Raw genomic sequence first — 45,624 nt, forward strand, 5'->3', positions numbered from 1 at the left:
GGAAAAAATATTTGACCTACTTATAAACAGAATGATGAATACTCAAAAGGTTTTATATCAAAATATTATAATAAGTAAATAAGTGAACACCTCGATATTATTTAAAGTCTAGTACAAATTCCGCTTTAGGTGTTCTCACTTTTTTCATTGGAGCAATCCAATCGTTTGGCGTATCGGCGTAGCCTACATACATTAGCGAAACACTTTTTAAACCTAATTTATCTAGTGCTAAGATTTCGTCAACCACGCTGTTATCAAATCCTTCCACTGGTGTGCTGTCTACTTTTAGTTCAGCGGCTTGCGCCAAAGACAATCCAAGAGCAATGTAAGTTTGTCTGGCAATGTGCACGAAGTTTTCTTCAGCAGGTTGTGCGAGATATATTTTCTTAAGCATATCCGTATAGCTATTAAAACGCCCTTGTGTTAAACCGCGCTCTGCTGTAGTGTAATCGTATACTTTATCAATGCGCTCAGCCGTGTAACGATCCCATCCAGCAAAAATCAAAACATGAGAACAATCTCTCATGCACTCTGGATTCAGTGCTCCTTTAACCAGTTTTTCTTTTAGTTCTTGGTTTTCAACAACAAGCACTTGAAAAGGCTGTAATCCTGAAGAAGTAGGTGCCAAACGTGCCGCTTCTACAATTTTATCAATATCTTCTTTGCTTACTTTTTTGGTAGCATCGTATGCTTTTACAGCGTGTCTCCAGTTTAAATCTTCTAGTAAAGCCATTGTATATTTCTATTTTTTAATAAGTCAATTAGTTGTTTGAAACGGTTAGCGTAACTAACATATTTCCTCTCGTCGCATTAGAATAAGGACACACTTGATGCGCTTTTTCTATTAAATCTTGCGCTACGTCTAGTGTTACTCCGGGAATAATTGCATGCAAAGCGGCTTCCAAACCAAAACCTCCTGCGTCATTTTGTCCAATGCTTACACTTGCGGTTACGGTTGTTTCACCGGTTTGGATGTTTTCTTTTTTTATTACCAAGTTCAAGGCGCTATCAAAACAAGCCGAATAACCCGCAGCGAAAAGCATTTCTGGGTTGGCATAATCATCATTGGCTCCGCCTAACGCTTTTGGATATCGTACTTCTAATGCTACAATTCCGTTTTCGCTTTTTACTTGTCCGTTTCTACCGCCTGTTGCAGTAGCTTGTGTGGTATACAATGTTTTCATCTTTATTTTTTTGCTATTTTAGTAATTATGTTTTTTAATAGTAACAAATCCTCCGCAGAAACATTCATAGCTTCCATTAACTGTTGCGGAATACAAGCTGCTTTTTCTTTTAGTGCTACCCCTTTTTCAGTCAATGAAATGTTGACGATTCTTTCATCAACAGTGCTTCTGATTCGGGTTACAAACGCCTTTGTTTCCATTCGTTTTAATAATGGCGTGAGCGTTCCACTATCTGATTTTAGTTTGTCACCAAGCTGATTAACGGTTTGCTCTTTGTATTCCCATAAAACGAGCATCACTAAATACTGCGGATAAGTCAACTCAAGCGCCTCCAACAATGGACGGTATTGATTGATGATCTCCTTTGCGAAGGCGTAAACGGGAAAACAAACTTGCTCGCTGATGTGTAGTTGGTCTTTCATGGTTTGTTTATTATGGTACAAAGATAGTTTTAATTATATTGTGTACAATTTAATTGATTACAATTAATATAAATTTAACTCGTGATGGTTTTTATTTCATGGCTATTTTTTCAACATATAAGACAGGTAAGCTTTTTTTTTCGGAAAGATTCACTGATAAAAAATAAGATTCACTAAGCTGCTATTTAAACATATAAGGCATATAAGTGCATGTAAGTTTTAAACTCAGACAAATACAGCAACGGTTGTTGTTCCAAAGGAATCGCTACTAATTGAGTTTGGTTTCTTTTAAACATTTAAGACATGTAAGTTTTTCTTTCGTAAAGTCTCAGAGAGAAAGAAATAAGATTTACGAATCTGGTTTTTAACATATAAGTCATGTAAGTAAGTATCAGTTTTAAGCTTAAACAAATGAAGCAACGTTTATCATTCCTGATGAATCGATGGCAGTGCCTCTCCTTAAAAATAGAGTCCTTATATCCAAAAGTTCTTTCGAGTTCTAAACGTTTTTAGCCTTGATAGCAGTGGAAAGCCTTTGCGAGGTGAAAACCATTTTTTTCTGGTTAAGGCAGAGCGACCGCAGGAAGCTCCTGCCCTAACCTAGAAAAAAGGTTTGAACCTGCAAAGCTTGAAACGGATAGCGAGAATAGCTTCTAAGGAAAAAATATTTCATGGTAGCTGAAATGACATACGTTATTTTGACTCTATTGCTATTGCCAATACCTAATTTTTTGATCCTTTGTGATTTTCTATTTTGCAAACAAAAAACTATCTTCGTACTTTGCAAGAAAGAAGAATTTTGACTTTAAAGGTGTGGTTCTTTTTGCAGTTTTCCAAATAATTTAAAATGTCTGTTAACAACCTCCTCCTTACTCCTATAGAATATTTAAAAGGCGTTGGTCCCAATCGGGGCGAATTGCTGCGTAAAGAATTGGGAATTTACAAGTATGTGGATTTAGTGAATTTTTTCCCCAACAGATACCTTGACCGAACGCGGTATTACAAGATTAACGAACTGCAAAACAACAGTGCCGAGGTTCAAATAATCGGTAAAATCATCAACATTAAATCGGTTGAATTTGGCAGAAATCAAAAGCGTTTGGTCGCAACTTTTGTGGATGATACGGGTCAAATGGAACTCGTTTGGTTTCAAGGTCACAAATGGATTCGAGAGAGCTTAAAGCTCAATGAAATTTGTGTGATTTTTGGGAAATGCACCTCTTTTGGAAGTACATTCAATATGGCGCATCCGGAAATTGAGTTGATGAGCGAGCATGAAAAAAGCTTGCGTTCCGCCATGCAACCGGTATATCCTTCGACAGAAACCTTGACGAATCGAGGGATTTCAAATCGAGTGATTAATAAAATGATGCAGCAATTGTTTCTTGAAACACAAGCGTTGTTTACGGAAACATTACCGGATTATTTAATCAACGAGTTGAAACTGATTCCTAAAAAAGCGGCTTTATTCAATATTCATTTTCCAAAAAGCACCGAAGTTTTGGCGAAAGCTAAATTCCGATTAATATTTGAAGAATTGTTCTTTATTCAGTTGCAATTAATCACAAAAAATCTCATTAGGAAACACAAAATAAAAGGACACCCATTTTCTATTGTCGGTAACTATTTTAATGATTTTTACCAAAATCACTTGCCTTTTCAGTTGACCAATGCTCAAAAAAGAGTAATCAAAGAAATACGAACGGACATGGGAAGCAACGCCCAAATGAACCGTTTGCTGCAGGGTGACGTAGGTTCCGGAAAAACCATTGTGGCTTTTATGAGCATGCTTTTGGCACTTGATAATGGATTTCAGGCGTGCTTGATGGCGCCCACGGAAATCTTGGCAAATCAGCATTTTATTGGCTTATCAGAATTAGCCGAGACTTTAAATATAAATATCCGAATCCTAACGGGTTCTACTAAAATAGCACAACGCCGAATTATCCATGAAGAATTGGAAAACGGTACGTTACATATCCTTATCGGAACGCATGCTTTACTAGAAGATAAAGTAAAATTCAAGAATTTAGGACTAGCCGTAATTGATGAGCAACACCGTTTTGGCGTAGAACAACGCTCTAAATTGTGGAAGAAAAATGTGATTCCGCCACACGTTTTGGTAATGACCGCCACGCCTATTCCACGAACATTAGCAATGAGTTTGTATGGCGATTTAGACATTTCAGTAATCGATGAATTGCCTCCAGGACGTAAACCAATTCAGACCGTACATCGTTTTGATAGTAACAGATTAAAAGTTTGGAAATTCCTTCGGGACGAAATTGCTTTGGGCCGCCAAATTTATATTGTGTATCCGTTAATTCAGGAATCAGAAAAAATGGATTTCAAAGATTTAATGGATGGTTACGAAAGTGTTTCTAGAGATTTTCCTTTGCCACACTATTCGATTTCTATTCTTCACGGAAAAATGAAACCAGCAGAAAAAGATGCTGAAATGAAACGTTTTTCGGAAGGAAAAACCAATATTATGGTAGCCACCACCGTAATTGAAGTCGGCGTAAATGTTCCTAACGCCAGTGTGATGATTATTGAAAGTGCGGAACGTTTTGGATTATCGCAACTGCATCAGCTTCGAGGTCGTGTGGGTCGTGGTGCAGAACAAAGTTATTGCATCCTGATGACCAGTCATAAATTGAGTTCCGACAGTAAAACCCGAATGGAAACGATGGTACAAACCAATGATGGTTTTGAAATTGCCGAAGTCGATTTGAAGCTTCGCGGTCCGGGTGATTTAATGGGAACGCAACAAAGCGGCGTGCTTAATCTTCAAATTGCCGATTTAGTTCGAGACAGAGATACTTTGGCTCTAGCCAGAAATTATGCTCTAAAATTACTTAAGGAAGATGCAGGAATGCAAAAACAAGAGCATGCCGCTTTAAGAGCTATTTTCATCGAAATGACTAAAAAGAAAAATATTTGGAATTATATTAGTTAATTTTCGTCTGGCAACTATTTTTTTAAAATATATGGTTTGGCTTGGACGAATTGATACGTTTATTTGATTTCATTTTTACAATAAGTCCTTTTGGAAAAACTATTTTTCAATTGTTGATTAAACTAATGCTATTTTATGGAGTCCTATGGTCAATGATTTTATTGTTTTGCATCAAATTACCTATAGAAATTAAATATTTGTATGTACAAACGTTAAATAAAAATCAACATGATCACAAATATCGTTTCTAAAACCTAAATTTGTTTTTTAACTATATATACTGAAACCTAATCCTACTTTATATTACACTTATGAAAATTAAATACTTAGTTTATGCCTTGTTAACTATTGGAATCATTGGCTTTATTGGTTACAGAATAACAGAAAATAAAAGTGGCGAAGGAGATGCTAAAGATTCCAAAGGAAAAGGCAAATCCATGAGCGTAAACGGAATTGTGGCAACACCGGCAACTTTTGACAATAATTTATCCCTTTCTGGTTCTATTGAAGCGAATGAACAAGTTGAAATCCGAAGCGAAGTTTCTGGAATTGTTGAAGGTATTTATTTTAAGGAAGGAAGCAACGTGAGTAAAGGACAAGTACTTTTTAAGGTAAATGATCTAGAGTTAAGAGCGCAGTTGAGACAAACTTCTACTAGAGAAGGACTAGCCTCGGAAAACGAAAGAAGAGCCAAACTGCTCTTGCAAAAAGAAGCCATCAGTCAAGAAGAGTACGATTTAGCAAGAGCGGACTTAAAATCGGCACAAGCTCAAAGCCAATTGATAAAGGCGCAAATTGCAAAAACATCCGTTAGAGCACCATTCTCTGGTAGAATTGGATTGCGTTCTATTTCACCTGGGACTTATATTACACCTGCGATATTGGTAGCAAAATTAGTAAATACTGGAAAACTAAAAATCACTTTTTCGATACCTGAAAAATATGCGAGCCAAGTAAAAACGAATACGACACTTACCTTTAAAGTGGCAGGTTCTGATGAAAAATTTAGCGCTACAGTGTACGCTATTGAACCAGAAGTAGCCATTGCAACAAGAACATTACAAGTTCGTGCTATTGCAGATAATAAAACAGGTAAATTATTACCAGGAACTTTTGCAGATGTCGAATTGCCTTTGGACATTATAAAAGATGCTATTGTAGTTCCTACTGAAGCCATTATCCCGATACAAAACGGTAAAAAAGTTTTCATTTCCTCAAATGGTCAAGCCAAAGAAGTAATGATAGAAACGGCAACGAGAACAGATGCTACCATCTTGGTTCTTTCTGGTTTAAAAGCAGGCGACACAGTAATTACCAGCGGTGTCATGTCCTTAAAAAACGAAACTCCTGTAACTGTTACAATTAAATAGATTGAGATATTGAGTTCCTGCAAAGCAATTTAAAGTCTAACATCAGCAATTAAAAATCTAAAATCTAAATGAGTTTATCCACAACAAGTATTAGAAGACCTGTATTTACCATAGTAATCAATTTAGCCATCGTTTTGTTTGGTTTAATTGGATACACCTTTCTTGGCGTTCGAGAGTTTCCATCAATTGATCCTGCGCAAGTTTCCATTCGTACCAATTATACTGGTGCAAATGCGGATATAATCGAATCCCAAATTACGGAACCGCTTGAGAAAGCGATCAATTCCATTGACGGAATCAGAAATGTGACCTCTTCCAGCGCACAAGGAAGCAGCAACATTACGATTGAATTTAATTTGGATAAAAATTTGGAGGATGCAGCCAACGATGTCCGAGACAAAGTATCACAGGCCGTTAGAAACCTTCCACAAGATATTGATTCTCCTCCAGTAGTTTCGAAAGCGGATGCCAATGGCGATGCCATTATTTCGATGACCGTTCAAAGTGATACACGAAATGCACTAGAGCTTAGTGATTATGCTGAAAATGTCATTTCACAAAGGCTTGAAACCATTCCTGGTGTGAGTGGTGTCCAAATTTGGGGCCAAAAAAGATATGCGATGCGGTTGTGGATTGATCCAGTAAAACTGGCTTCTTATGGCTGTACCGTTTCTGAAGTACGAGATGCATTAAACAAGCAAAATGTTGAATTACCGTCCGGAAAACTAACCGGTGATAATACCGAATTAACGGTAAAAACAGTAGGAAACCTTTCTACTGCTGCCGAATTTAATAATATTATAATTCGTTCTGAAGGGGAAAAAGTAGTACGTTTTAGTGATGTAGGAACCGCAATCCTAGGACCTGAAAACACAGAAACTAAAATGACACAATCTGGAGCACCGTTAGTAGGTGTTGCAATTGTACCACTTCCAGGAGCCAATTATTTAGAAATTTCGACTGCGTTTTATAAAGAATTTGAAAAATTAAAAAAGGATTTACCAAAAGACATCAAGCTAAATATTGCTATTGACAATACGATTTTTGTAAAAAAATCAGTTATTGAAGTGGCTGAGACCTTAGGGATTTCCATTATTTTGGTAATCTTGATTATCTATTTATTCTTTAGGGATTGGGCTATTGCGTTTAGACCTCTAATTGATATTCCAGTTTCATTGATTGCTACGTTCTTCATCATGTGGCTTTTTGGTTTTTCCATTAATGTATTGACATTATTAGCCATTGTTCTGGCAACAGGATTAGTGGTTGATGATGGAATTGTAGTCACCGAGAATATTTTCAAAAAAGTAGAAGAAGGCATGACGCCAATCGAGGCAGCCATCAAAGGGTCTAACGAAATATTCTTTGCGGTAATTTCAATTTCAATCACCTTAGCAGCGGTATTTCTTCCAGTAATTTTCCTCGAAGGATTTGTCGGTCGACTGTTTCGGGAATTTGGAGTCGTCATTGGTGCTGCCGTTTTGATTTCGGCATTTGTATCGTTGACTTTAACCCCAATGTTAAATGCCTATCTCATGAAAGGTGGTGAACAAAAGAAATCCAAATTCTACATTCGAACAGAACCTTATTTTCAAAAATTAAACAGCGGTTATGCCAGTTCCTTGAGCAGTTTTATGAAAAAAAAATGGTTAAGTTTCCCTATTCTTATTGCGTGTTTTGGGTTAATCTATTTGTTTTTTAACCTTTTACAAAAGGAAACAGCACCTTATGACGATCGCAGTGGTTTTGTATTGCGAATGACCACACCTGAAGGTTCTTCTTATGAATACACGGATCGCTTCATGCAGGAAGTGTCAAAATTAGTAGATGACTCTATTCCTGGAAAAAAGGTAGCGTTGGTAATCACCTCCCCTGGTTTTGGATCCTCTTCGGTAAACAGTGGTTTTATACGCGTATCATTAGTTCAACCCAATGAAAGAACCGATTCTCAAAAAGAAATTGCAGAGAAATTAACCAAGTGGACTAAGCAATATCCCGATGCAAAAACCTCTGTCATTGAGCAACCAACCATCGCAGTAAACCGACGCGGTGGGTTACCAATTCAATACATTATACAAGCACCCAACTTTAAAAAATTGGAAGAAAAAATTCCTCTTTTTATGGATGAAGTGGCGCAGAATCCAACTTTTGCGGTTAGTGATGTAAATTTAAAATTTAACAAACCTGAAGTTAATGTTACCATTGATAGAGAAAAAGCCGAAAGTCTGGGAATATCCGTGATTGACATTGCACAAACCTTGCAACTTTCCTTGAGTGGACAACGCTTTGGATACTTTATGAGAAATGGAAAACAGTATCAGGTCATTGGACAATTTGACCAAGAAGACCGTTCAAAACCACTGGATTTAACCTCGATGTTTGTAAAAAACAATATGGGACAATTAATCCAAATGGATAACGTGGTGAGCATTGAAGAAAAAAGTAATCCGCCGCAACTATACCACAACAACCGTTATATGGCCGCAACTGTTTCTGCAGGTCTTGCTCCAGGCAAAAGTATCAGCGATGGAATTGATGCAATGAACGAAATAAAAGCCAAAGTTCTTGATGATACCTTCACAACTGATTTAGGGGGAGAATCCAGGGATTTTGTCGAAAGTAGTTCGAATACTGCCTTCGCATTTGGATTGGCTTTATTGCTAATATTTTTAATTTTAGCAGCACAATTTGAGAGTTTTATTGACCCTTTCATTATTATTCTGACCGTCCCAATGGCAGTTGCAGGAGCTTTATTCTCCTTGTGGTTGTTTGACCAAACGTGGAATATTTTCAGCCAAATTGGAACTGTAATGCTTATTGGTTTGGTAACCAAAAATGGAATCCTAATTGTCGAATTTGCAAACCAACTTCGAGAACAAGGCAAACCAAAATTAGAAGCCATTTTAGAAGCTTCAGAAGCGAGATTGAGGCCGATTTTAATGACAAGTTTAGCAATTTCACTGGGTGCGTTGCCTATTGCCTTATCCTTAGGAGCTGCCTCAACTAGTAGAATTGGAATGGGAGTTGTTATTGTTGGGGGAACTATTTTCTCGCTTGTTTTAACTTTATTTGTAATACCAGCCATGTATTTAATGTGGTCGAAAGCTCGTAAACATTATCCTGAATTTGACCATATTGAAGAATATGAGAAAGAAGTTAAATAATTTGAATGGAACCCTGATGTCTGGGATTATAAATCATTTACAATAATAATCCCAGTCAAAAAATAAAAATATGACATACTCTAAAATACTATTGCAAAGCTTTATATTACTCTTTTTTTGTGTAATTGAAACCAATGCACAAGAAGTCTTAACACTAGAAAGTGCGGTAAAAATTGCCTTGGAAAACAATTATGAAATAAAAATTGCTACCAACAGTTTGACCATTCAAAAAACAAACGTGGCCATTGGAAATGCTGGAATGCTACCCACTGTTACCGCAAATGTTTTAGATAATAACAGCATTCAGAATAGTTCTCAAACACGTCAGGATGGTACTGAAAACGAGTTAGATAATGCCAAAAATAATAATTTGACCTACGGTGTTGGCTTGGATTGGACTATTTTTGATGGACTAAGAATGTTTGCCAGAATGGATCAGCTGAAAGAATTACAAAAGTTAGGCGAAGCACAATTAAAGCTGACCTTAATAACAAGAATTAGCGATGTGAATGCGGCATATTACGATTTAGTACAACAACAACAACAATTGGCGGCATTGGATACAACAATTGTTATTTCCAACCAGCGCTTGACATTGGCTCAAAATAGATTTACCATTGGAAAAGCATCTAAATTAGAAGTTCTAAATGCACAAGTAGATTTGAATACAGATCAAGTAGCCTTGCTAAGACAAAAAGAGTTGTATGCTAATAGCAAAATCTTATTAAATCAGTTAATGGCTAGAGAGGTCTCCACCGATTTTAAAGTGATTGATGTACTGGAAGTCGATTCCCTATTATTATTACCAGAACTCAAAGCTTTAGCGGAGAAACAAAATCCACAATTAGAAGCCCAAATTATTAATAAAAAAGTGGCCGAATTAGAATTAAAGCAAATTAAAGCGGCACGTTATCCTACAATTCGAGTAAATACTGCTTACAATTTTTCAGAAAGTCAATCCAGTCTGGGGTTTGTAACGCAATCCCAATCCAGAGGTTTTAATTATGGTTTTAGTGCTTCTTTGAATCTATTTGATGGTTTTGCACAAAATCGAAATGAAAAAATCGCCAAGATCCTTATTGAAAACTCTAAATTGAGCATAGATCAGCAAAATTTAGCACTAAATTCACAATTATCTACCTCTTATCAAACGTATTTGACTAATTTAGAATTGATTGGTTTAGAAGAAAAAAATGAGTCAATTGCCAAACAAAATTTAAATATTACTTTAGACAAATTTCGAATTGGAACCATTACCACGTTAGAATTCAGAACGGCACAATTGAATTATGTGAATGCCAAAGTGCGCTACAGCAACGCTCAATTTCAAGGTAAATTATCTGAAATTGCACTTCGTGAATTAGCTGGCAATTTAATTTTTTAATATACTTTTGTAAATAAAAATTTAGAATGACTTCGTATAATCCCAAAGACTGGATCAGTTTTATTTTCCAATTAAGCAAAGGGGACACCTTTCGAAAACTGATACCAATGATGGTTATTATCGGAATTTATTCTGGTGGAATTGGCTATTTAGAGATTGAATATTGGCATTTACCAGATAGTAGCCATGTCAAAAATATTTCAATAATGCACGGAATGTTAGGTTTCGTAATCTCCTTATTGTTAGCTTATCGTACCAACACTGCCTATGATAGATGGTGGGAAGGCAGAAAATTATGGGGCGGACTAGTAAATAACAGTCGGAATTTAGCAATCAAATTATCAATCATATTGCAGGATGAAAAAGACCGTAATTTTTTTCGCAAAGTGATTCCCAGTTACGCCTCCATTTTACATAAACATCTAAATGATAGTGATACGGGAAGACAATTGTTTGATGATGTCGATTTAGAAATTGATCATCACAAACACAAACCCAATCAGGTAGCCAAAATATTATTTCAAAAAATTAATGATTTATATGTTTCCAAGAAAATTACAGGAGACCAATTGATTATTTTGAATACTGAAATACAATCTTTTACAGATATTTGCGGGGCTTGTGAACGAATAAAAAACACGCCTATACCCTATTCTTACAGTGCTTTTATAAAAAAATTTATTTTTATTTATGTTCTTACTTTGCCTTTTGGATATGTCTTTAGCCTTGGTTATTATGTAATTCCAGTAGTCGTATTTATTTTTTATGTTTTAGCGAGTTTAGAGCTTATTGCTGAAGAAATCGAAGATCCTTTTGGAACTGATGCTAATGATTTACCAACTAGGAAAATGGCAGAAAACATTAAAAAACATGTTGAAGAGTTAATTTAAATTTTGTTAAACACCCCTATCATTCTAATTATTTTTATTAAATTTAAGCTTTGACTTTTTAAAGTTTAGATCTATGAATAGTAACCGCGCTTTTATACAACCTCCGCACCTCTCCAACGAGAAATCATTAAAAACATTAGTAGAAAATAGAACTGTTTATTCCTTAAACCATTGTGAACTCAATCTTTTTGAAACCTATGAATCTTCGACATTAGTTCCTTTAAAATTCAATGATTTAGTAGTAACTAGCATGTTGCGAGGTAAAAAAGTAATGCACCTTTTTGATGATCCGAGCTTTGTATATCTACCAGGAGAAACTGTAGTGATTCCTTCGAATGTGGAAATGAAAATTGATTTTCCAGAGGCTTCTAAAAACAATCCTACCCAATGTTTGGCTTTGGCGATAGACCAAAAAAAAATAACTGATACCTTACAATTTTTGAATGAGCACTATCCAAAAGAGGGAAATGATCAATTCTGGCAATTAAATTACCAGAACTATTTCTTTTATAACAATGCAGCATTAGCCACAACCATTACTAAATTGATAAAAGAATGTATGAGTACTTCAATAACCAAAGATGTTTTGGCCGACTTGACTTTGCAGGAATTATTGATTCGCATTATTCAAACTCAAACTGTCAAAGCAATTGAAGATGGACTTTTTATAGATCCAAAGAATCCTATTACTGACGTTGTAGCATTCATTCGGTTGAATTTGAAAGAAAACTTTAACATGAAACATTTGAGTGAAAAAGCATGTATGAGCACAACTTCTTTTTATCGATTTTTCAAAAAAGAATTAGGGATGAGCCCAATTGAATTTGTAATTAATGAAAAAATGAGATGTGCTAAACAATTACTCCAAAATCCTACGATTCAAATTAATGAAGTTTGTCACATGTCTGGTTTTGAGGATTGTAATTACTTTATTCGCTTATTCAAGAAACATGAAGGTATCACGCCCAAACAATACCAGTTATTATGCGTAAATTAAATTATTCAATATAAGTAACAGGTTCAAGCGATTGTTCTTCTTCTGGTGTAAAAATGCGATATTCGATTCGGAATGTTTTTTTTAACGGGGTTTCTAATGAAAATCCTCCTACTCCAAAAGCATCAATTACATCTAAAGTGAAATGTGCATGTTTCCAGTATTCAAATAAATCCTTGTCTACCCAAAACTCGGTGTTTTCGACTAAACCAATGCATACATCGCCCAGTCTTTGATAAAAACCTCCTTTTTCAAAACATTGTGGTTGCGTTCCTTCACAACAACCGCCGGCCTGATAAAACATTAAATCTCCGTGTTTTGCCTGCAAAATGTTTATTAATGCTATTGCCTTTTCGGTGGCGTCAATTCTTTTTACCATCTTTTTATTGGTATTGATAAAAACAGAAAACTTATGCGAACACAAATTTTCTGTTTTACTAATTTATATTATTGCTTGGCAATTTCAAGTACAACACGTCCTTCAATTTGTCCTTTTTTCATTTTGTCAAAAACATCATTTACATCTTCTAACTTTGCTGATGTAACGGTTGCTTTGACTTTTCCTTCCACCGCAAATTGAATCGCTTCCTGTAAGTCTTTTCGTGTTCCTACAATAGAACCCCGAATTGTAATTCTATTTAATACTGTATCAAAAATCGACAAATCAAAATTTCCAGGAGGAAGTCCGTTCAGGGCCATGGTTCCTTTTCTTCTTAAGGTTTCTAATCCTTGTTTAAAGGCGATAGGAGAAACAGCCGTAATTAAGGCTCCGTGCATTCCACCAACTTCTTTTTTAAGAAATTCTCCAGGATTTTGATTTTTAGCATTTATTACTAAATCAGCGCCTAATTTTTTTGCTAACTCTAATTTATCATCCGCAATATCAATGGCGGCAACATGCATTCCCATAGCTTTTGCATATTGGACCGCAACGTGACCTAAACCACCTATTCCCGAAATAGCTACCCATTCCCCTGGTTTAACTTCCGTTTCTTTTAATCCTTTATAAACAGTAACCCCTGCGCAAAGGATAGGTGCCATCTCCAAAAAATTCACATTCGAAGGTAAATGCCCAACGTATCTTGCATCGGCAATCACATATTCGGCAAAACTACCATCTACACTGTACCCTCCATTTTGCTGAGTGTCACACAATGTTTCCCAACCAGTAATACATTGATCACAGCCACCACAAGCACTATACAACCATGGCACTCCAACAGCATCCCCTTCTTTGACATTCTTTACATCTGGACCTACTGCTACAACATATCCTACTCCCTCATGTCCTGGGATCAATGGCATTTTTGGTTTAACTGGCCAATCCCCTTCAATGGCGTGTAAGTCGGTGTGGCAAACACCACTTGCTATTACTTTTACTAAAATTTCATTTCGACCAGGACGTTTAACTTCTACTTCTTCAATCTTTAAAAGTGACCCAAATTCTCTAATCACTGCAGCTTTCATTGTTTTTGGTAACATAATATATAGATTTATAAAAAAAGGAAAGCTCTTTCACTTTCCTTTTTTTAATTAATAAGTCATTCTAAAAGAAACCTAATTTCTTTTTATCGTAAGAAATCAGCATGTTTTTTGTTTGTTGGTAATGTGCTAGCATCATTTTATGATTCTCACGGCCAATTCCAGACTGTTTATATCCTCCAAACGGGGCTCCCGCTGGATAAGAATGGTATTGGTTTATCCAAACACGACCCGCTTGAATCGCTCTTGGAACCTGATAAATTTCGTGTGCATCGCGCGTCCAGAGTCCAGCTCCCAAACCGTACATTGAATCATTTGCAATTGCAATTGCTTCTTCAGTGGTTTTAAAAGTAGTAACGGCTAAAACAGGTCCGAATATTTCTTCTTGAAAAATACGCATTTTGTTGTGTCCTTTGAAAAGGGTCGGTTTGATATAATATCCTCCTGCTAATTCCCCTTCCATGTGATTTTCTTCCCCTCCTGTTAATAATTCAGCTCCTTCTTCCTTTCCTAGTTTAATATAGGAAAGTATTTTTTCTTTTTGAACCAAAGAGGTTTGCGCACCCATCATCGTCGTTCTATCCAACGGATTTCCCATCTTAATAGCAGCAGTTCTTTCGATAACTTTAGCAATAAATTTATCATAAATTGCTTCGTGTACTAATAATCTGGAAGGACAAGTACATATTTCACCTTGGTTTAGAGCAAACATGACAGCACCTTCAACTGCTTTGTCAAAGAAATCATCATCAGCATCACCAACAGATTCCATGAAAATATTAGGTGATTTTCCGCCTAATTCTAGTGTAACTGGAATAATATTTTCAGTAGCATATTGCATAACTAAACGACCTGTAGGAGTCGAACCAGTAAATGCTGCTTTTGACACTTTTTTATTAGTTACCAAAGCTCTACCCAACTCGGCCCCAAAACCATTCACAATATTTATAACTCCCGGAGGAAGAATATCCCCAATCAATTCCATCAATACTAAAATAGAAATTGGAGTACTTTCTGCGGGTTTTAGTACCACCGTATTTCCTGCCGCCAAAGCTGGAGCCAGTTTCCAAACTGCCATTAAAATTGGAAAATTCCAAGGAATAATTTGAGCAATTACTCCTAAAGGCTCACTCAAAGCTATAGAAACAGTTTGCGAATCCAATTCGGCAATTGAACTGTCCTCGGCTCTGATTACACCAGCAAAATAACGAAAATGGTCAATGGCTAAAGGAATATCTGCAGCTAAAGTTTCCCGTATCGCTTTTCCATTATCTATGGTTTCAACTGTTGCAATGTATTCCAAATTATCTTCGATAACTTGAGCAATTTTATTCAATAAGTTACTGCGTTCCGTAGCAGAGGTTTTTCCCCAAGTTTGAAAAGCATCATAAGCTTTGTCTACAGCAAATGCTACATCTTCCTTGCTAGAGTGAGCAGCTTGCGTAAAAACTTTTCCATCTATAGGAGAAACGACGTCAAAATAGTCGCCATTTATTGGTGCTACAAATTTACCGCCGATATAATTATCATATTTTGCCTTAAATTCAGGTCTTTGCACTACATTATCCATTTGGTTTTATTTTTAGATTTACTCAAAGTTAGCTTCTTATTTATCATTAGAATAGCATTAATCATCCAACTAATAGCATTAAATTTTACTATCTGTTTTTTTAACCTAATTTTATTATTTATTTCACATTTATTTATATTTAATAATGCCAAATTAACATTTCCTACACGTCCTTACTACTGCAAATCAATTATAAAAAACAAAAAAAATTGTTTCTTACTCCAATCTGCAATCCTTATATTTGCAATCTTGAAAAAAACATAAAATGAAAATATCTTACAACTGGTTAAAACAATTCATCAAAATAGACTGGAAATCCGATGAAACTGCTGCATTACTTACGGACTTAGGTTTGGAAGTAGAAATAGTAGAAAAATACCAATCCGTAAAAGGCGGATTAGAAGGTATTGTTGTAGGACATGTACTTACCTGCATCCAACATCCCGATGCTGACAGACTAAAAATAACCACCGTAGATTTAGGCAACGGTATTCCAGTACAAATTGTATGTGGTGCCAATAATGTTGCTGCTGGTCAAAAAGTACCGGTCGCTACCATCGGAACTACATTATATGATGCTGCAGGAGTTGCTTTTTCGATAAAAAAAGGAAAAATACGCGGACAGGAAAGCCACGGAATGATTTGTGCAGAAGATGAAATTGGTCTTGGTGAAAGCCATGATGGCATTATGATTTTAGACGATGCTTTAGTACCGGGAACACCTGCTGCAACCGTCTTTAAAATTGAAGATGATGAAGTTTTTGAAATTGGACTTACTCCTAACCGTGCTGATGCCATGAGCCACTTAGGAACAGCTAGAGATTTAAGAGCTGGACTTTTACAAAGTGGTATAAACGTAGAATTAATTACCCCATCAGTTAGTAATTTTAGAGTAGATAAAAGAACTTTGAAAATTGACATCGATGTAAAAGAACCTAAACTTGCCCCTCGTTATTGCGGTGTAACTATTTCAGGGATCGAAGTCAAAACATCTCCTGCGTGGTTACAAAACAGATTGAAAGCTATTGGATTAAATCCAAAAAATAATATCGTCGATGTTACAAATTATGTTTTACATGAATTAGGACAACCACTCCATGCTTTTGATGCTGCAAAAATTAATGGTAAAATAATAGTGCAAACGCTTCCTGCAGGCACAAAATTCATCACCCTTGATGATGTTGAAAGAACATTGCACGAAGAGGATTTAATGATTTGTGACGAAAAAGGTCCTTTATGCATTGCCGGTGTTTTTGGTGGTAAAAAATCTGGAGTTTCTGAAAGTACAAATTCTATATTTTTAGAAAGTGCTTATTTCAATCCGGTAAGTATTCGTAAAACTGCAAAAAGACATCAATTAAATACAGATGCTTCTTTCCGTTTTGAAAGAGGAATTGACCCAACTATAACGGAATATGCCTTAAAACGTGCTGCGTTATTAATACAAGAAGTGGCAGGTGGAGAAATTACATCTGACGTTTTTAATGTCTATCCAAAGAAAATAGAAGATTTCAGCGTATTCTTAAACTTTAGTAAAGTCGCAAAAATTATTGGGGAAGAAATACCAAAAGATACGATTAAAAAAATATTAGTTTCTTTAGATATCAAAGTAAATAGTGTCTCAGATGCTGGATTAGGATTAACAATTCCAGCCTACCGCGTTGATGTACAAAGAGAAATAGATGTTATAGAAGAAATATTAAGAGTATATGGCTACAACAATATTAATTTTTCTAAAAAATTAAATGCCACCGTTTCTAATTCACCTCGAAACGAAGATTACAAAATACAAAATGTGATTGCCACACAATTAAATTCTCAGGGATTCAATGAAATGATGGCAAATTCATTGACTACTGCATTTTACGTTGGACTTTCAGAGGATTTGAATCCAACAAACAATGTGACAATGTTAAATCCCTTAAGTGCTGATTTGTCAACAATGCGACAGTCTTTGCTATTTTCAGGATTAGAAGCAGTATCGTATAATATCAATCGTAAAAATGCCGATTTGAAATTATTCGAGTTTGGAAAAACATATCATAACTACCTTGCCGGTTATGAAGAAAAAAAGCATTTAAGCTTATTCCTTACTGGTAGCAGAAATCAGGAAAACTGGACAGCAACTCAAAAACCATCCGATTTCTTTTTATTTAAAGGGTTTGCAAATGGAATTCTTTCTCGTTTGGGCATTCAAAAAACACAAAATGTACCAGTAACTTCAGATGTGTTTTCTGAAGGGATTGCGATTAGCGTTGGAAACGAAATTCTAGTAGAATTAGGAGTCGTAAAAAAATCAATTTTAAAACATTTTGGAATCAAACAGGAAGTGTTTTATGCAGATTTTAATTGGAACTTAATTTTGAAATTACTTTCAAGCAAAATAAAATACACTGAGATTCCTAAATATCCAGAAGTTCGCAGAGATTTGGCTTTATTGATTGACCAAAGTGTAACTTATGATCGTATTTACACGATTGCCTATCAAACGGAAAAAGCACTGTTAAAAGACATTAATTTATTTGATGTGTACGAAGGACAAAATCTTCCCGAAGGAAAAAAATCGTATGCGTTGAGTTTCACTATTCAGGACCATTCAAAAACATTGACAGATGTTCAAATTGATAAAATTATGAGCAAGCTGCAAAAGAATTTTGAAACTGAACTTGGAGCTAGCTTACGATAATAGCCCTTTATTTAAAATATTAATTCCCAATTCTAGATTTAGAATTGGGAATTTTTTTATACAAAAAAGCCCTACTAGTAGTAGAGCTTTTAAGACTAACAAAATATCAACCTCTAATTTTAAATTATTTTTTAGGCAATACCACAGCATCAACAACGTGAATCACACCATTCGATTGGTTTACATCTGCGATTGTAACTTTAGATTTTCCACCATTCTCATCAGTAATATATAAGTTTTTACCTTTCATCCAAGCCGTAAGTGTTCCACCGCTAACCGTTTTCAAAGTTGCTTTACCTTTTCCCTTTTTAATAGCTTTTGCTATATCAGAAGCGTTCATTTTTCCTGCAACTACATGGTAGGTAAGGATTGTTTGCAACATTTTTAAGTTTTCAGGTTTCAATAACGTTTCAACAGTTCCCATTGGTAATTTAGCAAAAGCAGCATTTGTTGGTGCAAAAACTGTAAAAGGTCCTTTACTTTGTAATGTTTCTACTAATCCTGCGGCTTTAACGGCTGCAACAAGCGTAGTGTGATCTTTAGAGTTTACTGCATTTTCAACAATATTTTTTGAAGGGTACATTGCTGCTCCACCAACCATTACTGTTTTTTGAGCAAAAGAAGTAGCTCCAAATACTAATGCCATAAAAGCAATCGATAAAAATTTTCTAGTTTTCATAATAATCTATTTTTTAAAGTTATATAAAAGCATTTACGCACAAAGAGTAGATTTGGTTTTAAAAAAATTAAAATAATTTATAAATAATTGATTGTCAGTAAAATAAAAACATTATTTTTTTAATAGCCTGATGCAGATAGAACGTGTAAACTAGCCCTGATTGAAGCAAGTATCCTTTTTATTGTGCTTTTATAATTTTCTATTGTAAGTTAGATGTTCTGCACAATGAAAAGATACTGCGAAAAGCGGGAGGAATAGTGAAATGAAAATCAATTATGGTGCTCCTAAATAGTAAAACACCTATTTATAAAGCAAAAAAAAGCCCCACATTGCTGTGGGGCTTTACTATTTAAAAAATTTCAAGAAATTATTTTTTCTCTGATTTTTCCATTTTAGCTTTCAATGCAGCTAACATATCATTGTTGTCTCCTAAAGTTGCAGCTGGTGCATTTGTAGAAGAGTTAGATGAAGTGTTTTCAGTAGCAGTTTTCACATTTTTCTCTTCTTCTTCACGGAAGATTGCAGTGTGAGAGGCAACTACTCTTTTAAATTCTTTATTGAATTCGATTACTTTGAAATCAGCAGTTTCACCTTTTTTCAATTTCTTACCGTCTTCTTTTTCAAGGTGACGAGTAGGAATGAAAGCAACGATATCATCTCCAAATTCTACAGTAGCTCCTTTGTCAACAATTTCAGAAATTTCACCGTTGTGGATAGTTCCTACAGCGAAAGAACCTTCATACTGATCCCAAGGATTAGCAGTAGTTTGTTTGTGACCTAAAGATAATTTACGTCCATCAACATCTAATTCTAATACTACTACGTCAAGTTTTTCACCAACATTTACAAATTCAGATGGGTGTTTAATTTTCTTAGTCCAAGATAAGTCAGAAATGTAAATTAATCCATCAATTCCTTCTTCTAGTTCTACGAAAATTCCAAAGTTTGTAAAGTTTCTAACGATACCTGAATGTTTAGAACCTACAGGATATTTAGAAGTGATATCAGTCCAAGGATCTTGAGACAATTGTTTGATACCTAATGACATTTTACGGTCATCTCTATCTAATGTTAAGATAACAGCTTCAACAACATCACCTACTTTTACGAAATCTTGAGCAGAACGTAAATGAGTAGACCAAGACATTTCAGAAACGTGGATTAAACCTTCAACACCTTCAGCAACTTCGATGAAAGCACCGTAATCAGCGATTACAACTACTTTACCTTTTACTTTGTCTCCAATTGCTAATTTAGCATCTAGAGCATCCCAAGGGTGCGCGTTTAATTGTTTCAATCCTAATTGAATTCTTGTTTTTTCGTCATCGAAATCAAGGATTACAACGTTTAATTTTTGATCTAATTCAAGAACTTCAGATGGGTGGTTGATTCTTGACCAAGAAAGGTCAGTAATGTGAATCAATCCATCAACTCCACCTAAGTCAATAAAGACACCATAAGAAGTAATGTTTTTAACAACACCTTCTAATACTTGTCCTTTTTGTAATTGACCGATGATTTCTTTTTTCTGGATTTCGATATCCGCTTCAATAAGCGCTTTGTGAGATACAACTACGTTTTTAAATTCGTGGTTAATTTTCACAACTTTGAATTCCATCATTTTGTTTACGTATACATCGTAATCTCTAATTGGCTTAACATCAATTTGAGATCCTGGTAAGAACGCTTCAATTCCGAAAACGTCAACGATCATACCACCTTTAGTTCTGCATTTAACAAAACCATTAACGATTTCACCTGTTTCGTTAGCCGAAATAACTCTATCCCATGATTTGATAGTACGTGCTTTTCTGTGAGATAATACTAATTGACCTGTTTTATCCTCACGGATGTCAATTAATACTTCAACAGTATCACCTACTTTTAATGCTGGGTTGTAACGGAATTCGTTTAATGAAATAACACCTTCCGATTTTGCGTTGATATCAACGATAACGTCTCTATCTGTAATTCTAACAACTGTACCATCTACCACTTCTTCTTGATCCGTAGCGATAAATGTTTTTGAAACTAGTTCTTCGAATTCTTGTAAGTTTTTTTGATCAACTGCATCAATACCTTCTTCAAAGTTGTGCCAGTTAAAATTTGCTAAATACTCTTCTTGTGATTTTACTTGTTCAGACATGCTGATTAAAAATTTGTATTCTGTATTCTCTCGAGTTTCTTAATGTGTTAGAAAACAGCAGAAGTTGTTTGTATAATTAATTGAACCCTAGAGGAAACTCTTATTCACCAAAAGGTTTGCAAAAGTAACAAATTTATATTAAACAACAAAACATTACAAGCAAGATAATCGATTGATTACTAGGAGCACAACTTTTAGTGGTTTTTAACAAATCTTCTCCCGCTTTCCGCTCTATCTTTTATTGATTTTCCATCCTTCAAAAGGCTGAAAAATCAATAAAAGGATGCCGCTTCACTCGGGGCTATTAAACTTCAATTGGTTTTTCAACACAAAAAAACCCGATACCTATTTTCAGTTATCGGGTTCTATATATTTTCTACCGTTTGTTAATGACTTATATTTTCGACATCAAGTGGATTGTGTTTGTGCTTGAATAAAACAGCGAATGCAATCGCAATGACCAGCGCGTACATGGCAAAAGCCAACCAGATCGTATGCCAATCTTTCATTAAAATAGCTTTGCTAAACAAGCCATCTGCTCCTATTGCATTGCCTTGGCTTGCAACAAATTCTAACATTTTCGAATTGGTCGTTTCTGTTTCTAGAAAACCAGCTAAGTCCGTTGTATTAGTAAATGATTTAGTAAAATATTTATCGATCGCCCATCCAGAAGTGAAACTCCCTAAAACGGCTCCAAAACCATTAGTCATCATCATGAATAAACCTTGCGCTGACGATCTGTTTTTTGGATCTGTGTTGGTTTCTACAAATAAAGATCCTGAAATATTAAAGAAATCAAAAGCCATTCCGTAAACCACACATGACATAACAATCATCCACAAACCAGTTGTTGGGTTTCCATAAGCAAACAATCCAAAACGAAGTACCCAAGCCAGCATACTGATTAACATCACTTGTTTGATACCAAAACGTTTAAGAAAAAAAGGAATGGCAAGAATAAATAAGGTCTCTGAAATTTGAGAAATTGACATTATAATTGTTGAATATTCCACAACAAACGAATCGGCATATTTTGGAAAATGCTTAAACTCATCTAAGAAAACATCACCATAGGCGTTCGTAAGTTGCAATGCTCCACCTAAAAACATAGAGAAAATAAAAAACAAAGCCATTTTATAATCGGCAAACAACTTGAAAGACTCTAATCCTAATGTTTCCATTAGTGACGCATTCTCTTTTGATAAACGTTGGGGCTTACATTCTGGCAATGTAAAGGAATAAATTCCCAAAACCACAGCAGCTAAACCTGCTATATAAAACTGATATTCTGTTGCTTTATTTCCTGTTAAATTTGTAATCCACATGGCTACAATAAAACCAACTGTTCCCCAAACCCGTATAGGAGGGAAATTCTTGATAACATCTTTATTGTTTAACTTAAGGGCCGTGTAAGAAATAGAATTGCTCAAAGCAATTGTTGGCATATAAAAACACATGGCCAAAAGCATAATGTAAATAAAGGTTTCAGGCGTGGAAACTTGTGGTATGTAAAATAAAACCGCTGCATATAAAATGTGTAGCGCTCCGTATAATTTTTCAGCATTTATCCATCTATCAGCAATAATACCCGTTAGTGTTGGCATAAACAAAGAAGCAATTCCCATCGTACCAAAAACCAATCCAAATTGCGTTCCATCCCATTGCATTGTCCCAAACCAGTAATTTGCAATTGTAATCAACCAAGCTCCCCAAACAAAAAACTGAAGAAAACTCATTATTACCAATCTATTTTTAATTCCCATGAGATGAATTGTTTTTTTACTTTAAAAAATTTACAAGGCGTAAATCTACTATTAAAAATGAAATCTGCAAATAATTATAACGTTTTAGTCATATCGTTTACTAAATCTAAAACAAGTGCAAATTGTTCCTCACGATTCAAATGTGAATTATCAATCTCAATAGCATCTTCCGCTATCACTAAAGGAGAATCCTCCCGATGTGTATCAATGTGATCTCGCTCTTCTACATTTTTTAGTACTTCTTCAAAGGTCACCTTATCTCCTTTTTGGACAAGCTCATCGTAACGTCTTTTTGCTCTTGTAGTTGCGCTGGCTGTCATGAAAATTTTGAGCTCGGCATTGGGAAAAACTACGGTTCCTATGTCCCTTCCATCCATGACGATACCTTTATTTTTTCCCATTTCTTTCTGCTGTTCTACTAATTTGGCACGAACTTCTGAAACTTCAGCTACTTTGCTAACAAAACGAGATACTTCAATCGTTCTGATTTCAGTTTCTACATTTACATCATTTAAATACATTTCGCCAAAACCCAAATCCGCATTAAATTTGAAGTGCAATTGTATATTTGGCAAGCTGTTTATCAATGTTTGTTTATCAAAAGAATCCGCATTTATGTAGCCATTTTGCATCGCAAAAAATGTAACGGCACGGTACATCGCTCCAGTGTCAACGTATACGTATCCTAAATTATTAGCGAGTTGCTTGGCCAAAGTACTTTTTCCGGTAGATGAAAATCCATCTATTGCGATAGTAATTTTTTTATTCAAAATGTAATATTTAAAGTTCTATGTTATATCAAAATTATTATTGAAAGTTCACTGTTAACCCAAAAAGACTTGTATTTCCGGCTAATGTATATTTGGAATACGAATAATTGAATTTCAGTTTATTCATTTTAAGTCCAAAACCCAGAGAGACACCTGAGAAGTTTCGTTGTTCTAAAAGTCGCAATTCTTCGGCTCTTCTAAAATTATAACCGAGCCGCAGATTAAACGCTTTTTTAGGAAAGAGTTCAACACCCACAATTACATGTCGTAATGCATTATTAATAAAGGACACTTTTTCTTCGGTGGATTCTCCATCAAAAGAGGATTCTGCTCTGGCTGGATTTGAAAAAGCAATATTCCATTGCTGTAAATTTTCTAAGGTAAGGTGCCACCGAATAGGAACGTTTTCTAATTCCTGAGAAACACCCGCAATAATTTCCAACGGTAGTTTCTCATTTGTACCATTATAAGTTGAAAACTGAGTTCCGATATTCCGTATTGCTAACGCCCAGTTTACATCGTTTCTTTCATCAATAAACAAAGCACCAATGTCTAAAGCTCCGCCAAAAGAATGATAGGTTTCCAAACTGGAAGAAATCAGTTTTGCACTCGCTCCTATGTGAATATCAGTGTAAGGAATATTGTAGGCATAGCCAAAGGAAAGTGCAATTTCGCTACCGGTAAATGCCGATGTAGGCTGACCATTTTCATCAAAGCCTTCAAAATTACCGTAGTTAACATAATTTACACCAGCCTGAAAAGTTTGCAAATGGCGGTCATAAGTGTACGCATAAGAAGCAGTTCCATACGTCACTTCCCCAAAATAACTCCCATAATTTAAAGCCAAGTGATTGTCCATTTCAGCATTTATGGTTGCAGGATTAAAATGCGCTTGATTGACGTCATCATCATAAATCGTGATTACTTTTCCGCCTAAAGCTGCCTGTCTTGGCGAAGTCACCAAATTCAAAAACTGATAGGTATATTTCCCTCCTATTTGACTGTAAGAAACAGTACAAATAATCAGGAAACAGTATAATAGAAGTTTTTTTAACATGCTTTAAATTGCAGTGGGTGTAAAATAAAAACGCAACTGCGAAGATAAAATTATAAATACAATAAATGGCAAATTTAAAACTCGTAATTATAAATAAAAAATCCAAATTCCATCTCTTGATAATCAAGATTTGAAATTTGGATTTTAGGTATTTCTGAGTTGTATTTTATTACAAATCCTTCGCATTTTTTACTTTCTGATCGGTCAAAGCAAATTTTAATACATCGCTCATTTCTTTTACATAATGAAAAGAAAGTCCTTCCAGATATTCCGGTTTTATTTCATCAATATCACTCTTATTTTCATGACACAAAATAATTTCTTTGATATTCGCTCTTTTAGCTGCCAAAATCTTTTCCTTGATTCCGCCTACTGGCAACACTTTTCCACGCAACGTGATTTCTCCTGTCATCGCTAAGTTTTTCTTCACTCGTTTTTGTGTAAACAACGAAACTAATGACGTCAACATTGCAATTCCGGCACTTGGACCGTCTTTTGGAGTAGCTCCTTCCGGAACGTGCAGGTGAATGTTATATTTAGAAAGTATCTCTGAATTTAATCCTAAAAATTTTGCATTTGCCTTAATATATTCCAAAGCAATTGTAGCCGATTCTTTCATGACTGTACCTAAATTTCCGGTAATAGTCATGATTCCTTTTCCAGGAGAAAGCAACGATTCAATAAAAAGAATGTCACCCCCAACAGATGTCCAAGCCAAACCAGTTACCACACCGGCAACATCATTGTTCTCGTATTTGTCTCTTTCTAATCTTGGAACACCAAGCGTTTTTATGATATCCTCGTCCGTAACTTTTTTGTTATATTCTTCTTCCATCGCAACTGATTTCGCTGCGTTACGGATTACTTGAGCAATTTTAGCTTCTAAACCACGAACACCAGATTCACGTGTATATCCTTCAACAATTTTTTCTAATTGTTTTTTTCCAATGGTCAAATCTTTGGTCGTCAAACCATGTTCTTTCAATTGTCTTGGAAACAAATGCTGACGTGCAATTTCTACCTTTTCTTCAATAGTGTATCCTGACATTTTGATAATTTCCATTCTATCTCTTAAGGCCGGCTGAATGGAGGACATCGTATTTGAAGTTGCGATAAACATCACTTTTGATAAGTCATATCCCATTTCAAGGAAATTATCATAAAATGAATTGTTTTGCTCTGGATCTAAAACTTCCAATAATGCCGATGATGGATCACCTTGATTACTATTTGATAATTTATCGATTTCATCCAAAACAAAAACAGGATTTGATGTTCCCGCTTTTTTTAAGCTCTGGATAATTCGCCCTGGCATAGCACCAATATACGTTTTTCTATGTCCACGAATCTCAGATTCATCGCGTAAACCTCCCAATGAAATACGCACATATTCTCTGCCAAGCGCTTCTGCAATAGAACGCCCTATAGAGGTTTTACCTACTCCAGGAGGACCTGTCAAGCAAATGATTGGCGATTTCATATCATTTCGCAATTTTAAAACTGCCAAATGTTCTATCATTCTTTTCTTCACATCTTCAAGCCCAAAATGATCTCTATCTAATATTTTCTGAGCACGTTTTAAGTCAAAAATATCTTTAGAATACTCGTTCCAAGGCAAATCTAAGAACAACTCTAAATAGTTTCTTTGGATACCAAAATCGGGTGCTTGTGGATTCATACGACGCATTTTTGACAATTCTTTATCAAAATGCTTTTTGGTTTTCTCATCCCATTTCTTGGTCAAAGACTTCTGTACCATTTCCTCAATTTCCTCTTCTTGAGAAACACCACCTAACTCTTCCTGAATGGTTTTCATCTGCTGGTGCAGGAAATATTCGCGTTGTTGTTGGTCTAAATCGAAACGAACTTTGGACTGAATATCATTTTTCAATTCGAGTTTTTGCAACTCAATATTCATATAACGCAACGTCTCTAAAGCTCTCTCTTTTAATTCATTAATCGCTAATAAATCTTGTTTCTCTTTAACTGATAAATTCATGTTTGAAGTAACAAAATTAATCAAGAAAGATTGACTTTCGATATTTTTGATGGCAAAGGTTGCTTCGCTAGGAATGTTTGGACTTTCTTTAATAATTTGAATGGCTAATTCTTTGACAGAATCTAGAATAGCTACAAACTCGGTATCATTTTTTTTCGGTCGCTTTTCAGGAACCTCTTTAATTTTTGCTGTTAAATAAGGTAGTTCCTCTAATACAGTATCAATTTCGAAACGCTTTTTACCCTGAAGAATTACAGTAATATTTCCGTCCGGCATTTTTAGTACTCGTAAAATACGAGCCACAGTACCTATTTTATGGATATCTGCTTTAGTTGGATCTTCATCTTCCTCGTTAATTTGAGCAACAACACCAATAGTTTTACCCGCTGCGTTGGCATCATTTATTAATTTGATTGATTTATCTCGTCCTGCTGTAATTGGTATGACAACACCTGGAAATAAAACCATATTTCGCAATGGCAAGATCGCTAATAATTCAGGTAATGCCTCATTATTCATTTCCTCCTCGTCCTCTGGAGTCAAAAGTGGAATTAAATCTGCTTCCGAATCAAATTCCTGAAGTGACAGATTGTCAATAGTAAGTATTTTATGATTTGACATAGTATTATTTAAGTCTTTTTGTCATTAAAAAATTAATCCTTTAAGCAAATATAGGATTTCAAAAGAGTCTTTGTAGATAAAAACAATCTTTAATTTTCAAAATTTGCATAACCGTAAAAGAGTCAATCTTTGTGCCAAAAGAAACTGTATTAATTCTATTTTTTATAAAAAAGTGTTATTTAAAACCCAACTGTAACAAGAACTAAAACTATTCGTGATTACGTAAAATTAAAATTTAGTTATATTTTTCTAAAAGTGAAATATAGTCCTAAATAACATGTATTTATTACAAATCACGATCAACTGTTTGAGTTTAACCCATCAAAATATCGAAAAATTGATTTTGGTTTGCCAGAAAAAAAATCATAAAGCACAGTGCGAAGTTTATAATCGCAATGCAAAAGCGATGTATACCGTTACGTATCGTATTGCTAAAGATGCCTATTATACAGAAGATGGTTTTCTGAAGGCATTTTCGAAGAGAAACGATAACAAACAAAAAGTTTCTTTTGGCGCTTGGTTAAATCGAATTGTTGTAAACTCAAGTATTGATTTTATAAAAAAAAAATCAATTCAAAACAGAAGATTTTGATACCACACATTATAAAATTGAGGAAACAAAAACTAATGGCTCAGATAGTTTTACTTTCAACGATTTGAAAGTAAAACAAATTAAATTTTGCTTTTGATTTTAATATTGTTTTAAAATATGCTAACTTTAATCATTACAATGATTTAGAACGACTCCTATGAAGAATTTTTAAACTCAAAGAAATAGAGCGGTTATGATAAAGAGAGAGGAGTAAGTGATATAGCCATACTCTGAGATTATGGTACTGCAACATTAGCAAAAAAAACCAATTAACCAATTAACCAACATAATTATGAAAAATTCAATTCAATTAGTTGTCACTTGTGCCCTATTAATAACGGCTGTGACTCATGCACAATGGTCGTCTAGCGAAAAATTTAAAGGCAATGGAAAAGTAAGTACTCAAACGAGAACAACCGCCTCTTATGATGCCATTGTAGTTACAGGTTTTTTTGATGTAGAGTTAGTATCAGGAAAAGAAGGAGGTATAACGGTAAAAGGAGAAGAAAATTTATTGCCTTTAATTAAAGTTGAAGTTATAGATCAGCAATTAAAAATTTATACCCAAAAAAACACATACGTCAGCACCAGCAAGGGGAAGCAAATAGTTATTATTGTACCTGTGGAAAGTATTAATATGATTTCTTTAACCGGTTCTGGAGATATTACCTCTAAAAACCGCATCCAATCAAATTCATTTTCGGTTAAATTAGTTGGGTCAGGTGACATGAAATTAGAAGTAGAATCAAAAGATATTGAGACTAATTTAAGCGGTTCTGGAGACCTAAAGCTAACTGGAGTAACAGAAAATTTAACTAGTAATCTAAATGGTTCCGGTGACATAGACGCCAGCAATTTGAAAGCTAAAAACGTCAATGCAACTGTTTCCGGATCGGGAGACACCTCTGTTTTCTGTTCACTAAGTATCTATGCTAGAGTTTTAGGTTCAGGTGCTATTGAATATGCTGGTGATCCAACGAAAAAAGATACTAAGGTTAGTGGTTCAGGAGCTATTTCAAAGTCCTAATTCTGCTTTAATTATTTTATTAATCAGGTGTTTTATGGATTTAAAACACCTTTTTTTGGAACTCTATTTAATAAAATTACAGCTAGAACGAAAAATAATGCCAAAAATACAATTGCTAAACGAGGACTTCCCGTTATTTGGTCAATTATTCCATAAACAAGCATTCCTATTACAATTCCTATTTTTTCAGCAACGTCATAAAAACTAAAAAAAGAAGCGGTATCGTCTGTTTTAGGTAATAATTTTGAATAAGTAGAACGGGATAATGATTGAATGCCTCCCATTACGAGCCCTACAAAACCTGCCATGATATAGAATTCTAACGGCTTGGTTATAAAATAGGCGCCAGCGCAAAGTAAAACCCAAAAACAATTTATACCAATCAAAGTAGGAATATTTCCATATTTTGCTGAAGCTCGTGACGTTAAAACAGCTCCTAAAACAGCTACTAATTGGATCAATAAAATACAAATAATTAGGCCGACGGTCCCTTCCTCTTTAGAAGACCAATTTATTTCCTGAGCTCCAAAATAGGTAGCTACTAACATTAAAGTTTGTACCGCCATACTTGAAACAAAAAAACTTCCTAAGTAGCGCTTTAATGGGATATTCACATTCAATAAAAGCCATACTTTGTATAACTCTTTAAAGCCATTGAAAACGACATGATGCGTTACTTTAAGGTCACTATTTTTATTTCCTTTTGGTAAAAAATAATACGAGTATTGACTAAATACAATCCACCACACTCCCACCATTACAAAGGAATAGCGCATCGCTTTCATTGCAGCCTCTCCATCTGAACCTGTAATTCCAAAAATTTTTGGTTTCATTATCATCGCTAAATTGATAATTAGCAAAATAACACTTCCAATATATCCCAACGAATAGCCTTTGGCACTAATTTTATCTTGCTGCTCTACAAAAGCAATATCTGGCAAATAAGAATTATAAAAAACTAAACTGCCCCAATAACCAATCAATCCAAAAAAATAAAACACTAAACCAACGTAGATATGTTCTAGATTAAACCAGTACAATCCCATGCAGGAAAGTGCTCCTAAATAGCAAAAGAATTTCATAAATGCTTTTTTATTCCCTACGTAATCTGCAATTCCAGATAATAACGGAGAGATAAAAGCCACTACCAAAAATGCTGTCGCAGTAACAAAACTAATTAAAGCTGAATTTTTTAAACTAAAACCAAAAATTGTAATATAATGATTCTCCTCTGAAAACAGAGCTTCATAAAAAATTGGAAAAACTGCTGACGCAATTGTGAGTGTATAAACGGAATTTGCCCAATCATAAAAAGCCCATGCATTCAATAATTTTTTACTTCCTTTTGGTAAATCTGTCATATTACATTTTTTATGATGCGAATTTATTTAATTTATATTTAAAAAATCTAAAAAAATATTTTTTTGATAGTAACCAATTGCTTCCATATAGTACCCGATGTTAAACCACTTTGAGCTCACGTATAAACGATGTTGGTTTTTTTTTCAAAATGTTACTGAAAAAAAATAGGCTACTCTCATTCGAGAATAGCCTATCTAGATTTTTAGTAACTAAAAATTATAATTTAAAAATATTATCTTCTTAATACTCCAACTTTAGCTGCTAAAGCTCTTGCTTCTGGAATTAAAGCTTTTAAATTAGCAATTCTAGTCGCATCAGAAGGGTGTGTACTCATAAATTCTGGCGGTGCTTGTCCAGAAGATTGTGCAGCCATTCTAGACCAAAAAGTAATTGATTCGTCTGGATTATACCCTGCAATTGCCATTAAAGTAAGTCCAATTTTATCTGCTTCAGTCTCGTGATTTCTACTAAAAGGGAGCATTACACCAAACTGAGAACCCAATCCATAAGCTTGGCCCCATATTTGTTGGGTTTGTTCACTTTTACCTCCAGTTGCTACTGCGACTCCTACAGCGCCTAATTGTTGCAATTGAGAAGCACTCATACGTTGCGCCCCATGATTTGCTAAGGCATGAGAAACTTCATGTCCCATTACAGTTGCTAAACCAGCATCATCTTTTGTAATAGGTAAGATTCCTGAGTAAACCACAATTTTCCCTCCTGGCATACACCAAGCATTCACTTCTTTATTATCAATAAGTTTATATTCCCATCGGTAATCTTTCAAGTATTGTGATTGACCTAAATAGGTCAAATATTTCTCAGCAGCAGCTTTAATTCTCAGCCCTACCGCTTCTACTTTTCTAGCATCTGCGGTTCCAGTTATCACTTTGTTTTCCTTTAAAAAAGTACCGTATTGTTGAAAAGATGTTGGAAACAACTCACTATTAGAAACAAAATTTAGACTTTTTTTTCCTGTAAGAGGATTAGTTGCACAAGAATAAATCATACCTGCTGCAAGAATCCCTATAAATAAATGCTTTTTCATAATTTTATATTTTAAGTATTATACAAAAATACACGTTTTATAAACTTTTAAATTTACATAATTAAATATAAAAGTTTCAAATTTATTGTTATTCCCCAGTAATATGCAACGACGTAAACTCCTTATCAACAATCATATAGCCTTCTCTTTCTAAAGTATTTCTATCAAAAGAAACTTCAACATTATCAATTTCAATAGTATTTACTTTAAATGGCAGTCCAATAAGATTTATTTTGTACTTAGAATAATTAGTATCATATTTCCCTTCTTTATGTAACTGAATAATTAGTTCTTTTTCTTTACCTGTTGTTTGAAAAGACAAAAAACTATACCTTCCTTTTTTGTAATCGTAGCCATCTTGGGCGTCTTCATAAACTACTGACTTTTCTCTACCTGCTTTGTAATAAATATCCAATGTCAATTCATCAAAATCAAGTTCCCCTACGTATTGTTGTACAGGATATTTAGGAATTATAGCACCTGCTTTCACAAAAAGTGGGATTTGGTCAAACTTCGTGTCTACCCATATTTCTTTTCCACCTTTAACTTCCTCATTTGTCCAATAATTATACCACGAGCCTCTTGGGATATACATTCTTCTTCCTACAGAATTGGGTTCTAAAATAGGACAAACTAATATTTGATTTCCAAAAACAAATTCATCATTTCTATAATGTGTTTGAATATCATCTTGATCATAATACACCAAGGGTTTCAGCATTGGAATTCCTTCTTCAATGTATTGCCAGAACATGGTATATAAATAAGGCAATAATTGATATCGTAAATTTACGAATTTTCTAGTAATATTAATTACTTCATCGTCGAATGCCCATGGCTCCTGGTCCCCGTGATCGCCAGAAGAGTGTGTTCTACAAAAAGGATGAAATACACCCAATTGAATCCAGCGCGCATATAATTCTCCAGAAGGTTGTTCTGCAAATCCTCCAATATCAGATCCTGTGAAACCCATTCCTGAAATTGACATACGTTGCACTTGAATATTTGCTATCCATAAATGTTCCCAAGTGGCCACATTATCACCTGTCCATGAAGACGTGTAGCGTTGCGCACCCGCATAAGCGGATCGTGTAATTACAAAAGGTCTTTTAGGATAGGCAAATCGTTTCACCCCGTGATAAGTCGCTCTGGCCATTTGCGTACCATAAATATTATGTGCTTTTCTATGACTACACGGATTTCCATCGTAATCGTGGCGCACATCCATAGGGAATGTTTTATTTGGCACCTCCATAACTGCAGGTTCATTCATGTCATTCCACACTCCTTTTACCCCAATCTCTGAAATTAATTCTTTGAATAAACCTGCCCACCATTCTCTTACTGCTGGATTGGTATAATCTGGAAAGTTACATTCTCCTGGCCAAACTTTTCCTTTCATGTATGGACCATCGGCCCGTTTACAGAAAAAGTCTTTTTCTAAAGCTTCTTTATAAATAGAGTATTCTTTGTCAATTTTTATTCCGGGATCAATAATCACCACCGTTTTGAAACCATCTTCAGCTAATTCAGCTACCATTCGTTTCGGATCAGGAAAATATTCTTTATTCCAAGTAAAACATCGAAACCCTTCCATGTAGTCAATATCTAAATAAAGCGCATCACATGGTATTTTTAATTCCCTAAATTTTGCTGCAACTTCCTTTAAATTACTTTCTGGATAATAACTCCATTTGCATTGGTGGTAGCCAAGTGCCCATAGCGGTGGTAATTCCGGTTTACCAGTCAAATGTGTATAGGTTGTAACCACATCTTGCATCTCAGGACCATAAATGAAATAATAATTCATTTCGCCTCCTTCAGCCCAAAAACTGGTAACGTTTCTTCTTTCATGACAAAAGTCAAAATAGGTTCGGAACGTATTATCAAAGAAAATACCGTAGGATTTCTTATTTTGTAAGCCGATATAAAAGGGAACAACTTTGTATAATGGCTCTTGGTCCTTTTGAAATGCATATTGATCTGTAGCAAAATTCTCCAGTCTTTTTCCTTTCAAGTTTAGCTGGGTCGCTTTATCGCCAAGTCCATAAAAACATTCCCCATCTTTAGAAGATTTACTCATTTTTACGATGTTTCCACCGTATTCATAACTTTCCTCCCAATGAAAACCCAATTCATCTTCTAAAATAATGTTTTCATCCAAATCATAAATAGAAAGTCTCATATCTATTTTTTGAATTCGGCATTGTACTTTACTAGTTTTTATTTGATAATAATCTTCTGTTTCAGCTACTTCCAAAAAATTATAGCCATGAGAATGACCTTTATCAACTGCATACGAAAAATCGTTGCTGAAATACCCCTTTGTGGTAAATCTAAATCGGATTAAACTATCTCTTAATACCGTTACTTTCAATATAACACTATTATCAGTATGAAAACATATTGAATCGACTTCATGTTCAAAAGCAATTATCTTAGTAGGATATAAATCTCCTTTGTATTCTAATTCTGTATTTGTAATCATTTTCTATGGTATTATTTTTATTCAAAATTAGATTTTCAAAAATACAAAATTACTTCGTAAGCCTATGTATATCTGATGTTTATTAACGAAAACGTTGTAGCTATTTAACTAAGTAATTCAGAGATAAAGAGCAATTTTTATGTTTATTAAAAAACAATTTAAACGGTATAAAGGGTTGGAATTCGGATTCCTATTTCCCGTTTTACTTCCCGTAATTGGTTATAATATTCATTTAAAAATACAAATTTCATTTCCGACATTATAGTTTTTTGGATTAACGTTTCCGAGAATTCCTTTTGGCGCTTTTGCGATTTTCATTTGACTAATTAGTTTCGCTTTGAAATAGGAAATAATCTCTTGAACGGCTTTTAATTCAAGCATAATACAACCTTCCACAAACAAATTGCCTCTCAAAACAGCTATTAAATTTAAATTTTTAGTATTAAAATCCAATACAGCTTCAGGAGAAAATTAATAGTTCTCCATTTAATTCGTGGGTCAAACATTTATGATAAATGCTTTCGTTTACACCAAGACCAAGATTCTAGTGAACTTCAATATGCCTCATTATCTCTAGACGTCTTTGTTAAAAAAATAAACTTCTATTTATCTGTAAACCTCTTCGTTTTATGAAATTTTAAATACAGTAACACTCAAAGGAGCTAAAAGCAGCTCAGCAGAGTAATCTCTTCCGTCATAAGGCATCGCTTCAATTATTATTTTTTTAGAATTAGAAACTCCGCTACCTCCATAATTTGCAGCATCACTGTTGAAAATTTCTGTTAGTTTTCCTTTCTTGGGTAAACCAATTCGGTAATTAGGACGCACCACTTGAGTAAAATTGCACACTACAATCACATTGTCTTTTGGTTCATTTCCTTTACGAATGAAAGTCATAACCGCATTTTGATGATCTGAATAATTGATCCATTCAAAACCTTCAGGACTGAACTGCTTTTCGTGTAATGCAGGTAGCGTTTTATAGAGTTTATTCAAATCTGTAATTAATTTTTTTACTCCCTCATGATGCGGGTATTGCAATAAGTGCCAATCCAGACTTCCTTCAAAATTCCATTCGCTGCTTTGCCCAAATTCGCAACCCATAAACAATAATTTTGTTCCGGGATGCATAAACATATAGCCGTATAATAATCTTAGATTTGCAAATTTTTGCCATTCGTCTCCAGGCATTCTTCCTGCAATTGATTTTTTTCCATACACTACTTCGTCATGTGAAAGTGGCAACATGAAATTTTCAGAAAATGTGTAGGTCATCGAGAAAGTCAAGTCATTTTGATGGTATTTTCTGTAAACTGTGTCTTTTTGAAAATATTCTAAAGTATCATGCATCCAACCCATCATCCATTTCATACCAAATCCTAATCCCCCAACCGATGTTGGTCTAGAAACCATAGGAAAAGAAGTACTTTCTTCAGCAATAGTTTGAACGCCTTCAAAATTAGAATAAACGGCTTCATTAAATTCTTTCAAGAAACTTATGGTATCCAGATTCTCTCTACCTCCATAAATATTAGGCTCCCAATCGCCTTCTTCTCTCGAATAATCTAAATACAGCATGGAAGCAACGGCATCAACACGCAACCCATCCGCATGGTAATGGTGTAACCAAAACAATGCATTGCTAATTAAGAACGAGCGAACTTCATTTCGCCCATAATTAAAAACCAAACTTTTCCAGTCTGGATGATAACCTTTTCTGCGATCTGGATGTTCAAAAAGATTTGATCCATCAAAAAATCCTAGACCATGTGCATCATCTGGAAAATGAGAAGGAACCCAATCCAGAATCACTCCAATTCCTGCTTCATGCAATTTATCTACCAAGAACATAAATTCTTGTGGGTTTCCAAAACGAGAAGTTGGCGCAAAATACCCCACTAATTGATATCCCCAAGACGGATCATAAGGATATTCCATAATGGGCATAAACTCTACGTGAGTAAAGCCCGTTTCTTTTATGTAATCAACTAAATCTTCTGCAAATTCTAAGTACGTCAAAAAGCGATTATCCTCTGCATGACGTTTCCAAGAACCTAAATGAACCTCATAAACAGAATAAGGTTTGTCTAATCCATTGTGGTTTTTTCGCGTTTCCATCCAGGCTGTGTCCTTCCATTTATACTCTAAATCCCAAACTACTGATGCCGTATGAGGTGGCTTTTCACAATAAAAAGCAAATGGATCTGCCTTCTCTGTGACCGTTCCTCCATTATTAGATTGTATACTATATTTATAGGTTGTACCCTTTGAAATAGATGGAATAAATCCTTCCCAAATTCCAGAAGAGTCCCAACGAACTTGCAACAGATGTTCTCCTTGTGTCCAAAAATTGAAATCCCCAACAACTGATACCGAATGTGCCGTAGGAGCCCAAACTGCAAAATAAACGCCATCTACTCCATCAAGTGAAATAAGATGTGCACCAAGTTTTTCATACAGTCGGAAATGTTTTCCAGCTTTAAACAAATCGATATCAAAATCGGTAAAAAGAGAATGTGTAATGACTTTACTCATATAACAATTGTATAATTCTACTTTTTAGAAATAGAATATTATTTTTAAGAAAAACAGTTTAAAAATTTATTTTATGATGTAATTATCCGGTATAATTGCTCCTTTTTTAATGACAACAATTCCGTCCTTTATGGCATACAACTCATTCGAGAAATCTTCTAAATGATTCCCTCCACTTATGTATACATCATTCCCAATTCTGCAATTTTTATCCACTAGAGCATTGCTTATAAAACATCTTTCTCCAATTCCCACAAGTTGTCTCCCTGTTCTTAGATCTTCATTCATATCATCAATATTCTGATAAAAATCATTCCCCATGATATAACAATTTTGAATGATGCTTCCCTCGCCAATTCTGGACCGAATACCAATCACGGAACGATTGATTTCTTTTGCATTCAAAATACAACCTTCCGAAATTAATGATTTATCAATCATTGTTTTTTGGAATTTTGATGGTGGAAGCAATCTAGGTCTAGTAAAAATTTTATTTTCGTTATCAAATAAATTAAATTTTGGTAAGTCTTCTGTAAGTCCAATATTCGCTTCAAAAAAGGAATCAATGTTACCAATATCAGTCCAATATCCTTCGTATTGATAACTTAATATTTTTTTATGTCCAACAGCCTGAGGAATAATTTCTTTACCAAAATCTTTGGTATCTTTATTGGACATAATATCCACTAACAATTTTTTGTTGAAGATGTAGATACCCATTGAAGCTAGGTAATGTTTTCCTTCACTCTTCATTTGTTCACTTACATCAGACTCCCAATCAGGCAACAATTCTTTAGCTGGTTTTTCGATAAAGGATTCGATACAACTTTCGGAATTTGTTTTTAGTATTCCAAATTCAGGTGCATCTTTAGCATTAACTGGTAAAGTAGCAATGGTAATATCTGCTTCTCGTTTGATGTGCTCTTCAACCATGTCATTAAAATCCATTTGATACAATTGATCTCCAGAAAGAATCAAAGCATAATCAAAATCATGGTTTAAAAAATGGGGCATGCATTGTCTCACAGCATCAGCTGTACCCTGAAACCACGTTGGATTATCAGGAGTTTGTTCTGCTGCAAGAATATCAACAAAGGCATGGCTAAAAATACTAAAATTATAGGTGTTTTTTATGTGCGCATTCAGTGAAGCAGAGTTGAATTGTGTCAAAACAAACATTCGGTAGATATCTGAATTCATACAATTTGAAATCGGAATATCGACTAATCTGTATTTCCCTCCTATTGGCACAGCCGGTTTAGACCTTGATTCAGTCAACGGATATAATCTGGAACCTTGTCCTCCACCTAAAATAATTGCAATTACATTTTTCTTTTTAGCTTTCATTTCTTGTTAATTATTAGTTTGTACATTTCTATATATTCTTGGCAAACACGTTCCCAAGAATGGTCCGTATTCATTCCTATTTTTCTAATTTTATTCAAATGTTGTTTGTCTTCATATAAATGTATAGCCCTTTGAATCGAATAACATATATCTCCCACACTTGCCTGATCATGGCAAATACCAATTCCATTATCACCAAAATCTACTACCGTATCTTTCAAACCTCCTGTTCTTCTAACAATTGGAATAGTGCCATACCTAAGTGAATACATTTGGTTCAAACCACATGGTTCTACTCTGGAAGGCATTAATAAAAAATCAGAACCGGCATAAATCAAGTGTGCTAATTCTTCATTGTAACCAATAAATGTATTGTAATTACCTTTATAATCTTGTAATAGACTATTCAATTGTTTTTCAATAGTTGTGTTGCCGGACCCCAATATCAAGATATTAATTTGTTGGAAATTCTCAGATAATGCTAACGCCGCAGCATGTGGTAATAAATCACCTCCTTTTTCTTCTAGTAATCTTCCAATAAAACTAAAAAGAGGCTTTGTTGGATCTAAATTAAAAAGGCTACATAATTTTTCTTTATTTTCTTGTTTCCCTTTTTCAAAATTTTTAATAGAATAGTTTTTTTCAAGCATACGATCAGTGTCGGGATCCCACACCTCAATATCGATTCCATTTAAAATCCCTTTGGATTTGTAACGAACTAAATTGAGTAAGGATTCTAAACCGTTAGCTGAATAATTGATTTCATTCAGATAACTAGGCGAAACCGTAGTCACAGCCCAAGCACACTTTATAGCTACAGCTAATGAATTAATACAATTATCCCATTCTAAAACATTCACATGCGCCAAATCAAATTCAGGCAAATAGTATAATTTATCAAAACCAAACTGTCCTTGATACAAGCCATTATGAATCGTAATCATTGATGGTATATTGTGTAGTTTTTCGTACTTATTACAATACAACATCATAAAAGGAATCAAACCGGTATGATGATCATGACAATTAATGACATCCGGAACATCTTCTCTTCCTATAATCCAGTCTAAAGTGGCAATTTGAAAAGACAAGAAACGTTCGATATCGTCTTGATAACCGTAAACCTCTTTCCTGTTAAATAATTCTGGAATTTCAACCAGATACAATTCAAATCCTAATGCATTTGTTTTTTCTTTGAGAATATTAAACGGAAAATTAAAACTTCCCAATTTTACATGTCCCCAATGAACACATTCAAAATGATTTTCTATTTTGAATTTGGTATCATAACAAGGCATCACTACTCGTACTGCATTGCCTGCATTATTTTGATATTTTGGTAATGCGCCAACTACATCAGCTAAACCGCCAACTTTTGCAACAGGGTAACACTCTGCACTAATATGAAATATTTCCATGTATGAAATTTTGCTTTATTTATTGTTAGAAAGAAGCTTCAATGACTTTATTTTTTAGTATTTCCTAGAAGTACTAAATCTGTTTTTATGTTAATACCAACTAAAACCTTTTAAAAAATACTACATTTATGTTTTTCTAAATTTAGTGAAAAAAATATAAAATAGTAACCCGCTTGAAAATTTATCATAATGACAAAAAAAAGTTCTATTCATACACAATCGTTGAAAATTCCTAAGATTATTTTATTAACCAGTAAATTAATCTCTTTTATCTCGCCAAAACTGATTACTTTATTTGCCGCTAAATTGTTTACTACGCCTATAAAACACAAAATTCCAAAAAGAGAATTGGAAATGGATCGCACAAGCATCCAAAAACTGATTTCTATTCCTGCAATTAATAAAGAAGTAGTTGTGTACGAATATGGCAAAAGTGAAAAGAAGATTTTGCTTGTCCACGGCTGGTCTGGACGTGGAACTCAGTTGTTCAAAATAGCCGATGAACTTTTAAATAATGGTTATTCCACCATAAGTTTTGATGCACCAGCACATGGAAAATCCCCTGGAAAAACTACTATTATGGTCGATTTTATTGCAACAATTTTAGAAATTGAAAAGCAATTTGGGCCCTTTGAGGTAGCAATTGGTCATTCTTTGGGGGGAATGTCTGTTTTGAATGCCATAAAACAAGGATTAACAGTGCAACATGCCGTAGTAATTGGCAGCGGTGATATTGTAGAAGATATTATAGATGATTTTATAGCGAAATTACAATTGAAAGCAAAAGTAAGCACCCATTTACGAATGCATTTCGAAAAAAAATATAGAGAAAAAATGAATGATTATTCTGCTTTTCTAGCAGCAAAAGAAACCAGTATTCCGGTGCTGGTAATCCATGACAATGATGATCCAGAAGTTCCTGTAAAAGCAGGAAAACATATTTATGAACATCTTAGAAATGGAGAGTTGCTTTTAACGGACGGATTAGGACACCGAAAAATTCTTGGTAATCCTAAAGTAATAGAAAGAATAGTTCAATTCATCAAAAACAAATAACTAAATTGCATGGAGCTAGATGCGGTTTAATTTTAAACAACTTTATAGTACATCATAAAATAATAATTTAAAAAAAATTCATACATCATGAAATATCCTATAGAAAAAACCGAGCAGGAATGGAAAGAACAATTAGGTGAAGAACGATATAGAATCCTTCGTCAAAAAGGAACGGAATATCCACACACCGGAACATATAATTTGAATTATGAAAAAGGTACCTACTCCTGTGGCGCCTGTGGCGAGCCATTATTTGAAAGTAATTCTAAGTTTGATGCACATTGTGGTTGGCCTTCTTTTGATGAATCCATACCCGGAAAAGTACAGTACATTTCGGATGTGACACACGGAATGAAACGCACTGAAATCCTATGCGCTAATTGCGGAAGTCATCTCGGACATGTTTTTGATGATGGCCCTACGAAAACGGGTCAGCGCTATTGCGTTAACTCTTTATCACTGGACTTTAAAGAATAAAAGTCAGAATTAATTTTTCTATTTTTATAGTGACGCAGCACTTAACTCTAAACTTGGTTTAAATGTCAAATTTAAAAACAGAAGTAAAACTGTAAACCATTTGAAACTTGTTTAATACAAAAATTGTTCAGATGAATAAAAATAAAAAGAGCAAAAAGTAATTCGCTTTTTGCTCTTTTATATCTTTTTAAATAAGAATTAATTATAGAAAAGAAGCTTTAAGGGCTGGTTTAAAGCGTTTTTTTGATGCTTGTTCGTAGGCGTAACCCAACCCGATTAATTCGCCTTCCTTGTAAGGAGTTCCAAAAAAAGACAATCCAACAGGTAAGTCATAAGCTTGACCACAAGGAACGGTTATATGTGGAAAGCCACTAATTGCTGCCGGAGAAGTTAAGGAATATCCACCCCAACGGTCCCCGTAAATCACATCAATACTGCAAGCTGGTCCCATTGTAATTCCGGTTATAGCATCCAACTTATTTGCTTTAAAGACAGCATCCAAAATACGTTTACTTCCCTCAAAACTTTGATTGAGTGCCTCCAAATATTTTTTATCTTCCAATCCCTTTTTCGCATTTGAACTCACCAATGTCTCTTGTTTAAAGTAAGGCATTGCTTTATCTTCATTCTTGTTATTAAAATCAATAACCTCTTTTAAATTTTTAACTTTTGTATTGGCTTGAGCCAAATAGCTATTCAATCCATCTTTAAATTCATACTGCAAAACTTCAAATTCAGCTTCTCCAAAAGCATTAATTTTATCTATATAATCAATTTCAACTATGATTGCACCTTGCTGTTTTAGCACGCTGATAGCATTATCTAAAAGTGCATTTATATATTTATTATTACCCTGTGGTTTTTTCTCTACACCAATACGCTTCCCTTTTAAAGCATTTACATCTAAAAATGTTGTGTAATCCTTATGATTTTTTCCATTACTTTCAAGAGTTATAGCATCATCCTGGTCAATGGCTGCAATGGCTCCCAGTAAAATAGCTGCATCAGTTACTGTCCTAGCCATTGGGCCTGCGGTATCTTGTGTTTTTGAAATTGGGATAATTCCAAATCGACTTACTAAACCAACAGTTGGCTTAATACCAACAATTCCATTAACCGAAGCGGGACAAACAATAGAGCCATCCGTTTCTGTCCCTATCGCTACCACGCAAAGATTAGCTGACACTGCAGCACCTGAACCCGCGCTAGAACCGCAGGGATTATGATCTAAAATATAAGGATTTTTAGTTTGGCCACCCCTACTACTCCATCCCGAACTGGATTGCGTAGAACGAAAATTAGCCCACTCGCTCAAATTTGTTTTTCCGATAATAATAGCTCCTGCCTCTCTGAGTTTTCTAACTACAAAAGCATCTTTTGACGCAATATTACCAACCATTGCAAGAGATCCTGCTGTAGTTTGCATTTTATCAGCGGTGTCTATATTGTCTTTTATTAAAACTGGAATGCCATGTAAAGGACCTCTGCTTTTGCCTGCTTTGCTCTCCTTATCCATTGCAACAGCAATGGCAATGGCATCAGGATTAATTTCGATAACTGAATTCAATTGAGCACCATTTTTATCAACAGCTTCAATACGTTTTAAATACAATTGTACTAATTGCTCCGAAGTGTATTTTCCAGAAGCTAATTTCTCTCCCAAACTAGCAATAGTTTCTTCTTCCAGTTCAAAGTTTGTATCAATTACGTTAGCGGGTGCCACCTCTTGGTCTTTTTTACTGCTTGATGTGCAACCTGTAATTAAAAGTGTGGTAAGACCTGCAGACGCTAAAGTTGCAGTGGTTAAAAAAGATCTTCTTTTCATAAATAATATAGTTTGTTTTGGTAAAATAGCTTCCCACTAAAGTACTTTATATAAATGGATTTCTCTACTACAGTTCTAAATTATTATCAAGTCGCTAAAAAATAATAAACAAAGAGGATTTATCTAGAAGTATACTGTAAAGTAACAGGTAAGTTGAAACACGTATTTGTATAAATCTTACTAATAAATCATCGAAAAAGTAAACCTTTAAAACCATTTTACAATCCGTTCAATGCCATCATCCGCTTTTTTTAATTTTGTTAAGGCTAATTTCAAGTCTATACCGTAAGTAACAATATTGTCATTGTTACGCAACCAATCTTCCATTTTTTTCTTTCCTTTAGCCTCCTTAATTGAGGTAAGAGTAACGGCCACATTTTCAACACAGTTGACCACTAAGGCAATTTGTTCATCAGTTAAGATAGATTTATATCTCGTGTGAATTTCTTCTGATGATCGAATGTGCTCGTATTCGTAAGTATCCCCGCCTATAAGTTCCTTTCCAGTGTAAGCATCATAATAATGTGCCTGCGTCAGTCCCTTGGACTTTCCACTTACTAAAGCTGTAACATGCATCGCTGCTTTTACTCGATTAAAAACTCGGTCAATTTCTACTCTGCAATACGGTCGATTTTGGTCTAACATAGATTTTAAATTTAGAATGGCTACTATTCATAAATTGACAAAGTTGAAGTCAAATATCAAAATAGTATGTATCTTATTTTTTACTGTTTTTATTGATTAGCCAAACCTATAAATAATAGCAAAAGATTCCTTACGGAATTCCGTAAAGGAGCTAATTATTTTTAAAAAATAATCTTTAAAAACTATCGATTAAGTACATCAATAAAAAAAGCTCTTACCACAGGATAAGAGCTTTCAAAATTTATATTTAAACTACTAAAACAATAATCTGATGGTAACGGTTGTTCCGTCATTTTCAGTCATTTCAATTTTGATGGGATCAACATTAGCTGGCTGTAATAAAAGGATTCGCTCTCGAGCCAATGCAATTCCTCTTGAAACATGAAATTTTGATTGTTTACGAGTATTTAATCCTTTTCCATTATCAATTATTTTACATTCTAAAATTTTACTTTCAAGTATTTCAAAAGAAATTTTCAATTTTGGAAATGGGTGTGATTCATCAAAAGCATGAACAAAAACATTTTCTACAAAAGGTTGAAGCAACGTTGGATAAACTTCTAAGGTTGCCGCATCAATCAACGGATCAATATAAAATTCTCTACTATTACGACCTTTAAATCGCATATTTTCTATAAAAATATAACTTTTTAAATATTCAACTTCGTCCTTAATTGTGATGGTTTGTTTTGGTGAGTTTTTTAAAGTTTTTCGCATCAATCCTGCAAATTCACTTATGTATAAAGAGGAATTCCTCTCGTCATTTGAACCAACATACGCTTGAATAGAATTTAAAGCATTATAAATGAAATGCGGATTCATCTTGTTAGATAGTGCTTCAAATTTAGCTTCAACTACTTGTTTTTCTTTATAAGCTTTATCTTTAGCAATATTTCTTTTTCTGTTAATGATATAAAATACCAGACTAGTAATAAATAAAATAATTAAAGAAATGAACCACCAAGTAAACCAAAAGGGAGGTTCCACGCAAATATCCAGTAATTTAAAAATAGTAGATTTTCCAGCATTCGAATCAAAAACTTCTACTTCTACTAGATAATCGCCATAAGGCAAATAAGGAAAAAATAAGTTGGCTTTGTCGCTGTATGGACTCCATCGGTTATTAGACTTCAAACGATAACGGAATTTCAATTTCTCTGGAAAAGGATACCCCTTTGGAATAAAATCAATAGAAAAAGAGTTTTGTTGATAATCCCGAACTAATTTATTAGAAGTATACTTGAACCATTTGTAATTAAATTTATCAATAGGAATGTTATTGACCGCTATCTTACTAATAGCTATACCTAATACGGTAATTTGCTCCTTTAAAAGTTTATCTAAATCCACGGTGTAAAAGCCTTTTTCAGTCCCTAACCATAATTGATTTTTAAAAATTTGAGAAGTGGTAAAATTACAATCTTTTAATCCTAGCGCTTGATCAATCAATCGGAAGACACCATTCTGGTATATGTTCATTCCTTTTTCAGTTCCTATTAAAATACAATCTTTGTAAGCTTCCAGGAAAAGAATAGTTTTACCAACGAGTTTGTTTTTATTAATCTTTTTTAAAACTTTAAAAGTTTTACTGTCCTCCACTATAAAAACATTTCCAAATTCAGCGGCTAAAATAAGTTGAACTTTGTCATTAATGGTAATGTGTTTGAACTTTTTTTCTTTCCAAATTTCATCAGCTAAATAGGACTGAAATTGATTTTTGTGATAAACATACAAACCATTAAAAACGGACAGAAGATACGTTTTGTCCTTATTACTCAATATTTGTACAATATATTGTGGCGTATTTTTTTCAAATTTTGAATAATGTTTACTTTTAAGTTTATAAATATCATCATATACTCGAACACCTGCATAAGTAATCGTCTCAATAAATTTATCATTTGAAGAAAATCCAAATTTTAGACTATGTTTAGGGACGTAATTGATGATTTTTCCTAAAGAATTAATCTCAAATATTCCAATATTGCTGCCAATCCAGAATGAATTTATATGTTTAACCATTTCATAAAATACAATTCCGTCTGCTTTAATATTAAAATTCAGTTCAAAATCTCTCGATTCAACTCCTTGTTTGTTTATAATATTATTTCCTTTGTTTAAATAGGCTTGTTCAACGTTTTTAAACTCTGAAAGTGAAATTGTTTTTAAAATTTCCTTGTTAGAATCTAAAATTGTTACCCCCCTATTGTGTAAAAGAAATTTCCTTTTATCAAAATTTTCAAAATCGATAACTGAACTTCCATCAAATGGAGAATAATCAATTATTTTATCCAATCGAACTTCATAGATACCTTTATCATTAGAACCGACATATAAGATGTCCTTTGTTTTGTCATAAACAACATTGAGTAAAACTTTTGAATCAATTCCGTACTGGTTCGACACATCAATCATTTTATCATCTTCAATGCGATAGAGTCCTCCATTGGGATTATAAACTCCCCAGGCTGCCGCAAAAATGGAATTTCTTTTATCTCTAGCAAACTGCCATACGGTTGACTTTCCAAATTTAGAAGAGGTAAATTTCCTATTTTTAATACATAAAATATCACTGCTATCCGAAAGTTTTGAATAAAACTTAAAAACTCTTTGTTAAGTACTGTATTTGTTATAATTATTGTTCTTTATTGAGAAAATAAGTCA

The 45,624-nt window shown here is 34.3% G+C and carries 33 protein-coding genes; 11 read left to right on the top strand and 22 right to left on the bottom strand.

The annotated features are described in order from the left end of the window. Positions 1-97: 97 nt before the first annotated feature. From IWX83_RS13980 to IWX83_RS13990, 3 genes are read right to left on the bottom strand one after another with little or no spacing between them, the layout of a single operon-like run. Positions 98-733, bottom strand: a complete 636-nt coding sequence (locus IWX83_RS13980; protein ID WP_196830518.1) for an NAD(P)H-dependent oxidoreductase — start codon at positions 731-733, stop codon at positions 98-100. A 28-nt stretch (positions 734-761) separates the two neighbouring features. Continuing rightward, on the bottom strand, positions 762-1,184 hold the full coding sequence (locus IWX83_RS13985; protein WP_073353194.1) for an organic hydroperoxide resistance protein: 423 nt from the start codon (positions 1,182-1,184) through the stop codon (positions 762-764). A gap of 2 nt (positions 1,185-1,186) precedes the next feature. Continuing rightward, positions 1,187-1,606: a MarR family winged helix-turn-helix transcriptional regulator gene (locus IWX83_RS13990; RefSeq protein ID WP_196830520.1), complete on the bottom strand. Its 420-nt coding sequence runs from the start codon at positions 1,604-1,606 to the stop codon at positions 1,187-1,189. Positions 1,607-2,453: 847 nt separating this feature from the next. On the opposite strand from IWX83_RS13990, the gene recG reads away from it, so the two are divergent. From recG to IWX83_RS14020, 6 genes are all read left to right on the top strand, one after another. Continuing rightward, a complete protein-coding gene (gene recG, locus IWX83_RS13995; RefSeq protein WP_196830522.1) occupies positions 2,454-4,565 on the top strand; it encodes an ATP-dependent DNA helicase RecG in 2,112 nt (703 codons plus the stop codon). A gap of 311 nt (positions 4,566-4,876) precedes the next feature. Next, complete coding sequence (locus tag IWX83_RS14000) at positions 4,877-5,935, top strand: efflux RND transporter periplasmic adaptor subunit (RefSeq protein WP_196830524.1); 1,059 nt, start codon at positions 4,877-4,879, stop codon at positions 5,933-5,935. 68 nt (positions 5,936-6,003) lie between these two features. Next, positions 6,004-9,099 (top strand): efflux RND transporter permease subunit, encoded by a 3,096-nt coding sequence (locus IWX83_RS14005; RefSeq protein WP_196830526.1) that lies wholly within the window; start codon positions 6,004-6,006, stop codon positions 9,097-9,099. A gap of 70 nt (positions 9,100-9,169) precedes the next feature. Then, a complete protein-coding gene (locus IWX83_RS14010) occupies positions 9,170-10,483 on the top strand; it encodes a TolC family protein (protein ID WP_196830528.1) in 1,314 nt (437 codons plus the stop codon). 26 nt (positions 10,484-10,509) lie between these two features. Then, a complete protein-coding gene (locus IWX83_RS14015) occupies positions 10,510-11,373 on the top strand; it encodes a bestrophin family protein (protein ID WP_073353205.1) in 864 nt (287 codons plus the stop codon). A gap of 73 nt (positions 11,374-11,446) precedes the next feature. Next, the gene (locus IWX83_RS14020; protein WP_196830530.1) at positions 11,447-12,370 is read left to right on the top strand and encodes an AraC family transcriptional regulator N-terminal domain-containing protein; all 924 of its coding nucleotides are present in this window, start codon (positions 11,447-11,449) and stop codon (positions 12,368-12,370) included. Position 12,371: 1 nt separating this feature from the next. Here the strand turns inward: IWX83_RS14020 and IWX83_RS14025 are convergent, their stop codons facing one another. The 3 genes from IWX83_RS14025 to IWX83_RS14035 form a co-directional block, all read right to left on the bottom strand. Continuing rightward, a complete protein-coding gene (locus IWX83_RS14025) occupies positions 12,372-12,746 on the bottom strand; it encodes a DUF779 domain-containing protein (protein ID WP_073353208.1) in 375 nt (124 codons plus the stop codon). 68 nt (positions 12,747-12,814) lie between these two features. Next, positions 12,815-13,849, bottom strand: a complete 1,035-nt coding sequence (adhP, locus tag IWX83_RS14030) for an alcohol dehydrogenase AdhP (RefSeq protein ID WP_073353209.1) — start codon at positions 13,847-13,849, stop codon at positions 12,815-12,817. Positions 13,850-13,913: 64 nt separating this feature from the next. Then, a complete protein-coding gene (locus tag IWX83_RS14035; protein ID WP_073353211.1) occupies positions 13,914-15,419 on the bottom strand; it encodes an aldehyde dehydrogenase family protein in 1,506 nt (501 codons plus the stop codon). 265 nt (positions 15,420-15,684) lie between these two features. Between IWX83_RS14035 and pheT the strand changes: the two genes are divergently transcribed. After that, positions 15,685-18,105 (top strand): phenylalanine--tRNA ligase subunit beta, encoded by a 2,421-nt coding sequence (gene pheT, locus IWX83_RS14040; RefSeq protein WP_196830532.1) that lies wholly within the window; start codon positions 15,685-15,687, stop codon positions 18,103-18,105. A 124-nt stretch (positions 18,106-18,229) separates the two neighbouring features. Here pheT and IWX83_RS14045 read toward each other — a convergent pair whose 3' ends face one another. From IWX83_RS14045 to lon, 6 genes are all read right to left on the bottom strand, one after another. Continuing rightward, positions 18,230-18,784, bottom strand: coding sequence for a fasciclin domain-containing protein (locus IWX83_RS14045; protein WP_073353214.1), 555 nt, complete (start codon positions 18,782-18,784; stop codon positions 18,230-18,232). A gap of 367 nt (positions 18,785-19,151) precedes the next feature. Further along, the gene (rpsA, locus tag IWX83_RS14050; protein WP_196830535.1) at positions 19,152-20,930 is read right to left on the bottom strand and encodes a 30S ribosomal protein S1; all 1,779 of its coding nucleotides are present in this window, start codon (positions 20,928-20,930) and stop codon (positions 19,152-19,154) included. 386 nt (positions 20,931-21,316) lie between these two features. Next, positions 21,317-22,693, bottom strand: coding sequence for a nucleoside permease (locus IWX83_RS14055; RefSeq protein ID WP_073353217.1), 1,377 nt, complete (start codon positions 22,691-22,693; stop codon positions 21,317-21,319). A gap of 74 nt (positions 22,694-22,767) precedes the next feature. Then, positions 22,768-23,463: a (d)CMP kinase gene (cmk, locus tag IWX83_RS14060; protein WP_073353219.1), complete on the bottom strand. Its 696-nt coding sequence runs from the start codon at positions 23,461-23,463 to the stop codon at positions 22,768-22,770. Between the two features lie 37 nt (positions 23,464-23,500). Then, the gene (porQ, locus tag IWX83_RS14065) at positions 23,501-24,520 is read right to left on the bottom strand and encodes a type IX secretion system protein PorQ (protein ID WP_196830537.1); all 1,020 of its coding nucleotides are present in this window, start codon (positions 24,518-24,520) and stop codon (positions 23,501-23,503) included. 169 nt (positions 24,521-24,689) lie between these two features. Further along, the gene (lon, locus tag IWX83_RS14070) at positions 24,690-27,140 is read right to left on the bottom strand and encodes an endopeptidase La (protein ID WP_196830539.1); all 2,451 of its coding nucleotides are present in this window, start codon (positions 27,138-27,140) and stop codon (positions 24,690-24,692) included. A 277-nt stretch (positions 27,141-27,417) separates the two neighbouring features. Between lon and IWX83_RS14075 the strand changes: the two genes are divergently transcribed. Beyond that, positions 27,418-27,732, top strand: a complete 315-nt coding sequence (locus IWX83_RS14075; RefSeq protein WP_196830541.1) for an RNA polymerase sigma factor — start codon at positions 27,418-27,420, stop codon at positions 27,730-27,732. Positions 27,733-28,024: 292 nt separating this feature from the next. Beyond that, entirely contained in the window at positions 28,025-28,759 is a 735-nt protein-coding gene (locus IWX83_RS14080; protein ID WP_196830543.1) for a head GIN domain-containing protein, read from the top strand. A 32-nt stretch (positions 28,760-28,791) separates the two neighbouring features. Here the strand turns inward: IWX83_RS14080 and IWX83_RS14085 are convergent, their stop codons facing one another. From IWX83_RS14085 to IWX83_RS14115, 7 genes are all read right to left on the bottom strand, one after another. Continuing rightward, positions 28,792-30,120, bottom strand: a complete 1,329-nt coding sequence (locus IWX83_RS14085; protein WP_196830551.1) for an MFS transporter — start codon at positions 30,118-30,120, stop codon at positions 28,792-28,794. Positions 30,121-30,353: 233 nt separating this feature from the next. Then, entirely contained in the window at positions 30,354-31,169 is an 816-nt protein-coding gene (locus tag IWX83_RS14090; protein ID WP_196830553.1) for a M48 family metallopeptidase, read from the bottom strand. Positions 31,170-31,257: 88 nt separating this feature from the next. Next, positions 31,258-33,657 (bottom strand): glycoside hydrolase family 31 protein, encoded by a 2,400-nt coding sequence (locus IWX83_RS14095; protein WP_196830555.1) that lies wholly within the window; start codon positions 33,655-33,657, stop codon positions 31,258-31,260. Positions 33,658-33,885: 228 nt separating this feature from the next. Next, positions 33,886-34,110 carry a GxxExxY protein gene (locus IWX83_RS17480; protein WP_370568431.1) on the bottom strand — a complete coding sequence of 75 codons (225 nt, stop codon included), beginning with the start codon at positions 34,108-34,110 and terminating at the stop codon, positions 33,886-33,888. A 174-nt stretch (positions 34,111-34,284) separates the two neighbouring features. Continuing rightward, on the bottom strand, positions 34,285-36,192 hold the full coding sequence (gene glgB / locus IWX83_RS14105; RefSeq protein WP_196830559.1) for a 1,4-alpha-glucan branching protein GlgB: 1,908 nt from the start codon (positions 36,190-36,192) through the stop codon (positions 34,285-34,287). A gap of 66 nt (positions 36,193-36,258) precedes the next feature. Then, positions 36,259-37,539, bottom strand: coding sequence for a glucose-1-phosphate adenylyltransferase (locus tag IWX83_RS14110; protein ID WP_196830560.1), 1,281 nt, complete (start codon positions 37,537-37,539; stop codon positions 36,259-36,261). Beyond that, positions 37,536-38,957, bottom strand: coding sequence for a glycogen synthase (locus IWX83_RS14115; protein ID WP_196830562.1), 1,422 nt, complete (start codon positions 38,955-38,957; stop codon positions 37,536-37,538). Before IWX83_RS14115 ends, IWX83_RS14110 begins: the two co-directional genes overlap by 4 nt. A gap of 189 nt (positions 38,958-39,146) precedes the next feature. Here IWX83_RS14115 and IWX83_RS14120 point away from each other — a divergent pair, with 189 nt between their 5' ends. Then, positions 39,147-40,013, top strand: coding sequence for an alpha/beta fold hydrolase (locus IWX83_RS14120; protein WP_196830564.1), 867 nt, complete (start codon positions 39,147-39,149; stop codon positions 40,011-40,013). Positions 40,014-40,100: 87 nt separating this feature from the next. Continuing rightward, on the top strand, positions 40,101-40,490 hold the full coding sequence (gene msrB / locus IWX83_RS14125; RefSeq protein WP_073355519.1) for a peptide-methionine (R)-S-oxide reductase MsrB: 390 nt from the start codon (positions 40,101-40,103) through the stop codon (positions 40,488-40,490). A gap of 202 nt (positions 40,491-40,692) precedes the next feature. On the opposite strand, the gene IWX83_RS14130 is transcribed toward msrB, so the two are convergent. The 3 genes from IWX83_RS14130 to IWX83_RS17485 all read right to left on the bottom strand — a co-directional run bounded on the left by IWX83_RS14130 (position 40,693) and on the right by IWX83_RS17485 (position 45,366). Further along, entirely contained in the window at positions 40,693-42,315 is a 1,623-nt protein-coding gene (locus tag IWX83_RS14130) for an amidase (RefSeq protein WP_196830566.1), read from the bottom strand. Between the two features lie 207 nt (positions 42,316-42,522). After that, on the bottom strand, positions 42,523-42,960 hold the full coding sequence (locus IWX83_RS14135; protein ID WP_073355516.1) for a hypothetical protein: 438 nt from the start codon (positions 42,958-42,960) through the stop codon (positions 42,523-42,525). Positions 42,961-43,215: 255 nt separating this feature from the next. Then, the gene (locus IWX83_RS17485) at positions 43,216-45,366 is read right to left on the bottom strand and encodes a sensor histidine kinase (protein ID WP_370568432.1); all 2,151 of its coding nucleotides are present in this window, start codon (positions 45,364-45,366) and stop codon (positions 43,216-43,218) included. Positions 45,367-45,624 lie beyond the last annotated feature (258 nt).

The organism is Flavobacterium sp. CG_9.1, from assembly GCF_015751645.1.
GTDB classification, from domain to species: domain Bacteria; phylum Bacteroidota; class Bacteroidia; order Flavobacteriales; family Flavobacteriaceae; genus Flavobacterium; species Flavobacterium xanthum.

What these genes read in the sequence shown, in the direction of transcription:
- IWX83_RS14130 (WP_196830566.1), bottom strand. Translation starts at nt 42,315, where the DNA reads ATGAAAAGAAGATCTTTTTTAACCACTGCAACTTTAGCGTCTGCAGGT.
- IWX83_RS14115 (WP_196830562.1), bottom strand. Translation starts at nt 38,957, where the DNA reads ATGGAAATATTTCATATTAGTGCAGAGTGTTACCCTGTTGCAAAAGTT.
- adhP (WP_073353209.1), bottom strand. Translation starts at nt 13,849, where the DNA reads ATGTTACCAAAAACAATGAAAGCTGCAGTGATTAGAGAATTTGGGTCA.
- pheT (WP_196830532.1), top strand. Translation starts at nt 15,685, where the DNA reads ATGAAAATATCTTACAACTGGTTAAAACAATTCATCAAAATAGACTGG.
- IWX83_RS14110 (WP_196830560.1), bottom strand. Translation starts at nt 37,539, where the DNA reads ATGAAAGCTAAAAAGAAAAATGTAATTGCAATTATTTTAGGTGGAGGA.
- IWX83_RS14135 (WP_073355516.1), bottom strand. Translation starts at nt 42,960, where the DNA reads ATGTTAGACCAAAATCGACCGTATTGCAGAGTAGAAATTGACCGAGTT.
- IWX83_RS13985 (WP_073353194.1), bottom strand. Translation starts at nt 1,184, where the DNA reads ATGAAAACATTGTATACCACACAAGCTACTGCAACAGGCGGTAGAAAC.
- rpsA (WP_196830535.1), bottom strand. Translation starts at nt 20,930, where the DNA reads ATGTCTGAACAAGTAAAATCACAAGAAGAGTATTTAGCAAATTTTAAC.
- IWX83_RS14095 (WP_196830555.1), bottom strand. Translation starts at nt 33,657, where the DNA reads ATGATTACAAATACAGAATTAGAATACAAAGGAGATTTATATCCTACT.
- IWX83_RS14120 (WP_196830564.1), top strand. Translation starts at nt 39,147, where the DNA reads ATGACAAAAAAAAGTTCTATTCATACACAATCGTTGAAAATTCCTAAG.
- IWX83_RS14055 (WP_073353217.1), bottom strand. Translation starts at nt 22,693, where the DNA reads ATGGGAATTAAAAATAGATTGGTAATAATGAGTTTTCTTCAGTTTTTT.
- IWX83_RS14000 (WP_196830524.1), top strand. Translation starts at nt 4,877, where the DNA reads ATGAAAATTAAATACTTAGTTTATGCCTTGTTAACTATTGGAATCATT.
- IWX83_RS13980 (WP_196830518.1), bottom strand. Translation starts at nt 733, where the DNA reads ATGGCTTTACTAGAAGATTTAAACTGGAGACACGCTGTAAAAGCATAC.
- recG (WP_196830522.1), top strand. Translation starts at nt 2,454, where the DNA reads ATGTCTGTTAACAACCTCCTCCTTACTCCTATAGAATATTTAAAAGGC.
- IWX83_RS14085 (WP_196830551.1), bottom strand. Translation starts at nt 30,120, where the DNA reads ATGACAGATTTACCAAAAGGAAGTAAAAAATTATTGAATGCATGGGCT.
- IWX83_RS14025 (WP_073353208.1), bottom strand. Translation starts at nt 12,746, where the DNA reads ATGGTAAAAAGAATTGACGCCACCGAAAAGGCAATAGCATTAATAAAC.
- IWX83_RS14075 (WP_196830541.1), top strand. Translation starts at nt 27,418, where the DNA reads ATGTATTTATTACAAATCACGATCAACTGTTTGAGTTTAACCCATCAA.
- msrB (WP_073355519.1), top strand. Translation starts at nt 40,101, where the DNA reads ATGAAATATCCTATAGAAAAAACCGAGCAGGAATGGAAAGAACAATTA.
- IWX83_RS14090 (WP_196830553.1), bottom strand. Translation starts at nt 31,169, where the DNA reads ATGAAAAAGCATTTATTTATAGGGATTCTTGCAGCAGGTATGATTTAT.
- IWX83_RS14015 (WP_073353205.1), top strand. Translation starts at nt 10,510, where the DNA reads ATGACTTCGTATAATCCCAAAGACTGGATCAGTTTTATTTTCCAATTA.
- IWX83_RS14010 (WP_196830528.1), top strand. Translation starts at nt 9,170, where the DNA reads ATGACATACTCTAAAATACTATTGCAAAGCTTTATATTACTCTTTTTT.
- IWX83_RS14080 (WP_196830543.1), top strand. Translation starts at nt 28,025, where the DNA reads ATGAAAAATTCAATTCAATTAGTTGTCACTTGTGCCCTATTAATAACG.
- lon (WP_196830539.1), bottom strand. Translation starts at nt 27,140, where the DNA reads ATGTCAAATCATAAAATACTTACTATTGACAATCTGTCACTTCAGGAA.
- IWX83_RS14020 (WP_196830530.1), top strand. Translation starts at nt 11,447, where the DNA reads ATGAATAGTAACCGCGCTTTTATACAACCTCCGCACCTCTCCAACGAG.
- glgB (WP_196830559.1), bottom strand. Translation starts at nt 36,192, where the DNA reads ATGAGTAAAGTCATTACACATTCTCTTTTTACCGATTTTGATATCGAT.
- IWX83_RS14035 (WP_073353211.1), bottom strand. Translation starts at nt 15,419, where the DNA reads ATGGATAATGTAGTGCAAAGACCTGAATTTAAGGCAAAATATGATAAT.
- IWX83_RS14045 (WP_073353214.1), bottom strand. Translation starts at nt 18,784, where the DNA reads ATGAAAACTAGAAAATTTTTATCGATTGCTTTTATGGCATTAGTATTT.
- IWX83_RS13990 (WP_196830520.1), bottom strand. Translation starts at nt 1,606, where the DNA reads ATGAAAGACCAACTACACATCAGCGAGCAAGTTTGTTTTCCCGTTTAC.
- porQ (WP_196830537.1), bottom strand. Translation starts at nt 24,520, where the DNA reads ATGTTAAAAAAACTTCTATTATACTGTTTCCTGATTATTTGTACTGTT.
- IWX83_RS14005 (WP_196830526.1), top strand. Translation starts at nt 6,004, where the DNA reads ATGAGTTTATCCACAACAAGTATTAGAAGACCTGTATTTACCATAGTA.